This window comes from Actinomycetota bacterium, from assembly GCA_019347675.1.
In the GTDB taxonomy this organism is placed as follows: domain Bacteria; phylum Actinomycetota; class Nitriliruptoria; order Nitriliruptorales; family JAHWKO01; genus JAHWKW01.
In genome coordinates this window covers 1-56,871 of record JAHWKW010000017.1, presented here as the reverse complement: position 1 = coordinate 56,871, position 56,871 = coordinate 1, and the positions used below count along the sequence as shown (strand labels likewise).

The 56,871-nt window shown below is 70.6% G+C and carries 57 protein-coding genes and 3 tRNA genes (1 of these 60 only partly in view); 30 read left to right on the top strand and 30 right to left on the bottom strand.

Annotated elements, in window-relative coordinates; genetic code table 11:
- Positions 1–477, bottom strand: the 5' portion of a protein-coding gene (pheA, locus tag KY462_12530) for a prephenate dehydratase (protein ID MBW3578542.1). It extends 444 nt beyond the left edge of the window; 477 of the gene's 921 nt are visible here — the first part of the coding sequence; it begins with the start codon at positions 475–477; its stop codon lies off the left edge, out of view.
- A 6-nt stretch (positions 478–483) separates the two neighbouring features.
- A complete protein-coding gene (locus tag KY462_12525) occupies positions 484–1,053 on the bottom strand; it encodes a DUF4446 family protein (protein ID MBW3578541.1) in 570 nt (189 codons plus the stop codon).
- A 123-nt stretch (positions 1,054–1,176) separates the two neighbouring features.
- Here KY462_12525 and KY462_12520 point away from each other — a divergent pair, with 123 nt between their 5' ends.
- The 4 genes from KY462_12520 to KY462_12505 are packed head-to-tail and all read left to right on the top strand — an operon-like array spanning position 1,177 to position 5,177.
- Positions 1,177–2,436: a branched-chain amino acid ABC transporter permease gene (locus KY462_12520; protein MBW3578540.1), complete on the top strand. Its 1,260-nt coding sequence runs from the start codon at positions 1,177–1,179 to the stop codon at positions 2,434–2,436.
- A 59-nt stretch (positions 2,437–2,495) separates the two neighbouring features.
- Positions 2,496–3,488, top strand: a complete 993-nt coding sequence (locus KY462_12515; protein MBW3578539.1) for a branched-chain amino acid ABC transporter permease — start codon at positions 2,496–2,498, stop codon at positions 3,486–3,488.
- Positions 3,481–4,344 carry an ABC transporter ATP-binding protein gene (locus tag KY462_12510; protein ID MBW3578538.1) on the top strand — a complete coding sequence of 288 codons (864 nt, stop codon included), beginning with the start codon at positions 3,481–3,483 and terminating at the stop codon, positions 4,342–4,344. The genes KY462_12515 and KY462_12510 overlap by 8 nt, the downstream gene beginning before the upstream one ends.
- Before the next feature lie 56 nt (positions 4,345–4,400).
- A complete protein-coding gene (locus tag KY462_12505; protein ID MBW3578537.1) occupies positions 4,401–5,177 on the top strand; it encodes an ABC transporter ATP-binding protein in 777 nt (258 codons plus the stop codon).
- Between the two features lie 71 nt (positions 5,178–5,248).
- Here KY462_12505 and KY462_12500 read toward each other — a convergent pair whose 3' ends face one another.
- Positions 5,249–6,592 carry an ABC transporter substrate-binding protein gene (locus KY462_12500; protein ID MBW3578536.1) on the bottom strand — a complete coding sequence of 448 codons (1,344 nt, stop codon included), beginning with the start codon at positions 6,590–6,592 and terminating at the stop codon, positions 5,249–5,251.
- A gap of 609 nt (positions 6,593–7,201) precedes the next feature.
- Positions 7,202–7,375: a hypothetical protein gene (locus KY462_12495; protein ID MBW3578535.1), complete on the bottom strand. Its 174-nt coding sequence runs from the start codon at positions 7,373–7,375 to the stop codon at positions 7,202–7,204.
- A gap of 179 nt (positions 7,376–7,554) precedes the next feature.
- Between KY462_12495 and KY462_12490 the strand changes: the two genes are divergently transcribed.
- Complete coding sequence (locus KY462_12490) at positions 7,555–8,028, top strand: response regulator transcription factor (protein ID MBW3578534.1); 474 nt, start codon at positions 7,555–7,557, stop codon at positions 8,026–8,028.
- A gap of 353 nt (positions 8,029–8,381) precedes the next feature.
- Here KY462_12490 and KY462_12485 read toward each other — a convergent pair whose 3' ends face one another.
- The 3 genes from KY462_12485 to KY462_12475 form a co-directional block, all read right to left on the bottom strand.
- Positions 8,382–8,630: a DUF2442 domain-containing protein gene (locus KY462_12485; protein MBW3578533.1), complete on the bottom strand. Its 249-nt coding sequence runs from the start codon at positions 8,628–8,630 to the stop codon at positions 8,382–8,384.
- A 16-nt stretch (positions 8,631–8,646) separates the two neighbouring features.
- Complete coding sequence (locus tag KY462_12480; protein ID MBW3578532.1) at positions 8,647–8,931, bottom strand: DUF4160 domain-containing protein; 285 nt, start codon at positions 8,929–8,931, stop codon at positions 8,647–8,649.
- A 203-nt stretch (positions 8,932–9,134) separates the two neighbouring features.
- Positions 9,135–9,228: transfer RNA gene (locus tag KY462_12475), tRNA-OTHER, on the bottom strand.
- A gap of 130 nt (positions 9,229–9,358) precedes the next feature.
- Between KY462_12475 and KY462_12470 the strand changes: the two genes are divergently transcribed.
- A complete protein-coding gene (locus KY462_12470) occupies positions 9,359–9,571 on the top strand; it encodes a hypothetical protein (GenBank protein ID MBW3578531.1) in 213 nt (70 codons plus the stop codon).
- 134 nt (positions 9,572–9,705) lie between these two features.
- Here the strand turns inward: KY462_12470 and KY462_12465 are convergent, their stop codons facing one another.
- The 8 genes from KY462_12465 to KY462_12430 all read right to left on the bottom strand — a co-directional run bounded on the left by KY462_12465 (position 9,706) and on the right by KY462_12430 (position 15,142).
- On the bottom strand, positions 9,706–9,999 hold the full coding sequence (locus KY462_12465) for a hypothetical protein (protein ID MBW3578530.1): 294 nt from the start codon (positions 9,997–9,999) through the stop codon (positions 9,706–9,708).
- Positions 9,996–11,234: a phage major capsid protein gene (locus KY462_12460; protein MBW3578529.1), complete on the bottom strand. Its 1,239-nt coding sequence runs from the start codon at positions 11,232–11,234 to the stop codon at positions 9,996–9,998. The genes KY462_12465 and KY462_12460 overlap by 4 nt, the downstream gene beginning before the upstream one ends.
- Positions 11,235–11,666: 432 nt before the next feature.
- Complete coding sequence (locus tag KY462_12455) at positions 11,667–12,128, bottom strand: hypothetical protein (protein ID MBW3578528.1); 462 nt, start codon at positions 12,126–12,128, stop codon at positions 11,667–11,669.
- A complete protein-coding gene (locus tag KY462_12450) occupies positions 12,125–12,328 on the bottom strand; it encodes a hypothetical protein (GenBank protein MBW3578527.1) in 204 nt (67 codons plus the stop codon). The genes KY462_12455 and KY462_12450 overlap by 4 nt, the downstream gene beginning before the upstream one ends.
- Positions 12,325–12,819: a hypothetical protein gene (locus KY462_12445; GenBank protein ID MBW3578526.1), complete on the bottom strand. Its 495-nt coding sequence runs from the start codon at positions 12,817–12,819 to the stop codon at positions 12,325–12,327. Before KY462_12445 ends, KY462_12450 begins: the two co-directional genes overlap by 4 nt.
- Positions 12,816–14,609, bottom strand: a complete 1,794-nt coding sequence (locus tag KY462_12440; protein MBW3578525.1) for a DUF3987 domain-containing protein — start codon at positions 14,607–14,609, stop codon at positions 12,816–12,818. The genes KY462_12445 and KY462_12440 overlap by 4 nt, the downstream gene beginning before the upstream one ends.
- Complete coding sequence (locus KY462_12435) at positions 14,606–14,875, bottom strand: hypothetical protein (protein ID MBW3578524.1); 270 nt, start codon at positions 14,873–14,875, stop codon at positions 14,606–14,608. The genes KY462_12440 and KY462_12435 overlap by 4 nt, the downstream gene beginning before the upstream one ends.
- A 63-nt stretch (positions 14,876–14,938) precedes the next feature.
- Positions 14,939–15,142 carry a helix-turn-helix domain-containing protein gene (locus tag KY462_12430; GenBank protein MBW3578523.1) on the bottom strand — a complete coding sequence of 68 codons (204 nt, stop codon included), beginning with the start codon at positions 15,140–15,142 and terminating at the stop codon, positions 14,939–14,941.
- Between the two features lie 85 nt (positions 15,143–15,227).
- On the opposite strand from KY462_12430, the gene KY462_12425 reads away from it, so the two are divergent.
- Positions 15,228–16,055 (top strand): hypothetical protein, encoded by an 828-nt coding sequence (locus KY462_12425; protein MBW3578522.1) that lies wholly within the window; start codon positions 15,228–15,230, stop codon positions 16,053–16,055.
- Positions 16,052–17,215, top strand: coding sequence for a site-specific integrase (locus tag KY462_12420; protein ID MBW3578521.1), 1,164 nt, complete (start codon positions 16,052–16,054; stop codon positions 17,213–17,215). Before KY462_12425 ends, KY462_12420 begins: the two co-directional genes overlap by 4 nt.
- Positions 17,216–17,290: 75 nt before the next feature.
- Here KY462_12420 and KY462_12415 read toward each other — a convergent pair.
- Positions 17,291–17,374 (bottom strand) — tRNA-Leu (locus KY462_12415).
- A gap of 292 nt (positions 17,375–17,666) precedes the next feature.
- Here KY462_12415 and KY462_12410 point away from each other — a divergent pair.
- The 8 genes from KY462_12410 (at position 17,667) to KY462_12375 (ending at position 26,823) form a co-directional block, all read left to right on the top strand.
- The gene (locus KY462_12410; GenBank protein MBW3578520.1) at positions 17,667–18,383 is read left to right on the top strand and encodes a DUF3662 and FHA domain-containing protein; all 717 of its coding nucleotides are present in this window, start codon (positions 17,667–17,669) and stop codon (positions 18,381–18,383) included.
- Positions 18,384–18,426: 43 nt separating this feature from the next.
- On the top strand, positions 18,427–18,888 hold the full coding sequence (locus tag KY462_12405; protein ID MBW3578519.1) for an FHA domain-containing protein: 462 nt from the start codon (positions 18,427–18,429) through the stop codon (positions 18,886–18,888).
- Positions 18,889–18,970: 82 nt separating this feature from the next.
- Positions 18,971–20,200: a Stp1/IreP family PP2C-type Ser/Thr phosphatase gene (locus KY462_12400; GenBank protein ID MBW3578518.1), complete on the top strand. Its 1,230-nt coding sequence runs from the start codon at positions 18,971–18,973 to the stop codon at positions 20,198–20,200.
- On the top strand, positions 20,197–21,546 hold the full coding sequence (locus KY462_12395) for an FtsW/RodA/SpoVE family cell cycle protein (protein ID MBW3578517.1): 1,350 nt from the start codon (positions 20,197–20,199) through the stop codon (positions 21,544–21,546). The genes KY462_12400 and KY462_12395 overlap by 4 nt, the downstream gene beginning before the upstream one ends.
- A complete protein-coding gene (locus KY462_12390; protein ID MBW3578516.1) occupies positions 21,543–23,030 on the top strand; it encodes a penicillin-binding protein 2 in 1,488 nt (495 codons plus the stop codon). Before KY462_12395 ends, KY462_12390 begins: the two co-directional genes overlap by 4 nt.
- A gap of 47 nt (positions 23,031–23,077) precedes the next feature.
- Complete coding sequence (pknB, locus tag KY462_12385) at positions 23,078–24,583, top strand: Stk1 family PASTA domain-containing Ser/Thr kinase (GenBank protein ID MBW3578515.1); 1,506 nt, start codon at positions 23,078–23,080, stop codon at positions 24,581–24,583.
- A 130-nt stretch (positions 24,584–24,713) separates the two neighbouring features.
- Positions 24,714–26,486, top strand: a complete 1,773-nt coding sequence (gene pknB, locus KY462_12380; GenBank protein ID MBW3578514.1) for a Stk1 family PASTA domain-containing Ser/Thr kinase — start codon at positions 24,714–24,716, stop codon at positions 26,484–26,486.
- A 1-nt stretch (position 26,487) separates the two neighbouring features.
- On the top strand, positions 26,488–26,823 hold the full coding sequence (locus KY462_12375; protein ID MBW3578513.1) for a hypothetical protein: 336 nt from the start codon (positions 26,488–26,490) through the stop codon (positions 26,821–26,823).
- Positions 26,824–26,844: 21 nt separating this feature from the next.
- Here the strand turns inward: KY462_12375 and KY462_12370 are convergent, their stop codons facing one another.
- A complete protein-coding gene (locus tag KY462_12370; protein ID MBW3578512.1) occupies positions 26,845–27,309 on the bottom strand; it encodes a hypothetical protein in 465 nt (154 codons plus the stop codon).
- A gap of 60 nt (positions 27,310–27,369) precedes the next feature.
- Between KY462_12370 and KY462_12365 the strand changes: the two genes are divergently transcribed.
- The 3 genes from KY462_12365 to KY462_12355 all read left to right on the top strand — a co-directional run bounded on the left by KY462_12365 (position 27,370) and on the right by KY462_12355 (position 30,168).
- Positions 27,370–28,194: a formate/nitrite transporter family protein gene (locus KY462_12365; protein ID MBW3578511.1), complete on the top strand. Its 825-nt coding sequence runs from the start codon at positions 27,370–27,372 to the stop codon at positions 28,192–28,194.
- A 17-nt stretch (positions 28,195–28,211) separates the two neighbouring features.
- On the top strand, positions 28,212–28,964 hold the full coding sequence (locus KY462_12360; GenBank protein ID MBW3578510.1) for an NTP transferase domain-containing protein: 753 nt from the start codon (positions 28,212–28,214) through the stop codon (positions 28,962–28,964).
- Between the two features lie 130 nt (positions 28,965–29,094).
- Positions 29,095–30,168 (top strand): alkaline phosphatase family protein, encoded by a 1,074-nt coding sequence (locus KY462_12355; GenBank protein MBW3578509.1) that lies wholly within the window; start codon positions 29,095–29,097, stop codon positions 30,166–30,168.
- 27 nt (positions 30,169–30,195) lie between these two features.
- On the opposite strand, the gene KY462_12350 is transcribed toward KY462_12355, so the two are convergent.
- Entirely contained in the window at positions 30,196–31,119 is a 924-nt protein-coding gene (locus KY462_12350; protein MBW3578508.1) for a 1-phosphofructokinase family hexose kinase, read from the bottom strand.
- 108 nt (positions 31,120–31,227) lie between these two features.
- On the opposite strand from KY462_12350, the gene KY462_12345 reads away from it, so the two are divergent.
- Entirely contained in the window at positions 31,228–32,553 is a 1,326-nt protein-coding gene (locus KY462_12345; protein MBW3578507.1) for an N-acetylmuramoyl-L-alanine amidase, read from the top strand.
- 119 nt (positions 32,554–32,672) lie between these two features.
- A complete protein-coding gene (locus KY462_12340; protein MBW3578506.1) occupies positions 32,673–34,400 on the top strand; it encodes a DUF11 domain-containing protein in 1,728 nt (575 codons plus the stop codon).
- Between the two features lie 72 nt (positions 34,401–34,472).
- Here KY462_12340 and KY462_12335 read toward each other — a convergent pair whose 3' ends face one another.
- The gene (locus tag KY462_12335; GenBank protein MBW3578505.1) at positions 34,473–35,642 is read right to left on the bottom strand and encodes a hypothetical protein; all 1,170 of its coding nucleotides are present in this window, start codon (positions 35,640–35,642) and stop codon (positions 34,473–34,475) included.
- Positions 35,643–35,736: 94 nt separating this feature from the next.
- Between KY462_12335 and KY462_12330 the strand changes: the two genes are divergently transcribed.
- The 3 genes from KY462_12330 to KY462_12320 all read left to right on the top strand — a co-directional run bounded on the left by KY462_12330 (position 35,737) and on the right by KY462_12320 (position 40,204).
- Positions 35,737–36,957, top strand: coding sequence for a site-2 protease family protein (locus KY462_12330; protein ID MBW3578504.1), 1,221 nt, complete (start codon positions 35,737–35,739; stop codon positions 36,955–36,957).
- A 2-nt stretch (positions 36,958–36,959) separates the two neighbouring features.
- Positions 36,960–37,964, top strand: a complete 1,005-nt coding sequence (locus tag KY462_12325; GenBank protein MBW3578503.1) for a PDZ domain-containing protein — start codon at positions 36,960–36,962, stop codon at positions 37,962–37,964.
- 107 nt (positions 37,965–38,071) lie between these two features.
- Entirely contained in the window at positions 38,072–40,204 is a 2,133-nt protein-coding gene (locus KY462_12320) for a cation:proton antiporter (protein ID MBW3578502.1), read from the top strand.
- 191 nt (positions 40,205–40,395) lie between these two features.
- On the opposite strand, the gene KY462_12315 is transcribed toward KY462_12320, so the two are convergent.
- Positions 40,396–41,016 carry an aminodeoxychorismate/anthranilate synthase component II gene (locus KY462_12315; protein MBW3578501.1) on the bottom strand — a complete coding sequence of 207 codons (621 nt, stop codon included), beginning with the start codon at positions 41,014–41,016 and terminating at the stop codon, positions 40,396–40,398.
- Complete coding sequence (locus KY462_12310) at positions 40,995–42,404, bottom strand: AMP-binding protein (GenBank protein MBW3578500.1); 1,410 nt, start codon at positions 42,402–42,404, stop codon at positions 40,995–40,997. Before KY462_12310 ends, KY462_12315 begins: the two co-directional genes overlap by 22 nt.
- Before the next feature lie 87 nt (positions 42,405–42,491).
- Between KY462_12310 and KY462_12305 the strand changes: the two genes are divergently transcribed.
- Positions 42,492–43,598, top strand: a complete 1,107-nt coding sequence (locus tag KY462_12305; protein ID MBW3578499.1) for a polyprenyl synthetase family protein — start codon at positions 42,492–42,494, stop codon at positions 43,596–43,598.
- A 43-nt stretch (positions 43,599–43,641) separates the two neighbouring features.
- On the opposite strand, the gene KY462_12300 is transcribed toward KY462_12305, so the two are convergent.
- From KY462_12300 to KY462_12290, 3 genes are read right to left on the bottom strand one after another with little or no spacing between them, the layout of a single operon-like run.
- Positions 43,642–44,589, bottom strand: coding sequence for a YihY/virulence factor BrkB family protein (locus tag KY462_12300; GenBank protein ID MBW3578498.1), 948 nt, complete (start codon positions 44,587–44,589; stop codon positions 43,642–43,644).
- Entirely contained in the window at positions 44,586–44,747 is a 162-nt protein-coding gene (locus tag KY462_12295) for a hypothetical protein (GenBank protein ID MBW3578497.1), read from the bottom strand. The genes KY462_12300 and KY462_12295 overlap by 4 nt, the downstream gene beginning before the upstream one ends.
- Positions 44,744–45,403, bottom strand: a complete 660-nt coding sequence (locus KY462_12290) for a class E sortase (protein ID MBW3578496.1) — start codon at positions 45,401–45,403, stop codon at positions 44,744–44,746. The genes KY462_12295 and KY462_12290 overlap by 4 nt, the downstream gene beginning before the upstream one ends.
- A 72-nt stretch (positions 45,404–45,475) precedes the next feature.
- On the opposite strand from KY462_12290, the gene KY462_12285 reads away from it, so the two are divergent.
- Positions 45,476–45,724, top strand: a complete 249-nt coding sequence (locus KY462_12285) for a cell division protein CrgA (protein MBW3578495.1) — start codon at positions 45,476–45,478, stop codon at positions 45,722–45,724.
- A gap of 153 nt (positions 45,725–45,877) precedes the next feature.
- Here KY462_12285 and KY462_12280 read toward each other — a convergent pair whose 3' ends face one another.
- From KY462_12280 to KY462_12270, 3 genes are read right to left on the bottom strand one after another with little or no spacing between them, the layout of a single operon-like run.
- The gene (locus KY462_12280) at positions 45,878–46,186 is read right to left on the bottom strand and encodes a hypothetical protein (GenBank protein ID MBW3578494.1); all 309 of its coding nucleotides are present in this window, start codon (positions 46,184–46,186) and stop codon (positions 45,878–45,880) included.
- A gap of 6 nt (positions 46,187–46,192) precedes the next feature.
- Positions 46,193–47,386 (bottom strand): thiolase family protein, encoded by a 1,194-nt coding sequence (locus KY462_12275; protein MBW3578493.1) that lies wholly within the window; start codon positions 47,384–47,386, stop codon positions 46,193–46,195.
- A 59-nt stretch (positions 47,387–47,445) separates the two neighbouring features.
- A complete protein-coding gene (locus tag KY462_12270; GenBank protein MBW3578492.1) occupies positions 47,446–47,835 on the bottom strand; it encodes a response regulator in 390 nt (129 codons plus the stop codon).
- Positions 47,836–47,952: 117 nt separating this feature from the next.
- Between KY462_12270 and KY462_12265 the strand changes: the two genes are divergently transcribed.
- Positions 47,953–49,995, top strand: a complete 2,043-nt coding sequence (locus tag KY462_12265) for a superoxide dismutase family protein (GenBank protein ID MBW3578491.1) — start codon at positions 47,953–47,955, stop codon at positions 49,993–49,995.
- 221 nt (positions 49,996–50,216) lie between these two features.
- Here KY462_12265 and KY462_12260 read toward each other — a convergent pair whose 3' ends face one another.
- Entirely contained in the window at positions 50,217–50,687 is a 471-nt protein-coding gene (locus tag KY462_12260; protein ID MBW3578490.1) for a Gmad2 immunoglobulin-like domain-containing protein, read from the bottom strand.
- Between the two features lie 205 nt (positions 50,688–50,892).
- On the opposite strand from KY462_12260, the gene KY462_12255 reads away from it, so the two are divergent.
- A tRNA-Ala gene (locus KY462_12255) sits at positions 50,893–50,969 on the top strand.
- A gap of 275 nt (positions 50,970–51,244) precedes the next feature.
- Here the strand turns inward: KY462_12255 and KY462_12250 are convergent.
- The gene (locus KY462_12250) at positions 51,245–51,385 is read right to left on the bottom strand and encodes a hypothetical protein (GenBank protein ID MBW3578489.1); all 141 of its coding nucleotides are present in this window, start codon (positions 51,383–51,385) and stop codon (positions 51,245–51,247) included.
- Between the two features lie 469 nt (positions 51,386–51,854).
- Between KY462_12250 and KY462_12245 the strand changes: the two genes are divergently transcribed.
- On the top strand, positions 51,855–53,861 hold the full coding sequence (locus tag KY462_12245) for a hypothetical protein (GenBank protein ID MBW3578488.1): 2,007 nt from the start codon (positions 51,855–51,857) through the stop codon (positions 53,859–53,861).
- Between the two features lie 503 nt (positions 53,862–54,364).
- Complete coding sequence (locus tag KY462_12240; protein MBW3578487.1) at positions 54,365–55,870, top strand: Rieske 2Fe-2S domain-containing protein; 1,506 nt, start codon at positions 54,365–54,367, stop codon at positions 55,868–55,870.
- A gap of 692 nt (positions 55,871–56,562) precedes the next feature.
- Here KY462_12240 and KY462_12235 read toward each other — a convergent pair.
- The coding region (locus KY462_12235) for a hypothetical protein (protein ID MBW3578486.1) at positions 56,563–56,871 on the bottom strand (309 nt) is incomplete at its 5' end.

Below are 56,871 nucleotides of genomic sequence, written 5' to 3'. Positions count from 1 at the left end.
GTCAAGGCCGTACCGCTCGGCGGCGAGCTGGTTGACCACCGCCAGCTCGGGAGCGTCCGAGTTGGCGACGTGTTCCGCGGCCCGAGCGGTCGAGGTCGAGGCGATCCGCTCGGCGTCGGGCAGGTTCGCCGACAGCCACCGTCGGCAGGCGGCCAGGGCCACGTCATGCGAGCGGACCGTCACAATCTCGTCGAACGTCACGCCGGGGCGGACGGCTGCCACCAGGTGCACCGGCAGCTCCAGCTCAGCCTCGATCAGCAGTTCGACCTCGAACGCGAGCGCATCGAGGGTCACGCTGACCGGGCCCTGGAGCGTGTTCTCGATCGGGACGACGCCCCGCGCGGTGCGGTCGTCGGCGACCGCTCGGAGAACGTCCAGGACGTCGGGGAGCTCGACCAGATCGCCGTCGGCGCCCGCGACCAGCCGCGCTGCGGTCTCGGAGAAGGTGCCGGGTGGACCCAGGTACGCCAGCGTCACGGCGGTCTACGACGCCGCGCGGCCACGGCGGCGGCGCGGCGGGTTGACCACGGCCTGGCGCTCGCCCGTGAGCGCCGCGTCGATCGCTGCCTCCTCCTCGGGCGACAGGTTGTAGGAGCTCGTCCCGCCTGTTACCGGCTTGGCGTAGGTCCGCGCCTCTGTCCGTCCGTTGATGGATGACAACACGACCCCGTCGCCGGACTCGTCGAGGATCGCCGCGGAGAACGACAGCGCCCCGCCCATGTCGTCGAACGCGTCGTAGCGGACGACGCCGACACGCGACACGGCCGCACGCAGCAGGCTGCGCAGATGCTCGGTGTTGCGGTGCACCACCGCGATCGCCTCGCGCAACTGCTCGACCTCGCCGAAGCGGCGCTCGAGGACCTCGAAGAGGTCCTCGCGCCGGGCCGGGTCGAGGACAGCGTCGTACCCGGTGCGCAGGCGCCTCAGGCGGAGGGCGACGACCGTCAGCGCGCTTCCGAGGACGACGACGCCGATGAGCGAGACGATCGTGAGGAGGGCGAGCAGCTGGTCCGATAACTGCACCGGGGCGTCCCTGTTCGAGCTGGACAGCATGGTACCCAGCACGGCGCCGCGTCGAGCGACGGCGCCTTCGACATCTAGACTCCCCGCGGCACAGATGGAAGGGAGGGTCCGATCCCTCGGCAGGCCGTGCGGCGTTGGCTGACGGCCGCGGTGATGATCGTGCTGGCTTCGCTGACGGCCACCGCTGCCGCCCTGAGCGGTGAGAGCGGCGACCGGCAGGACCAACGACAGCCCGGCGTGTTCGGCACGCTTCAGACAGCCGACGGACAACCCCTCGACGGGGTCGAGCTGATCGTGTTCAGCGAGGACGCCGGCTTCCAGGAGACGGTCGAGACCGACGCTGACGGGGACTGGAGTGTCGACGTTCCCCGCAGCGGGGCCTACGTGATCGAGATCAACGAGGACACGCTCCCCGAGGACGTCAGCCTGAAGAACCCCGACAACAACCCCACGACCATCACGGTCCGCGGCAGCAGTCGGCGCGTCCTGTTCCCGATGGGCGAGAGCGCGGCGGGTGGATTCAGCTTCCCGTTCCGGTCTCTCGCACAGCGGCTCGTGGACGGCATCAAGTTCGGTCTGATCATCGCCATCACGTCCGTGGGGCTGTCGCTGATCTTCGGGACGACGGGGCTGATCAACTTCGCGCACGGCGAGTTCGTGACGTTCGGCGCGATCGTCGCGTGGTTCCTCAACGTCCAAGGACCGCAGCTGCACCTGGTGTTCGCCGCGATCCTCGCCACGGCGGTCGGCGGAGTCTTCGCGGGTGGCCTGGAGGCAGGCATGTTCGCGCGGCTGCGCGAGCGACGGGTCGGTGGCTTCCAGTTCCTGGTGATCACGATCGGCCTGTCGCTGCTGATGCGGCACGTGCTGGTGCTGTGGTACGGCAGCCGCCAGTCGCCCTACGCCCAGTACACCGTGCAGCAGCGGATCCGGTGGGGACCGGTCGCCGCGACGCCCCGCGATCTCGCCGTCATGGCGCTGTCCGCCGCGATCCTGGTCGGCGTGGCGATGATGATCGAGCGCACCCGCATGGGCAAAGCGATGCGCGCCGTGGCCGACAACCCGGACCTGGCCGAATCCTCCGGCATCGACGTGGCCCGCGTGATCCTGGTGGTGTGGATCCTCGGCGGGGCGCTGGCCGGCATCGGCGGGGTGCTGCAGGGCTTGGTCACCGCCGTCGAGTGGACCATGGGGTTCCGTCTGCTGCTGCTGATGTTCGCCGCGGTGATCCTGGGAGGTCTCGGCACCGCGTACGGCGCGATGGTCGGCGGTCTGGTGATCGGGATCGTCAGCCAGGTCAGCACGGTGTGGCTACGGGCAGAGCTTCAACATGCTTGGGCTCTGCTCGTACTGGTGCTCGTCCTGCTGATCCGCCCCCAGGGAATCCTCGGACGCAAGGAGCGGCTGGGGTGACGCCGGGCAGCTGTTGGGGTTCGATCACCGCCGGCGACGCGGACAGGAGCTGACGGCAGATGCAGTGGGACGTCGTCGCCGGCAACGCGCTTCGCGAGGCGTTCGGTCCCCAGGCGGCCTGGTTCGCGCTGATGGCGATCGGGTTGAACGTCCATTACGGGTACACGGGGCTGCTGAACTTCGGTCAGATCGGGTTCGCGATGGTGGGCGCCTACGGGGTCGGCGTCGCGGTGCAGATCTTCGGGCTGTCTCTGTGGGTGGGGATCGCTGTCGGGATCGTGGCGGCGCTGGTCCTCGCGGTCGCACTGGGGCTGCCGACCCTGCGGCTGCGTGGCGACTACTTCGCGATCGTCACGATCGCGGCGGCAGAGGTGATCCGTCTGGTGTTCGGGTCGAACGCCTCCCGGGACCTCACCGGGGGGCCGTTCGGGCTGCGCAACGTGGCGAACGCCTTCTACGAGCTCAACCCGCTGACCCCCCGCCGCTACACGGTCTTCGGTAACTGGTCGTATCTGCACGGCCAGCTGTGGTCGATGCTGGTGACCTGGGCGCTGGTCGCGGCGGCCACCTACTTCGTGTACCTGCTGGTGCGCAGCCCCTGGGGACGGGTGATCCGCGGCATCCGTGAGGACGAGGATGCGGTGCGCAGCCTCGGCAAGAACGCCTTCTGGTACAAGATGCAGAGCCTGATGATCGGCGGGGCGATCGGCGGCCTGGGCGGCATCATGCTGACGATCCAGACCTCGGCGGTCACGCCCCTGACGTTCCGGCCGCAGCAGACGTTCTTCGCCTACGCCATCCTGATCGTCGGCGGGGCGGCCACCACGTTCGGGCCGGTCATCGGGACGATGATCTTCTGGTTCCTGTTCAGCGGGGTCACATCGATGCTCCGCCAGCTCGCGTCGCAGGGGCTGGTGCCACCGATCATCGCCACGGAGGACTCGATCGGGGCGCTGGTGCTGGCGCTGGTCGGGCTGGCTGTCATCCTGCTGATGATCTACCGGCCGCAAGGTATCTTCGGCAGCAAACGGGAACTGATCCTCGATGTCTGAGCAGGGACCCACGTCCACCTCCGGCCGCGCGGCGACGCTCGCGGACGTGCCGGCGGAGCCGGGCGTCTCCAAACCCGACCCGATCCTGGTCGTCGATGACGTGCACCGCCAGTTCGGTGGCCTCGTGGCGGTCGACGTCGATCACCTCGAGATCCAACGTGGGGTTGTCACCGCCCTGATTGGTCCCAACGGGGCCGGCAAGACCACCTTCTTCAACCTGTTGACCGGGTTCGACGATCGCGACCGGGGAACCTGGCAGTTCAACGGCGTCGAGATCCAAGGCAGGCCGTCGTACCGGGTCGCGCAGTCGGGGATGGTGCGCACCTTCCAGCTGACGAAGGTCCTGTCGCGGTTGACGGTCCTGGAGAACATGAAGCTGGGCGCCACCGGGCAGGGCGGCGAGACGCTGTGGCGGGCGCTGTTCCGGCGCAGCTGGGTTTCTCAGGAGCAGCACATCGAACAACGCGCCGACCAGGAGCTCGAGCGGTTCGATCTGGCTGGGATGCGGCACGAGTACGCCGCGACGTTGTCCGGCGGGCAGCGCAAGTTGCTGGAGATGGCACGCGCGTTGATGGTCCAGCCGAGGCTGGTGATGCTCGACGAGCCGATGGCGGGTGTGAACCCGGCCCTCGCCCAGACCCTCCTCGACCACATGCTCCAGCTCCCCGGCCGGGGCATGACGGTCGTGTTCGTCGAGCACGACATGGACATCGTGATGAACATCAGCGACTGGGTCGTGTGCATGGCCGAGGGGCAGATCATCGCCGAGGGACCGCCCGACAGCATCGCCAACAACGACGACGTGATCGATGCGTACCTCGGTCGCCACCACGATCAGCCGGGCGCCGCCCGCTGAGACGGGCGCTCGGGATCGCCGTCCGCGCTCCGAGAAGACACGTCGAACAGGAGCCGATCGTGACAGACGACGAGCCGGTCGACTCGGCAGCCGACCGTAGCGACAGCCGCCGACCGATCCTGGAGGCCAAGGGGATCGTCGCCGGTTACCTGCCCGAGGTCGACATCCTCAACGGCTGCGATCTCGAGCTGTACAGCGGCGAGCTGGTGGGCATCATCGGGCCCAACGGCGCCGGAAAGTCCACGCTCGTGAAGGCCATCTTCGGCCTCGTCCCGGTCCGAGCCGGGTCGGTCGTCCTGGCCGGCGAGGACATCGCCTCCCTGACGCCCCACGAACTGGTGGGACGGGGCGTCGGGTACGTCCCCCAGACCAGGAACGTCTTCCCCTCGCTCACGATCGAGGAGAACCTCCAGATGGGGGCGTACCTTCAACCGGCCTCGTTCCGGGAACGCTTCGAGTACGTCAGCGAGCTGTTCCCGCTGCTGCGACACCGCCGCAGCCAGCGGGCCGGGGACCTGTCCGGAGGCGAACGTCAGATGGTCGCGATGGCGCGGGCCATGATGATGGAGCCGCGGGTGCTGCTGCTCGACGAGCCCTCCGCCGGCCTCTCCCCCAACCTGCAGGACGACACCTTCGACCGGGTGCAGACGATCAACCAGGCCGGCGTTTCGATCGTGATGGTGGAACAGAACGCCCGTCGCTGCCTGCAACTGTGCGACCGCGGCTACGTGCTCGACCAGGGCCAAAACGCCTACACCGGCGCCGGCGAGGAGCTGCTCCACGACGAGAAGGTGATCGACCTCTACCTCGGCACGCTGTCCCGCGTCGAGTGAGACGCGGCCAGACGAGAGGGGCCGAGGCATCCCGCCCCGACCCCTCTGCGTTCGACGGACGACGGACGGCGTTACTGCGGCGTCGGTGTCGCCCCGATGTCGAGGTCGACGCGCTCGGAGCGGACGGGCGTCAGCTCTCCGTCTTCGTACCTCGCCACCGCGTAGGTGGTCACGGTCGGGTTGCCGAGGTTGCCCTCGCCCGCGGGCTCGCGCAGCTCGATCTCACCCGAGGCCCCGTCGTAGTCGATGTCCTGACCGTCATCGAGGAGCTGCTTGCACGACGCGAAGTCGGTGCACTTCTCGCCGCCCCGGGTGATGTCGAGGATCAGGTCGGCGAACTGCGACGAGTCGTCGGTCTGGGCCTGCTCGGCCGCCAGGGCCAGGATCGTCACGCAGTCGTAGGACTGACCCCCGTAGATGAACTCGCTCTTGGCCTCCTCCGGCAGGAACTCGTTCAGGCGCTCGTTGAAGTCCTGCGAGCCGGAGGCACCGATGACCTTCATGCCGTCGAGGATCGAGACGTCTCCGCCCTCGCCGGCCGCGAACTCCGGCAGGCGCCCGGAGAACACGCCGTCCGCTCCGTACACGGCCGACACGTCGAAGTCGGTCTCGGCGAGCCGGCGCAGGAACGTCGCGCCCTCACGGAAGGCGATCAACACGACCGCGTCGGGGTCGTTCTCGGTCACCGTGTTCACCTGCGTGTCGAAGGTCTGCTCCTCCTCGGTGTACTCCACGGTGGCCAGAACCTCAGCGTTCAGCGCCTCGAGTTCCTCCTGCACCAGGTCGGCGAGGCTCTGACCGTAGGAGTCGGAGCGGTTGACGATGACGACGGAGGAGTGGCCGTCGCGTGTCACGATCTCGTCGGCGATGACCGGAGCGACCGCGTCATCGGGCGCCACCGTGCGGAACATGAACGCCGCGTTGGGCTGTGTGAGGAACTCCGGCGAGGTCGCCGACGGTGAGCAGTTGACGATCTGGTTCTGGAACAGAACATCCAGGAACGACAGCGTGACGCCCGATGCGGCCGCCCCGACGATCACGTCGGAACCCGACGCGAGCAGGCTGTTGACGTTCGGGCCGGCGACCGTCGGATCGGTGCCCGAGTCCTCTTCGAGCAGCCGGACGTCGCGGCCGAGCACACCGCCTGCCTCGTTGATGTCCTCGACGGCCATCTCTGTGGCGTTGATCATCGATTCGCCCAGGTAGTCGAGGAACCCCGACTCCGGCAGGACCCGGCCGATGGTCAACTGTCCGTCGCCCCGCCCGGTCACCTCCACCTCTTCGGTGGGGGTCGGGGTCCCGGGTCCAGGCGCGAAGCCATCCTCATCCGGTTCTTCCCCGTCGGGGCAGGCGGTGAGCCCCAAACTCAGAACGGCGACCACGGCCGCCATGCGCATCGATCTGGTGCGCTCCATGTTCCCTCCTGCTCGTCGATGTCCGCACAGCGTGCGGCGTCCGGTCCGCGGCGGGAACTGCATCCGGCCGCGCCCCGCACGTCACGGGGCCCGGCCCATCCTACGACTGTGGTAGGAGGAAGCAAGGAGCGCACGGTCACACGAAGAACGGTCACACGAAGAACGGTCACACGAGGAACGGTCACGAAGAACGGCCGCCCCGGCGGGTGCCGGGGCGGCCTGCGTGTCGTCACGTCGCCCGGTCAGGGGGCCGGCGACTCGGTCGCCTCAGGAGTCGTCACCCCGCCGGTCGTGGTCTCTGGCGGCGCCGTCTCCTCCGTGCCGCCTCCGCCACCGCCACAAGCCACCGCCCCGAACGCGAGCGCAGCTGTGGCCGCGCCGGTTACGGCAGTGCGCATGAGTTTCGAGCTCACCATCCTCGCCCCTGTCTCAGATCTCGTCGACGGACGGTCCGTCCGGCCCCCGCTCCGCGCGGTCCCTCCCGCACAGCAGGCCCCACTGGCATGCCTGCGCAGTGTCGCGGCGGGAGGGACGTCGGACGCACGAACGCCGCCCGTTGGGACGGCTGTCCGCACGACCGGTGTCGTCGGTACGACCCGGTCCGAGCGATCAGGTCGCCGGCGCCTCGGGGGTCTCGGTCTCGACCTCGACCTCGGTCTCGGTCTCCGTCGGAGTCAGCTCGGTCTCGGCGCCGTTCTCCGGCTCCTCCACCTCGGCTTCACAGGCGACGGCGCCTGCGGCCAGCGCCCCGACGGCGGCGCCGGCGACGAACAGTCGGGTCAACTTAGAACTACGGGTGCGCAACATCAGATCCCCTCTCTCGGCTGTGAGGTACGACAGTTGTAGCAGGTTACGGCCGCCCGCCACCACATCACCCGACGTCCGACCGGTCCGGTGTGCGCGGCACCGCCTGCAGGCACGGGTCGATCGCGTGCGCGCCTCCGTATAGTCATAGTCGTCCCGTGAGCCACCATCCCGACACCGACGCTCCGGCCACCGTCGTGGTGGCCGACGACAACGACGACCTGCGCCTCCTCGTCCGCAGCCACCTCAGCCGCGATGCACGGTTCCGCCTTGCTGCCGAGGTCGCCGATGGGCGGGCGGCTGTGGACGCGGTCGCCCAGCACCAACCCGACCTGATCCTCCTCGACCTACGGATGCCGCGCATGGACGGGTTGGAGGCGATGCCACAGGTGCTGACCCGTTCGCCGCGGACCATGGTGGTGGCGCTGTCAGACTTCGACGAGCAGGTGATAGGGGGAGCGGCACAGGCCCGCGGGGCGTTCGCCTACCTGGAGAAGGACACGATCGGAACCGGGTTCACCGACCAGCTGCACGGCTTGCTGCAGGAGTTCCGACGGGCACTGGCAGGCGACACCGTGATCGCTCCCGCCCGGCCAGCTCAAGGTGACTGGCGGCCACCGCGCCACGCCTGACGACCCGGGAGCTGCATCAGGTCGGATCCGCGATGGGAGGCGGGATGAACGGCGTACGGGCTGGCATGGGTAGTGGGCGAGAGAGGACTTGAACCTCCACCCCCTTACGGGGGCACGGACCTGAACCGTGCGCAGCGCGTTTCAGCGCGTTTCAGCGCGTTCCGTCGGAACACCTACGCCACGGCCGCCCTGCGAGCCGGGGTGTCCCCTGAGGTCGTGTCGAAGCGACTGGGTCACTCCTCGGGGGTCATCACCCTGTCGATCGACGCCCACGTGTTCGAGCAGGACGACCAGGCCGCCGCCGACCGCGCCGCCGCCGCGATCTACGGGACCTGACGTTCGGCTCCGCTTGGTCAGACGGGAGTGACCGCCTTCGACTCGGCGTACAGCATCCTCGGGGAGAGATCAGCTCCGTTCGGCCACACGATGGTCCCTGCTGCATCATCGACCCTGACCTGACGGAACCGTTCGTAGTCCTCGGCCAACGGTTCGAACATCTCGCCCCACAGGTGCGGTTCGAGGTCGATGACCTTGGTGCTGCCGTCCTCGAAGGTGAGCTCGACGATGTAGCGGGCCAGCACCTTGACGCCGGTCACGCGGATCAGTGGTTCGATGTTGTCAGTCACGGTCGTTCTCTCCGGACTCGAGGGTACCTGGGAAGCGATGCTCTCCGGTCGCGTGGAAGGCGGCGATCGCCTCGTCCTGGTGCTCGCGTAGGAGCTCCACGGTGCGCCGGATCACCTTCGGCGGGACCTTGCCGGAGCTAACCAGGACCTCGAACGTGTCGAGGGCGATCTTGGCGTTCCAGTCGGGGCCGACCACATCGACGTGGGGGCGCTGATGTGGTTCCGAGGCGTAGAAGTACAGCCCAGCCCCACCCACGGTCGCCCATCGAGGACTCACCGACCACCCTTTCGCTCGAGGGCGGACCATGGACCATAAGGAACGCTCAGCCAGGAACCGGACGATGCCGGTCATGAAGCGCCCGCGCAGCGCGTTTCGGGTCCACAGCGGGTCCACAGGGGGGCGAAGCGAGCCGAGTGCAGCGAGTCGCGGATCGAGCTATCTGCTTGGATTCCGGTAGCTAGGACCCGCTAGCGATGAAGTGGGCGAGAGAGGACTTGAACCTCCACCCCCTTACGGGGACACGGACCTGAACCGTGCAAGGCGCGTCCCGGCCACTACCACCCTGTACCGCCCCGTGCCGCTGACCAGCGGAAACACACCGATGTCGTCCCTTCGGATACCGCCCACTGCCAGGCGTTTCCGCACCGTTCGTGACCAAACCGTGACCGCGACGTGACCACGCACGGCAGGTACGGTTAGCACCATGCCCCGGCCGCGACCCTCCGGCGACCAGCTGCAGCTGCCGTGGCCGATGACCGGGTGTCCCGTCTGCGAGGTCGTCTACGACCCGGACGGGTGGGGCCCCGCCGACAAGCTCAGGGCGCACCTTCCGGCCGCGCACCCGGACGTGGTTGCGATCGTGGCGGCGCGGCGGCGAAAACGACGGCCGGCCGCACACGACGACGACAGCGAGTGAACCGCGGGGTGGTGGGGCGGACGCCGCCGCGACCACGACCCGGAGGAGGCGAAACCCTAGGGCCGTGAAAACGCGACGGTCGCCCGCCTTCCGGGGCGCCCGCGCCTAGCCAGCGACGGGTCGCCCCGAGCCTGTCAGGCGACGGTCGGAGTCGACGGCTCCTCCGGGACGTCCGCCTCACGCCGCGCGAACCCCTCGAGCCCTGCGGGGATCGGGTCGCCCGCCGCCACGAACGTGAACACCCCGTCGCCCACGTCGGGACGTTCCACCAGCAGCGGCACGTCAGCCACCACCCGTTCGACCCCGCCGACCTCGGTCTCGGTGACCCGTGCCTTCTCGGCCTTCTTCGCCATTGCCTCTCCTTCGCTTGGGTAGCCGCACGCCTCCCGGACCAGCCCCTCGAACGACCAGTCCCCCGCCAATCTCACGGGGTGACACCTTCGAGAACCGTGAACGCCGCCGGCCTGGCGAGCGTGACGTCCGCGCGCAGGTGCGCAAGGAACCCGAGCTGGAACGCGTCCGCATAGCGCTCGCGGAGCACCTCGATCTCAAGGCCGTGACGGACCCCGACGAGCATCTGTGACCAATCACCCCCGAACACGCTGGAGGCGTTCGTCGCGGTCCCCTGCGTCTCGGTCACCGGAACCTGGTTCGTCGCATACCGGGGCACGTCGGCGACCGTCTGCGGCAGCGTGAGCGGGTTGTTGTTCGCGTCCTTCAGCTTCAGGACGCCGCGCTCGGTGCGGGGCGCGAGGATGACCGCACCTGCGGTTGCCTCGTTGCTGTTCCACCCGGTCGTGACCACGTCGACCAGCAGGTCGTACGTGATGATGCCGCCGTTCGCGCCCGCCGAGATCTTGGTAACCCCCGTCGTGTTCTTCACACCGCGCGGCTCCGGGTCCGTCCCTGAGCCGAACAGTGCGGCCTTGTCGAGCGTGATCGCCAGCTGCGCGGCGAACGCGTCTCGCAGGGCCTCCTCGGCGTTGATCGAGTCCTCGATCAGCTCCCGGGACGCCTTCGTCAGGGACACCAGGGTCTTGGCCTTGAGCGTGACCTGCTCAAAGGTCATGTCACTGTCCGTGATGACCGCGTTCTCGGCCTTCCAGGACGCGGTCGGGTCGCCCGCCACCCTCGCGATGTTCACGGTCAGTGAGTCCATCGGCACCGTCCGTGCGCCGGCCCGGAACACCGCAGCGACGTTGCGTGCCCTGTCGATCAGCTCCGCCGACAGCACCGTCGGCACCGTGTAGCCGCCCCCCGCCAAGGTCCCCTCGGACAGCGCGCGACGTTCACGTTCGGCGTCCCGCCAGTCGCCCGTGCTGATGCCGCGCAGCCACCGTCCGAAGCTCAGGTCGCGCTGGTCGTCGGGCGCGACCCCGCGGCCCGCCACCCAATCCGCGACACGCTGTTCGCGGTCGAGGACCGCCCGGTCCGCCACGGTGCTGTCCATGCTGCCTCCTGTCCCGCCAGCCGGCGGCGGGTCATCGACGCGTTCCAGGTGATCCATCACGTCCGCGAGCCGCTCGTCACGGGCCGCGACCGCGTCACGCAGGTCACGTTCCAGCCGGTCCAGGTCGCCGGCCGACGCGCCCGCCTCGACGGCCTGGTCGTACGCGGCGTGGGCCCGGCGAACCGCGGAGGTCAGCTCGGTGAACGTCGGCATCGGGTCCTCCTACGCAAAAACGCCGACCCCCCTCGGGGTCGGCGAGTGCTCATCGCGGCTTGCCTTACGGAGCACCATACCGTCTCAACCGGCGCTGTAAAGCGTCCCACCACGCCTCAACGCGCCGCCTCGGCCACACCGGCGATAGACCGCGATGAGCCGGCCTCGACCGAGGTAGACGGGCGTTGGACGGCGGTGAACCGGCGTTGCACCGCGGTAGATCGGCGTAAAGGCGCGTGCGCGCACCCCGCACACAAAAAGCGCACCTCGCACAACCAAAGCCCCAGCTTGTACGCGATCGAAATGAGGGGCGCAGGTGGGGAGGAGCGGGTCGGACCCAGACTTTTCGAGCCGGGTTGGGCCGGGGCGGGGGCGATCATCCCCGTGAGGCGGGGTCTTCGTGGCTGCGGTGTCGTCAGGTGTAGTTGAGGCTTAGTCCTGGTCGTCGGGGTGGTCGTCGTCGGGGTGGTCGTCGGCCTGGTCCGCGTCGAGCTTGTCGAGCTGGTTCAGCTCGTTGGCGCGTCGGCGGGCGTGGTGGTCGAGCTCGGCTGCCGCCGCCAAGTACCAGTCGGGCAGGTGGGGGAGGTCACCTCGCATCGTCATCGCGGCGGCGACGTCGCGGTACTCGCGAGCGAGGCGGCGGGCGTCGTCGGCTGTGAGGATGTCGGGGGTCTCGTCGGCCTGGGGTGGGGTGGTCATGTCGAACGGGGCGAGGTGTCGGCGGCGAAGTTCGGCGGTCAGCTCACGGGCTTTGGTCCAAAGCCACGCAGCCTCGGCGAGGTCGGTGTCGCCGTCGGGGTCGAGTGTCTTGGCCAGCGCGACGTAGAGCACGCGGAGTTCCTTGTCGTTCATGTGTCGGAGTGCGAGAGCGGTGGCGGTGGTGGGGCGGTTCATGTGGTGTCTCCTGTCCTGGTGACGGTCTCGTCCTCGTCTGCTTCGAGGCGGGCAATGCTGCGGTGCAACTGCTGCAGCAAGTATTCGGCCACGGCGACGGCGTGGTGCGGGACGCGGCCGTCCGCGTTGGCTTGGCGCAGCGCGGCCAGTTGCTCGGTGAGGGCGGCGGCTTCGGCGTGGAGGGCGTCGAGGGCGGTCACGCTGCGCCTCCGCCGTCGTCATCGAGGTCGGCGATGACCAGTCGGGCGCAGCCCCGGCACAGGTCCCCGGTGAACAGCAGTGGCCCCATGTGGAGCGCGATCGGCCGGAACGTGACGACGCCGCGGGTGCCGCACAGGTCGCAGCGGTCGTCCTCGTCGGGCGGTGGCCGGCGGATCGTGCGGACGCAGCGGGCGCAATCCGCGCGGCGAAGGGGAAGGCGGACGTACAGCGCTTCGGGGGCGTCCTCGCGGATGTGGGGGCAGACCCGGCAGTCGAGGAACGCAGCGAGCAGGGCCGCGCGGGCGTCGTCTCGCGGGACACGGTGGGTGAGGTCGGGGGCGAGGCCGGCCAGCCGGCGGAAGCTGGCGAACGCTTCGGCGGCTGCGGCGTCCGTCTGGTCGGCGACGTGGGTGGGGACGATCGGGCCGTGGCGGGTGAGCAGGTCGACCGCGCGGCGGGCGGTTTCGAGCCGTTCATCCCACGTTGTCACGGCGCACCTCCGACACCTCTGGACCCTGCCGCAATACCCGCAATACCTGCAGAATTGCTGTCGGGTCCTGCCGGACCGTGCCCTACCCCTAATTCTGCGGATACTGCGGTTTCTGCGGCGAGTGCTAGGGGGTTGACCTCGTAGCTCGGAGACGGGGGGCGTCCCGGCCCGGAACGATCGGGAGCGGGCAACCGCCGGACGTAGCCGTGGGCTTCCAGTAGGTCGAGTGCGGGGGCGAGGTCGTCCACGGTCGCCAGGCGGCTGCGGGACGCGCGGGTGAACACGTCACGGACGGTGACGGTGAGCGGACCGTCCGCTGCGGCGGGGCGGTCGGCGGGGCGGTCCTGACCCATCCGCCGCAGCACGTCGAGCACGTACTCGGCTTTGTCGACCTCGGGGTTGGCGCCCATCTCATCGACCGCCGACAAGTAGTGGGCGGTGAGCACCCGGCCGAGGTCAACTGCGGTGTTCATCGTGTCCGCGTCGACCGGCCTCCTGCAACACGAGTCAGGGTGACGGGCGACGTGCAGCAGCCCCGCGATCCGGACGACCGCGCCGACGAGCTTGGCCGCCCAGTCGGCGACGTGGTCGAGGTCACCGCCGGGTCCGAGCCGGTCCTCGACGTCCTGCGCGAACGCGAACATCGCTCGTTGCGCGTCGCCGGTCAGGGTGACGACGGCCGGGTCCGTCCACCCGGCCAGCGTCTCCGCGAGGCCACGAACGACGCGGCCGTACGTTTGCGCGACCTGTTCGGGCACGGGTTCGGGGTCGACCCTGCGCCGGCCGACCATCGTGGTCGGCAGCACGAACAGGAACCTGGCGATCAGTCCACGGCCGGCGAACGTCAGGTTGCCGCCGACCTGGCGCAGCACCTGCGGCTGGACCATCAGCCCAACCGTGAGCGCAGGCTTGCGGACGTATTCGGGCGGCCGGCCTTTGCGGTCGATCCGCAGCGGGCTGCCGGCGTGCCCTTGGAGGAACACGTCGAGGTTGGGGATCGCGGAGTAGCGACCGGCGAGCACGTCGAAGATCCCGCCCTCGTCGGCGACGAGCGCGACCTTGCCGGCGTTCTCGTACATCAGGGTCGCGAGCGCTTCGGGGGTGACGTCCCCGGCGATGAGCCGGGGAAGGGTCGGGACGTCTATGGCTTCGGCGGCCAGTGCGGCGGACACCGCTTCGGCCTGCAGCTTGTCGCGGCGGGGACCGTCCTCGTTCGCAGCCTTAGCCTTGGCCTGCGCGGCGTTCTTCGCGGCGATCTCGCGCCGCGTCTCGGCCTCGGCGACCTTCGGCGCAGCCTTCGCGACGAGGGCGTCCTCCGCTTCGCGCAGCGGCCGGACCAGCGCCTGCTGCACTGGCGTTTTGCGTTCGCCGGGGCGCGCGACCGTCGCGATGAACAGGTGGGTCGGTTCGCGCCAGCCGGGACGGGCCTCGACCTCAAGGCGCCCGCCCGCGCAGCCGGCGAGGACCGACAGTGCGACTGCCGCCGGCATGGCCGGGTCGGTCTGAGTGAATTCCGCCGTCGCGGTCACCATCGCCGCCAGCCAGTCGGGGAACACGTCGACGGGGAACGGCGGTGGAGACAGCCGCCGACGTAGCGGTACCGGGGTCACCCAGCCGTCCGCGCGAGGTCGTTCGCCGTCAGGGGGTGGGGTAGGAAGCGGCGGGGCGGCCGTCACGACCAGTGCCGGCGCCTGCGGGACCTCCCCGGTACCGCCGCAGGCGGGGCACGGGTTGCCGTCGAAATCGTCGCCGGTTCCGCCGCACGCCGCACAAACCTCGCGGGCGCTCATCCCGCCACCTCAAGCTCGCGGTCGAGCTGGGTGACGTGGCGCCGGTGGAGGTCGATCGCTCGGGCGCGCCGCCGGGCAAGAACCCGCAGCCGGCCCCGTTCCACCGCACTGGTCGGTGCCGGTTCGGGGTCCGGGGCCCATGCGAGCGGCCCATCGGCGCGGATGCCGAGCGTCACGAGGTCGTCGCCGTGCAGTACCTGACGGACCGCATCCGCGGCGGGGTCACGTCTTGAGGGCCTGCTACGGTTCGTAGTGGTGGGGGACATGCAGGTCCCTTCTCGGGGCGGCCACTGCTGGCGAGGCGGTGGCCGTCCTGCGTTGCGGGGCGCTCACGCGCCCACGACTGTCGAGTCGGCGGACTGCTCAAGAAGACGTTCGAGCGCAACCTTGGGGATCACGATCCGTCGGCCCACCCGGATGCTCGGGATGAACCCTGCGCCCACAGCGGCGTAGGCGGCGTTCCTACTCACGCCGAGCAGCTGCGCGACTTCTTCGACCGTGTAGGTCAGTCGTTCGTCGTTCGGTGTCGTCATCTCCTGTCCTTCCTGTCCCGCTCGTTCCGGGGGCGTGGTACGCTTTCCCGAACTGACGTAACGGTACACCCCGGGAGCGCATGGAATGACGGACGGCCTGTCACGATTTCGTCTCACGCACTGGCCGGGCTCCCCCGTCCCGGTGCCGCCCCTCCGACGCATCGCCGTCGAGCACGTCGACGGTGGGTGGCTGCGCTACGGGGCGTTCGTGGACATGGTCGAACTGCCCGATGAGTTCGTTCTCCGTGAGCTGCGCGATCTCGACGCGAACGACCCGGAGGCGGTCGTCGCCTTCAGCCAGCGATGGGGGCCGCTGACCACGCTCGGCGAGGACCCGTTCGCCTTCCTGCCGGCGAGTGAAACGACGTCCGGGTCCGGGCCGTACCGGGGGCTCACCGCCGTCCGCGACGTCTACGCGGTCGAAGTGCTCGGGGAGGCCCCGGGGCTGCTCGTGCAGGTCGAGGCCGCCGCGATCCACGCTCGTGCGATGCAGGCGCTCGCACGCCACTGGATGCTCGCCACGCAGGGCAAAGGACCCGCAGCCGCCTGGGGCGAGGTCGGCCTCTCCCCGCCGTCCTCGGGTGACGCCTCTTGGGGGCGGTGGGTGTCGTTCCTGAACGCGGCACTGGCGCCGTTCCACGTCCATGTGCGGCTGGCCGACGACCCGGATACCGGCATACGCCTGCCGAACGTGTACGCCGCTGCGGCGCTCCAGCTCGCGAACCTCGTCGCCGAGAACGCGACCACCCACGTCTGCGCGAACGAGACGTGCGGGCGGGTGTTCGTCCGGCAGCGCGGCCGAGCCGCGCAGGGCCAGCACCGCACGACCGGGGTCATGTACTGCTCGAAGGGCTGCGCCCGCGCTCAAGCGCAGCGCAACTACCGACGTCGCAAGAAGGAGCGGAAACGATGAGGGGTTCGGTCGGGTCGTACGACACGAAGCGGGGCCGACGGTGGCAGGTTGTGTACGACCTGCCGCCCGGTGCGGACGGGAGGCGGCGGCAGGCCAAACGTCGAGGATTCGCCACCCGACGCGACGCACAGGCTGAGCTACGCAAGGCGCTAGCCGCTGCCGACGAGGGCCGCCACGTCGACCACTCCCCGCAGACACTGGCCGACTACCTGCGTGCCTGGCTCGCCGGCGTCGCCGTGAAACCCACCACGCTGGAGAACTACCGCACGTGCGCGGAGGCGTACGCGATCCCCCGCCTCGGGGGCGTCAAGCTGCAGGCGCTCACCGCCGAGCACATCGACGCGCTGTACCGGGACCTGGAACGGTCGGGGCGGCGCGACGGCGGGCCGCTCGCCCCGAAAAGCGTGAGGCACGTCCACACGATGCTGCGGCGGGCGCTGCAGGTCGCCGTCGAACGGGGCCACGTCGTCCGCAACGTGGCCGACCTCGCGCATCCGCCGTCCCGCACAGCGACACGCTCGAAGGCAGCCCGAGACAAGGCATGGCCGGCCGAGCAGGTCCGCACGTTCCTCGCCCACGTCCAGGGCGACCGGCTGTACGCGCTGTGGTACCTAATCGCCACGACTGGCCTGCGCCGAGGCGAGGCCCTCGGACTGCGCTGGTCCGATCTCGACCTCGACGGCGGACGGCTGCGAGTCGCACAGACTGTCACTGTGGCCGACAAACGTCCGGTGTGGTCCACCGACGGCAAGACCGGCTCGGCCGAACGGACGATCGCGCTCGACACCTCGACGGTGGCGGTCCTCCGCGGGCACCGCAAGGGTCAACTCGCGGAGCGGTTAGCGGAGGGGTTGTCAGCCCGCCCCGACCGGGGGCTCGTGTTCTGCTGGGAGGACGGCCGTCCGATCCACCCCGACCGGGCCTCGACGTGGTTCCTGCGTCACTGCCGCGCGCTCGGCCTGCCCGAGATCGGCGTCCACGGCCTGCGGCACAGCTACGCGACGGCCGCCCTGCGAGCCGGGGTGTCGCCGCACGTCGTGTCGAAGCGGCTCGGGCACGCCAGCGTCGCGATCACGCTCGACGTCTACGCGCATGTGTTCGTTGGCGACGACGAGTCGGCCGCGGAGGTGGCCGCCGCAGCGATCCTCGGCGTTTCGTGACCAAACCGTGACCAAAAGAGCCCCCGGCGTAGACCGGGGGCTCTCGCTTTTGGTGTTTCCGCAGGTCAGGATAGGTGGGCGAGAGAGGACTTGAACCTCCACCCCCTTACGGGGACACGGACCTGAACCGTGCGCGTCTGCCAATTCCGCCACTCGCCCGGGACGGCTTACGCCGGACGAGGAGCGTACCGGCCGACATGCTGGACAGCGACCGTGCGTGGCGACGGGGTGACCGACTGGATGGTCGGTCGTCAGCGCGTCGCTGACGCAGCGTCGCCTGCCCGCTACCCGTTCGGACAGGTGGCCGGCTCGCGTCTCGGATAGGGTCGCGCGTTCCATCGAGGGAACAGGGGGCGGGCCCGGAGGGCGACCGGGTCCGCTCTAGCTTGCGGTGCGGGCAGAGGCCGCGGCACGGGTTGGTGGACGTCGCCTTGGCGCAGTGAGGACGCCGATGGGCGTACTGAACGACTTCGAGCGTCGGCTCGAAGATGCCGTCGAGGGCTTCTTCGCCCGCGCGTTCCGCTCCGGGCTGCAACCCATCGAGCTGGCCAAGGCGCTGCGACGCTACGCCGCCGCCAACCGCCACGTCACCGACGATGGGGTCGTGGTCCCCAACGTCTACCGCTTCCGCCTCAACCCCAAGGACATCGAACGACTGTCGACGTTCGGAGAGCGGCTCCGCAAGGAGCTCGGCGAGGTCGTGTTGGGCACGGCCGCGGAGAACGACTGGCTGCTCCGCGGGCCGGCCCTGGTCCGCATCGAACCGGCCGACGACGTCGGCTACGGCACCTACGAGCTGGCCGGACGGGTCGAGGCCGTTGACCCCGATGCCACCGGAGCCGTCACCGACCTCGAGGAACGTCCGCCTCCGCCGGGGCGGCAGGCGTCGCTCCGCGTCGTGCGCGGAGGCGGGCGCGACGCCCAGATCCGGTTGTCCGGCACCCGGATGGTCGCTGGCCGCCGCTCGGACTGCGACATCCACCTGGACGAACCCACGGTGTCCCGCCAGCACGCCGCGTTCGTCAGGCGCGGCAGCGACTGGTGGGTGGTGGACCTGGACTCGACCAACGGAACCCGCGTGAACGGCACGGAGACGAACGAGCGGGCAATCCGCGCCGGTGACCGCATCGAACTCGGCGAGGCCGTCGTTGAACTCGTGGAAGGGTGACCGCGTGCGTACCGTCCCTGCTGCCCCGAGGTGACCACCGACCGTGCCGATCGCACTGCTCACCTTGCTCAAGCTGGTCCTACTGGCGCTGCTGTACCTGTTCCTGGTCCAGGCCATCCGCGCCGTCACCGCCGACCTCTACGGTCCGCGTCGCCGCCCCTCCAGTCCCCGGCCGGCCGTGGCCGGCTCGTCCTCGAAGCGCAGCAACCGCCGCCCACCACGCGAGCTCGTTGTTCACCCCCCGGACGGACGGCCGAGCGTCATCCCGCTTCGTGACGAAGCAGTCACCCTCGGTCGCAGCGAGAGGATGACCGTGACGCTCGACGACGTCTACGTGTCGGACGAGCACGCGATCGTCGCCCCCAACGGCGACGGCTGGGTCGTCCGCGACCTGGGGTCGACCAACGGCACGTACCTCAACGGTGCGAAGGTGTCCCAGGCCACCCCCGTCGCCGCAGGCGACCAGGTGCGGATCGGCAAGACCCGCGTGGAGGTCCGTCGATGACCCCCGCTCCGAACACACGACCGGTCAGACAACGGGGGCCACAGTCGCAACGACGGGCGACCGGCTCGCAAGGGAGCCGGTGATGCGCCTGGAGACGGCAGCCGCCACCCACAAGGGCCGGGTACGCCCCCGCAACGAGGACTCGTACTACGCCGGCGAGAGGGTTTTCGCCGTCGCCGACGGGATGGGCGGACACCTTGCCGGTGACGTCGCCGCAGCGACCGCGCTGCTGCCGATCCAGGGTCTCGACGGCAAGGTCTACTCCGACGCCGCCAGCGCTCAAGCCGCGTTGCTCGACGCGATTCTCGCAGCCAACGCCGCGGTCGTCCGCAAGGCCGCGGACGAGCCCGACCTGCACGGGATGGGAACGACGTTGACCGCGACGATCGTGGAGGGACGGCGACTGCACGTGGGCCACGTCGGCGATTCGCGCGCCTACCTGGTCCGGAACGACGACGTGACTCAGCTGACCCGCGACCACACCTTGGTGGCGCACATGATCGAGGAAGGCCGGATCACCAAGGAGGAGGCCGCCTACCACCCGCAGCGCTCCATCGTCACGCGCGCGATCGGCGTGGACGTCGATCTGGACGTCGACACGCTCACGATCGACCTGGCTGACGGCGATCAGGTCCTGCTGTGCTCCGACGGGCTGACCGGCCCGGTCTCCGACGACCAGATCCTCGCGACGCTGAACGCCGGCCACCGGCCCGAGACGACGGTGCAGCGTCTGATCGACCTGGCCAACGAAGCGGGCGGTCCCGACAACATCACGGTGGTGCTGCTGCGCTACGGCGGGCTCCATTCCGACGACGGAACGGCGAAGGTGATCCGGACCGACACCCACGCCGAACGTCTGGAGGAGGACTGGGCGGACCGGCTGGGCCATCTGGGGACGCTCGGGGGGCAGCTGCCGGGCGCCGTCGGGACCACCGACGAGGCCACCCGATCCGGGCGAGCGCAGCGGGTCGCAGCGGTGATCGGCGCCGTCATCGCGTTGATCGTCGTGGCTGCGCTGGGAGGCTGGTGGTTGCTGTCGCGCTCGTTCTTCGTCGGACTCGAGGCCGAGCGCGTCGCGATCTACCACGGCATCCCGGCCGAGCTGGGTCCCATCGAGATGTCCTGGGTGGCGGAGACGACCGACCTGACCGTCCGAGACGTCCCCCCCTGGTACGTCCGGCAACTGGAGGAGGGCATCCCGGCGGCCGACCTGCTCGACGCCCGCTACATCGTCGACAACGCCCCGAGCCGCGCCACGCCGCAAGGGTCACAACGTCAACCGACGCCGACGCCGACCCCGACCGCGTTGTGAACGGCGGCTCGGGGACCTCCATCGCCGAGCAGGCGCGCAACCAGGAGCGGCAACTTCTCCTCCTGGCGCTGGTCGTGGTGCTCGGCGCGTACGCCTTGATGGGAGTGGCGGCTGCCGGCGACCTGCCGACCGGGACGCTGGCCTACGGCGGGGCCCTCGCCGCCCTGGCCGTGGTGGCTCACCTGGCGGTGCGTCGCCTCACCCCGTTTGCCGACCCGGTGATCCTGCCGGTGGCGTTCTTGTTGAACGGCCTCGGCCTGGTGCTGGTGCGGCGCGTCGACTTCGCGCAGGACACGGAGCTCGCCGTTGCCCAGACGACGTGGACCGTGGTGGGGATCGGTCTGTTCGCGCTCACGCTGCTGGCGGTGACCGACCACCGCCAGCTGGCCCGCTACCGGTACACCGCGGGGCTCGCCGCGCTGGTCCTTCTGCTGCTGCCGATGACCCCGGAGATCGGGCGGGAGATCAACGGCGCCCGGTTGTGGGTCGACCTCGGCCCGGTGACGTTCCAGCCGGGTGAACTGGCCAAGATCGCGATGGTGGTGTTCCTCGCCGGGTACCTGGAGGACAAGCGCGCGCTGCTGTCCGTGGCCACCACCCGCATCGGTCCGGTGCTGCTGCCGCCCGTGCGCCACCTCGCTCCGGTCCTGGTGGCCGCCCTGGGGGGGGTGGCGATCCTCGTGGCGCAACGGGACCTCGGCAGCAGCCTGCTGTTCTTCGGGGTGTTCGTCGCGATGCTGTACATCGCGACGGGGCGTCTGGCCTACCCGTCGGTGGGGATCGCCACGTTCGCGGCCGCCGGCGCCATGGCCTACGCCACGTTCGGTCACGTGCGGCAGCGCTTCACGATCTGGCTCGACCCGTGGGCGCCCGAACGGATCAACGATGAGGCCTACCAGCTGGTGCAGTCTCTGTTCGCGCTCGGCACCGGGGGAGTGACCGGCACGGGACTGGGTCTGGGCCAGCCCGACATCCCCGCCGCGGCGACCGACGCGATCTTCGCGGTGCTCGGCGAGGAGCTGGGGCTGTTGGGCACCACCGCGGCGCTGGTGTGCTTCGTCCTGCTGGTCGCTCGCGGCTACAAGGCGGCGCTGACCGCCACCGACGAGGTCGGCACGCTGCTGGCCGCGGGCCTGTCGACGATCTTGGCGCTGCAGGTGTTCGTCATCGTGGGTGGGATCACGCGGCTGGTGCCGCTGACCGGCATCACGCTGCCATTCGTCTCGTACGGGGGCTCGAGCCTGATCGCCAACTACCTGTTGATCGCGCTGCTGCTGCGGGTCAGTGACTCGGCCCGCCGCACGGCGCGCATCGGACGCGCCGCCGCCCGCCGGAGCCCGTCGTGACCCGCCAGGTGCGTCGCGTCGCCACCGTCATGCTCGTGCTGTTCGGTGCGTTGTTCGTCAACCTCAACGTCATCCAGCTGATCCGCGCCGACGAGTTCGTCAACCACCCCGCCAACCACCGACTGCTCCTCCAGGAGTACAAGATCCAGCGCGGGCCGATCGTGGTCGGCGACGAGCGGATCGCGTTCAGCGTCGAGACAGACCACCAGCTGAAGTACCTGCGCCGGTACGACCCGGCGAGGCTGTACGCGCACCTGGTCGGGTACTACTCGGTCATCTTCGGGCGTGCGGGGCTGGAAGCGGCCCTCAACGAGATGCTGACCGGGACCCCCACCGACCTGTTGGCACAGAACCTGGCGCAGCTGCTCGGCGCTCAGGACCCGGCGGGCAACGTGGTGCGCTTGACCGTCGACCCCGCGGCGCAGAAGGCGGCACACGACGCACTGGGCGACCGACCCGGCGCGATCGTGGCACTCGATCCGATCTCCGGTGCGGTCCTGGCGCACGTCTCCAACCCGACCTACGACCCAAACCTGCTGTCCAGCCACGACCCGGAGCAGATCCGCACCTACTGGCAGCAGCTGGAGAACCATCCTGACAAGCCGCTCGCCAACCGGGCGACCCAGCGCCGCTACCAGCCGGGTTCGACCATGAAGCTGGTCGTGGCCGCAGCCGCGCTCGAACACGGCTTCAGCGTCGACACCGCGTTCGAGGACGTCCCCAGTTACAGCCCGCCGGGGACGACCCACGCGATCCGCAACTACGGCGGCGGGACGTGCCGTGGCGGGGGGACGCTCACGCTCGCCGAGGCGCTGGTCGTGTCGTGCAACACCGTCTTCGCCCGGCTGGGGGTCGAGCTGGGCGCTGACGCGCTGGTCGAACAGGCGGAGAAGTTCGGCTTCAACCGTCGTCCTCCCTACGAGCTGCCGGTCGTCGAGAGCGTGATCCCCGACGACCTCGACCCGCCGCAGGCCGCCCAGGCGGCGCTCGGCGCCTTCGACGTGCAGGCCACCGCCCTGCAGACGGCGATGGTCGTGCAGGCCATCGCCAACCGGGGGGTCCTGATGCGCCCGCACGTCGTCGCCGAGGTCCTCGACCGCAGCGGCCGACGCGTCCGCGGTGCCGACAGCGGCCCGTGGATCGACGGGGCGTTCACGGCGCAGGCCATGACCGAGAACAACGCTGCCAAGCTCGGCGACCTGATGGTGCGCGCCGTCCGCGACGGCACCGGTCGTCGCGCCCAGATCGATGGGGCGACGGTGGGGGGCAAGACCGGGACGGCCGACCCCGGCCAGCGCATCACCCCGCACGTGTGGTTCGCGGGCTTCGCGGCGACCCCGGACCCGGGTGGCGGGGCGCCGGTGCCACGGGTGGCGGTCGGGGTGGTGCTGCCCAACGCCGGGGAGGGCGCGACCGGTGGCGGGTTGGCGGCTCCCATGGCACGGGCGGTGATGGCCGCTGCGCTGCAGCGAACCGGCGGGTGACCCCTCCGTCACCGCGGCCGGGGCCTCCCCCGGCCTGGATGGGCCAGGTGCTGGGCGGCCGGTACCGCCTGGAGCGACCGATCGGGCGCGGCGGCATGGCCCATGTCTTCGCCGCCCACGATCAACGCCTCGACCGTGAGGTGGCGGTGAAGGTCCTGCGGCCGCTGTTCGCGGACGACGAGCAGTCCCTGGTCCGCTTCGAACGTGAAGCGCGCGCAGCCGCCGCGTTGAACCATCCCAACGTCGTCGCGGTGCACGACTACGGCGAGGACGACGGGCGGCCCTACCTGGTGTTGGAGCTGGTGGAGGGCCGATCCCTCGACGCGCTGATCGACGGTGGACTGGCAACCGACCGTGCGCTCGAGATCTGCACCGACGTGTGCGTCGCGTTGGGTGCTGCCCACGACGCCGGTCTGGTCCACCGCGACATCAAGCCCGCCAACATCCTCGTCGCCGACGACGGCGCCGTGAAGGTCGCCGACTTCGGCATCGCGCATGCCGTGGGCGGGGACACCTTGGCGATGACGTCCGTGCTGGGCACCGCTGCGTACCTCTCACCGGAGCAGGCCCAGGGCGCCCCGGTCGACGCCCGCTCCGACGTCTACTCGCTGGGGACGGTTCTGTACGAGATGCTCACCGGCAGCCCACCGTTCACGGGGGACTCCCCGATTCAGGTCGCGCTCCGGCACGTGTCGGACACCCCCGTGCCGCCACGTGACCGGACCGACCGCATCGAGCCGCAGCTCGAGGCGGTCGTCCTGACCTCCCTCGCCAAGGACCCCGCCGACCGCTACCCGTCGGCGGAGGCCATGCGCGACGACCTTCTGGCGGTGCGCCACGGCGAACCCGTCGTGGCCGACCACGCCGCCGCGCGCGCCGCGGCAGCCGGGGCTGCTGGTGACGCTGCCGCGCGGATGCTCGACCGCGTGGGCGACACCGCCCCGCGCGAACCGGTTGCTGCCCCCGCCGACGGTGACGGCGACGAGCGGCGCCGGGCGTCGCTGGCCTGGGTGGCGACGGCGCTGATGGTGGCTGCGGCAACCATCGCGGCGCTGCTGATCACGACCGGAGAGGACCCGAGCGTCGAGGTGGTGCGGGTCCCTGACGTCGTCGGCGCCCCGCTGGAGGTCGCGTTGGCACGTCTGGACGCCAACGGTCTGTCCGGTCGGCGGGCCGGTGACGAACCCCACAGCGACATCCCCGCCGGACACGTCGTCGCAGCCCAGCCTGGCGCGGGAGACCAGGTGGCGCCGGCCACGGTGGTGCAGCTGACGATCTCGTCGGGACCGCCCGGGCCGGCCACCACCGCCCCCGCCCGACCGCCGGACACGACCGCACCAGCTGACGTCACGGACCAACCGGGGCAGCAACCGGGCCAGCCGCCGGACCCAGACACGCAGGAACCGGTCGCGGAGCCGGACCAGCCTCCGCAACAGGAGCCCGGCGGACCACCGGCGAACGCGCCGGTGCGGCCGCCAGGTCAGGGAGGCGAACCACCCGGCCATGGAGGCGACCCGCCAGGCCAGGCGGACAAGCCGCCAGGCCAGACGTAGGCGCACGCGGGCGGGCGTTCCAGGCTCACGTCGCGCGACCGCCCGGCGGGTCCAGGGCGCCCGGAGCAGCCACCGCAGCAGCGCGTGCTGATACGGTTGCGCCGCCATCCGACGTGGAACGAGCCGGATCGTGAGTTCGCAGACCCGTGGTGGCTCCGCCGTGCCCGGTGCGGGACTCCTGCTCGGTGGCCGCTACCGCTTGGATCGACCCATCGGCCGGGGCGGCATGGCCCAGGTGTGGGCGGCGCGCGACGAGGTCCTCGACCGCCCCGTCGCCGTCAAGCTGCTGTCGGCACGTTTCCACGACGACCCGGACTTCCAGCAGCGCTTCCGCCGTGAAGCCCAGCAGGCCGCAGCGCTCAACCACCCGAACATCGTGGCGGTGTACGACACCGGCGAGCACGACGGTCTGCCGTTCATCGTGATGGAGCTCGTCCAGGGCCGCTCGCTGCAACAGATCATGGCGCACGGCGGGCTCACCGAGGAGCGGGCACTGGAGGTGTGCGCCGAGGTCTGTTCGGCGCTGGCGTACGCCCACAGCCGGGGGATCATCCACCGTGACATCAAGCCCGGGAACATCCTGATCGACGACAACGGCGACGTGAAGGTCACGGACCTGGGGATCGCGCGGGCGATCGACGCCGAGACCGTCACCCAGACCGCCGCGGTGCTCGGCACGGCCGCGTACCTCTCGCCGGAGCAGGCACAGGGCGCCCGCCTGGACGCCAGCTCGGACATCTACTCCCTGGGCATCGTCCTGTACGAGATGCTCAGCGGCCGCCCCCCCTTCCAGGGAGACAGCGCGGTGGGCGTGGCCTACCAGCACGTCCAGGAGCAGCCCCGCCCGCCCCGCGAGCGGAACCCGGACGTCTCCCCGGCGGCGGAGGCGATCGCCATGAAGGCGGTGGCCAAGAACCCGGCGAACCGCTACGCCAGCGCGCAGGCCATGCGCGACGACCTCGTGCGGGCCCACGCCGGCGAGTCGGTCGAGGCTCCCGCCGTGCTCCTGCCCGACGACACCGCGGTGATCGACTCGGAACTCGCCCCGCGCAGACCCCCGCCGACCGCCACACAGCAGCGCCGTCGGCGCACGCTCGGTTACCTGGCGCTGGGGATCTTCACGGTCCTGGCGTTCGCCGGAGGGTTGTGGCTGCTGGCCTCGCTGCTCAGCGGCGACGCCACGCTGACACGGACCGTGCCCAGGGTCATCGGCGAGCCGATCGCGATTGCCTACGGGACCTTGGAGGCGTACGGGCTGACGCCGCGAACCGCAGCGGACGGCGTCTACCACGACACGATCCCGGACGGGCACGTGGTCGATCAGGACCCTGCCCCCGGCGACGAGGTGGAGGACGGCGCGGTCGTCGTGCTGACCGTGTCGCGAGGCGTGCAGCCGGTGACCGTGCCGAACGTGGCCGGCTCGGCCGAGGAGGACGCCATCGCCACCATCCGGGAGGCTGGCCTGTCGGTCGGTGACCGGGTCAAGGAGTTCTCCGACGAGGTGCCCAGCGGCCGGGTGATCGGCACCGACCCCCCCGGCGGGGAGCGGGTACCAAAGAACTCCACCGTGACGCTGATCGTCAGCGCCGGTCAGGAGACCGAGATCGTGCCCAACGTGGTCAGGCAGACCGAGTCGGAGGCCCGTTTCCAGCTCGAGGAGCGCGAGTTCAAGCCGCTCGTGGTCCGCGAGTTCGACCCGGCCGTGGACCGCGGCCGCGTGATCCGCCAGAACCCCGACGGTAACCAGCCCGCACGCAAGGGTTCGGAGGTCACGATCGTGGTCAGTGAGGGACCCCAGGAGCCACCGACCCCGTCACCGTCTCCATCACCGACGCCGACGCCGAGCCCCTCGCCATCACCGACCGAGGCCGTGCAACTGCCGGTCGACCCCGGCGGAGCGTGACGTGATGCGCTGGATCGTCGCTGTGGTCGCGGCCGCGTCGGTGGCGTGCGGCGGGTCCAACACCTCGTCCCAGGCGTTCTGTGACGCCTGGGACGTGTACACCCAGCAGGCTCAGCAGGGCCGCGGCGATGCTGATCCCAGCGGCGACCACCCCCACGAAGACGGCACGCAGGCCGGCGAGCACGACCACGACGTGCAGGTGGTGCTCCTGGCCAACGCCCCGGCGGAGCTCCGCGACGAGGTCGGCCTCGTCGTCGCCGACCAGCACCGACCGCACGCCGACGCCGAGCCGGCACGGCAACGGATCGCCGACTACACCAGCCGCAACTGCCGCTGACCTGACGTCGTGGCGGTGGCGTCAGGTCGCCGATGCGCGCAGCGGCGCCAGGCCGGGGTCGGTTGGCTGCACGACGTGCAGCCCACGCGCCCGCCACATCCGCACGACGGCGGGGCGGTCGTCGACGACGAACGCGACGTCGAACCGGTCGCGGATGTGGCGCTCGTACAGTTCGGCCTTGGCCACGTGGTCGGGGCGGAAGTCGCCGCCGCGGCGCATCAGCAGCTGGTCGTAGGGGACGTCGTGCTCGGCGAGCCACCGCTCGCAGACCTGGCGGTAGTCGTCGGGACGGCCGGTCACGATCAGCTTCTCGGCGTCGCCGTGGTCAGCGCGGAGCAGCTCCACCACCCACGGGACCGGCGCGTCCTCACCCATGCCGGCGAAGAACCGTTGCCAGTCCCGCGGACGGCCACGGACGTGGTGCACGCGCCAGGCCACGGACGCCAGCGTCCTGTCGAGGTCGACGATCACCGCACGCTGTGCCATCGCGGCCAGGCTAAGTCACGACCGGGGGCCACTACCGTGGGAGCGGACGTGGGGGAGGCGATGGCGGAGCAGCAGACGGTCGAGTCCGAGTCGCGGGATGAGGAGACCGTCCACACCACCTTCGAGCAGTCGGTCGCCGAGGGCGTCGAGCGGCTGCACCGATCCTGGGCGTCGCTGCTGTCCACCGGCGCGGTCGGCGGGATCGACCTGGGCTTCGGGGTGCTGGCGCTGCTGATCGTGCGTGAGGCGACCGGCAGCCGGCTCCTCGGTGCCCTGGCCTTCAGCATCGGGTTCATCGCGCTGATCCTCGCCCGCAGCGAGCTGTTCACCGAGAACTTCCTCGTCCCGATCACGGCGGTGGTGGCACACAACGCGCGCTGGATGGCGGTCGGGCGGCTGTGGGCCGGGACGGCCGTCACCAACCTGCTGGGCGGCTGGGTGATGATGGGGCTGGTCATCTGGGCCGTCCCACGCCTGCACAAGGCCGCGGTGGTGATCGAGACCGGTGAGCACTACCCCGACCTGGGCATCGGCGCCACGACGTTGGCCAGCGCCATCCTCGCCGGCGCAACGATGACGCTGATGACCTGGATGGAACGGGGCACCCGGTCCATGCTCGGCAAGCTCACCGCTGGGATCGTGACCGCGTTCCTGCTGGCCGGCACGCCGATGCTGCACTCGATCGTGACATCACTGGAGATGTTCGCTGCGTTGCACGTCGGCGCACCGTTCGGCTACCTGGACTGGCTGGGCGTCTTCGCCTGGTCGGTGTTGGGCAACCTGATCGGAGGGGTCGGGCTGGTCACGACCCTGCGTCTGGTCCAGGTCGGCCGTCGGAAGGTCGACGAGGAACGTGCCCGTCCCTCGCAGCAGGCTGCCGCTTGACCTCCGACCTGGTCGGGGTGGTGCTGGCCGCGGGTGCGGGGACGCGCCTGCGACCGCTCACGCACGTCCGCCCGAAGGCGCTCTGCCCGGTCAACAACGTCCCGCTGGTCGACCGGGCCCTCGGCCGGCTGCAGCCGGTCGTCGAGCGGGTCGCCGTGAACGTCTGCCACGGCCGTGACCAGCTCCAACCGCACCTCTCCGCCCGCGGCGTGCACGTCTCGGTCGAGGCCCCACAGGCGCTGGGGACCGCTGGTGCGCTCGGACGGCTGCGCGCCTGGATCGACGGGCGACACGTGCTCGTGCTCAACGTCGACGTCTACCACGCCCACGACCTCGACGGCTTCGTGGCCGGTTGGGACCGCACGCGGGCGCGGCTGTTGACCGTCCGCGATCTCCAGCGGGCCGACTTCGACGGGCGGCGCTACTGCGGGGCGGCTGTCTTGCCGTGGACGGTGGTCCGTGACCTCCCCGCCGAGCGGCTCGGGTTGTACCAGGGCGTGTTCGCGCCGCACGCCGAGGCCGGCCGCCTCGACCTCGTCGACAGCACTGTGCCGTACTTCGACTGCGGCACCCCCGCCGAGTATCTCGCCGCCAACCTGGTCGCCTCCGGAGGCGAGAGCGTGATCGGGAAGGGCGCCGTCGTCGAAGGAGATGTGGTGCGGTCGGTCGTGTGGCCGGGTGCGCGGGTGCGTCGCGAAGAGCGGCTGGTCGACGCCATCCGGGCAGCCGACGACATCACCGTCCACGTCCACCGACCCGAACAGCCGTGAACGACTGTTACGTTCAGTCTGTACCGGATCGTGTGGAGGTCGCGTGCCCGTGACAGCCACGCTGCCGGCGCCACGGTACGGGCAGGCGTCCCTGGCCGACCTCGGCTGTGCGCTGCTCCACGCCGTCGGGATGACCGCCGAGCCCAACGTGATCGGCTTGCCGTCGGCGACGCGGGTGTGCCTGCTGGTGGTGGATGCGCTCGGCTGGGAAGCCCTGGCCGCCCACGCTGACCTGGCCCCGTTCCTCCACCGCGCCGCCCGCCCCGACGCCCTCGACGCGGCTTTCCCCACCACCACCGCCGCCAGCCTGGGAGCGATCGGCACCGGCCGTCCTGCCGGCGTGCACGGCCTGACCGGGGCGACCGTGGCACTGCCGGACCGCACCCGTCCCATGAACGTCCTGGCGTGGAAGCTGCACGGCGTGGGACCACGGGTGCACTTGGACGCGACCGTCGTCCCCGAGGTGTTCCAGCCGATACCGACCGTGTTCGAGCGGGCCGCCGCCGCTGGGTTACGTCCCGTGGCGGTCGGACCGTCCAAGCACGCCGGATCGGGATTGTCGCGGGCGATCATACGCGGCGCCATGCAGATCGAGGCCGACACGCCCGCCGACCTGGTGACGCTGACGCTCGGGGCGCTGGCGGCCGCCGAACGTCGGCTGGTGTACGCCTACCACGGTGGCCTCGACCGCGTCGGGCACATCCACGGCGTGAACAGCCCACATTGGCGCCGCGAGCTGGCGCGGATCGACGCCCTCGTCGCACGGCTCGCGCACGAGCTGCCCGACGCCACGCTCCTGGTGGTCACCGGCGACCACGGGATGGTCGATGTCCCCCGGGCCCGGCAGGTCGAGGTGAGCGACCACCCGGAGTTGATGGAGGGCGTGCGGGTGCTGGCTGGGGAGCCGCGATGCCGGCACGTCCACGCGGAGCCCGGCGCGGCCAGCAGCGTCCTGGCCGCGTGGGGATCCCAGCTTGGGGCCGTCGCCGCGGTGGTGTCGCGGGAGGAGGCCATGGAGGCTGACTGGTACGGCCCGCACGTCCCCGATCGGGTCCGGGGGCGGATCGGGGATGTGCTGGCGGTCGCCACCGACGCGATCGCGATCGTGCAGAAGCACGTCGATCCCCAGCAGCGTGAGCTGGTCGGCCACCACGGGGCGCTCACTGACACCGAGCGGCTCGTCCCGCTGGCCGTGGTGGCCTGAAACCGACCCGGTCCACCCTCGCGGTGGCTACTGGGGCTGTTCGCGTTCGTACAGCCGCTCGGTGTCCTCGCGGCGGCAGAGCTGGGTGCCGGGGGTCATCACCGCCGCCGCGCCCGCCGCCAACCCGAATCGCGCCGCCTCGATCAGATCGCAGCCGCGTGCCAGGGCGGTCACGATCCCGCCGACCATGCTGTCGCCGGCACCGACCCGGCTGCGGATCGGCACGGTCGGGGCCCGCAGGGCATGGCCCTTGCCTCCCCGCACGGCCAGGTACGCCCCGCCGGCACCGAGCGACAGCAGCACCGCGTCCGCGGCTCCGGAGTCGACGAGGTCCTCGGCGGCGTTCTCCAGGTCGGCTTCCTCCCGCAGGTCGCCACACAGGTCGCGGAGCTCGCTGGCGTTGGGTTTGAGCAGGTACGCCCCGGCGTTGGCGACCGCACGCAGGGCCGGCCCCGACGTGTCGACCACGACCCGGCAGTCATCGGGCGCCTCGCGAACCATGCGGGCGTACAGGTCATCGGGGACATCGGGCGGGAGGCTGCCGCTGGCGACGAGGTAGCCGGCCCCGAGCGAGGTGGCCGCGGCGAGGCAGCGGCGCCATTCGTCTTCGGCGAGGCTGCCGCCGGGCATCACGAAGCGGTACTGGGACTCGGTGTCCGACTCGGACACGTGCAGGTTGGTCCGGGTGGGTTCGCGGACGGTGACCGGGCGGCTGTCGACGCCCTCGTCCTCGAGGAGTTCGTGCAAGTGGCGGCCCGGAGGGCCGCCAGCCGGGTAGACCGCGACGGCGCTCCCGCCGAGCCGCGCCACCACCCGGGCGACGTTGATCCCGCCGCCGCCCGGTTCGACCTCGGGCCGCGTGCAGCGCAGCTTCTCGTCGGGGACGACCCGGTCGACCTGCGTGGCGCTGTCCAACGCCGGGTTCAGCGTGAGCGTGGCGATGCTCGTCATGGCCGTGGCCTCTCGCGAGTCGGGCGACGCCGGGCGCTGCGGGACCGTCCTCTGCCTCGACATGCGCCCTCCGTTAGCATGCCCGGTCCGCGACGGGGGGAGCGACGCGTGGCCGATCGGGCAACCGCCCGGACGTGGACGCGATGGTGGACGATCGTCCGCGTCACCACGCTGGTGGCCGTCGTCGCCGCGCTGAGCCTGCCGGGACGGCTGTCCCCACCCGGCGACGCACCCACGAGCCGCGTGCGGTCGCTGACGGTCGACACGTGGGCCGCGGCGGACGCTGACGGCTGGCACCGCGCCCCGGCGGTGCAGCAGCACGCGGTTCTGGTCGGTGCCGACTGGGACGCCACGGCCGGGATCGAGGTCGAGGTCCGCGGGCGTGACACCGGCGGCTGGGGCCCGTGGTTCCCGGTCGACGTCGATGCCGATGGTGACCACGACACCGCGTCGGGGCCGGTCTGGCTCGGCCAGGTGCAGGCGTTCCAGTTCCGGGTCCGCGGCGACACCCCGGCGCTGGACGTCACACGCATCAGCATGGATGGGGACGCCGGCCTGGCCTACGACCCGCTCGGTCGTCCGGGCGCTGCCTACGCCGCCCCGGCCACCCCTGAGTTCGTCTCACGCAGCCAATGGGACCCCAACGGAGAGTGCCGGCCGCGCACGCCGGCCCGGTACGCCACCGACGTGCAGATGGCGTACGTTCATCACACCGCGATCTTCCCCAACTACGCGCCTGAAGAGGCCGACGACGTGGTCCGGGCCATCTGCCTGTTCCACGTGCGACAACGAGGCTGGTCGGACATCGGGTACAACTTCCTGATCGACCGGTACGGGCGCGTCTTCGAAGGCCGCGCCGGCGGGGTCGAACGACCCGTGGTCGGGGCTCACGCCTCGGGCTTCAACGAGCGCTCGGTGGGCGTGTCGGTCATCGGTGACTTCGACACACAGCCGGTCCCGGCTCCGGCCCTGGAGGGGCTCGCCCGGGTGATCGCGTGGAAAGCCGCCGTCCACGGCCTGGACCCGGTGGGATGGACCGACGTGGTGACGTCCACCGACGTCAACCCCAAGCTGTCGCGCTACCGACCGGGGTCGACCGTGACGGTCCCTGTCGTCTCCGGCCACCTCGACACGGCCGCGAACACGTCGTGCCCGGGACGCCACCTGTACGCCGTGTTGGGGGACGTCCGCCAACGCGCCGCCGAGTTGGCCGCCGCGTGGCCGGATGGCCCACCGCTGCTGGCCGCCGGACCGACGGCGTTCGCGGCCGACGGAACGGACATCTCGGCGGTCGGGGCTGGGCTCCCCCCGGGCCTGCGTCTGTCGCCGCGAAGCGCGCTGCAGCTGGCTGTCCTGGCCATAGCGGGTTCGACTCGTCTACGGTACGGGCCACGATCGGACCGCGGCGACCGGCCGATGCGGTCGTCCGCGTAACCAGCCAGCACCACGATCGTTGACAGGCTTGTGCGCCGTACACCCAGATGCATGGCGTGGAAGTTGGGTGAGGCCAGGGGGCGCCCCTCACCCCGGCCCCGAGCTAGGGAGTACTCACGATGGGCTCACGTTTCCGTATACGTCTCACGGCGGTCGCCGGGGTGGTCGCCTTGCTGGCGCTGGGGGCACCGGGCGCCTCTGCGCAGGTGCCGCTTGAACAGGCGGCCTTCTCCGCCTACTCCAACGGGGCGGTGATCCACGCCGATGCCCTGCGCGCAGCGGACACGCGCGCCGTGGACGCCGAGGTCGCCTTCTCCGGGGCGACGGTCGACAGCCAGGGACTCGCCACCCAGAGGACCAACGAGTACGGGGCGCTGGTCCAGCCCGCGCAGACGGGCAAGGACAGCTACGGGCGCGGGTACGGCCTCGACGCGGCCTTGGGTGAGCCTGCAGGGACCGACGACCCGCAGGTCCGCCTGGCGGGCCTGTCCGAGGCGGCCGCACCGCCGCGGACCGGACCGGTGGTGAACGAGATCGGGCCGGTCGACGCCGACCCGCTCGCCTACGCCTCGACGCTCCGCGGGGAGGCTTTCGCCGCGCCCGCGACCGGCCCCGACGCATGTCGGAACCTGGGGGCCGACATCTCCTACGGGCTGGGGTACGCCGAGAACGCCCAGCTCCTCGACCAGGAGCAGGCCGGACAGGAGCAGGAGGGCCTCGAGCAGCCGGTCCTGGCCACCCAGGCCGACCAGCCCGAGCGCAACGTCTCGTGGTCGCTGTCGCGGAACTACCTGGCACCGCAGATCAACGCCGACGGTGAACCTGCCGGCAACGCCCTGGCGCTGGTGGCCGAGAACCGCCAGACGATCGCACCGGTCAGCATCAACCTCGGCGGCGAGGAGGTCCTCACGCTGGAGTTCCTCGGCGAGTGGGTGCTCCGGGCACACGCCGGCGGGACCGAAGGCAGCTCGTTCGTGCACTACGGACCGGGCGACGTGTCGCCCGAGACGCCGGTCTTGCGGCTCCTGCGACAGAGCGGGGGCGGCGCGATCGAGGAAGTGCTCACGGTCACGACCCAGCAGCTCCTCGGCGACGAGGGCCTGGTGATCAACCAGATCCCCGGCGTGGAGATCGCGATCGGTGAGGACCCGCGTGCGATCGGTGGCGGCGCGGACACGCAGCCACAGGTCACGGCCACGTCGGTCTCCGCGGCCGTGGACGTGGTCCGCGTGAGCCTCGCGGAGCTCGGCGACATCCGTGTCGGTCACATGGAGGTGGCCGCGACCGTCCCGGCGGGCGGCCTGCTGTGCCCGCTCCCCGTCAACAAGACCGTGACGCCCGACCAGGTCCAGCCCGGGGACACGTTCGTCTACACGATCACGGTGCTGAACCACTTCGCCTGCGAGCTGCGCAACGTGCGCGTCGAAGACACCATCACCGGTGACGCGGGCGTGGCCTGGGACGTCCGCGGGACCGACCCGCAGGCCAGCGAGGTCAGCAACAACCGGGTCGTGTGGAACGACATCGGGCCGATCCCGCCCGGTGAGACCAGGTCGGCGACGATCACCGTCCAGGTGAGCCAGAACTCGGGTTCCGGTGTGTTCCACGACGACGTGGCGGCAACGGCCCAGTGCTTCGACCGGCCCGTGGCGGGCCAGGACGACGCGTTCGGTGGCGTGGGTGCCCCGCTGGACGGCCGGTTCCGGCTCGACGCACCTCAGGTGATCGGCCCGGCTCCCACCCCATCCGCACGGGAGCTGCCGCGGACCGGTGGGCCGGCTGCAGCGACCGTCGCTGGTCTCGCATTGGCGGGCCTGGCGCTGGCGCTGCGCCGACGCGTGCGCTGACCGCCTGACTCACCCAGACGGACGGGCCGCACCTTGGAGGGTGCGGCCCGTCCGTTCATGTCCGCGCGTGCATCACCAGCGCAGCACGGCTGCGACGCCGTCGTGGTCACGCAGCAGCTCAGCGGCTTCGGCCTCCACCGGGACAGCGTTCGCGCTGGTGTCGAGCGCACGCTCGATCATCCGTTCCACGAGGAGGGGTTCTTGGACGCCGTCGCGTGCTGCCGGGTGCGTCGCGTCGGCGTACAGCAGGCCGTCGTCGGTGCGGTACCCGCGGAAGGACGCGTCGGCGTCGACGAGCAGGACGTCGACGCGGCCCTCGTTGAGGGAGTCCAACACGTCGCGGAGGCCCAGCGCCCCGGCACCGCCCGACAGCGTCCGGTCTCTGGCGTCCTCCACCAGCCGCCGTGCCCGGGCGGTGCGCAACGTGCGGAAGATGTCCCACGCCTGCTCGGCGATGACGTTGGGGGCCTCGTCCTCCCAGGACAGGTCGGTGACCTCCAGCTGCTCGCCGCCGGCGGGGTGCAGTTCCTCCGCGAACGGCTTGGTCAGCCGCGGATCGCCGGCGAGGATCAGCCGGTCCCACCCGCGGCTGTTGGCTTCGTCGGCGACGTCTCGCGCGCGTTCGCGGACGAACCGCAGCAGGTTCTCGTGGACGCGCTCCTCGAACTCGTCGCGTCTCTGCCCGCCGGGGCGGGCGTCGAGCGGCTGCGCGGGGGCGGGTCCGGACTTCTTCCGCCACAGGCGCCCACCGATGGTGAACTCCTCGCTGGTCAGCTCCTGGCACTCTCCGAGGTTCCACTCCAGGAGCCGCGTCCCCCGCCGGTGCACCACCGCGATCCCCGCCGCGCGGCCCTCGTCGAGCGCCGTGATCAGCGGTCGGACGTAGGCGGTGCGGTCGAGGATCACCCGTTCGCGGAACGGGATCTGCATCGACAGCGTCTCGACCCGGTCGCGGGTGACGGTCGCGAACAACGCTCGACCACGCCCGTGGCGCGACGCGTCCAACAGCCGGGTCAGTTCGCCGTTCAACGCGTCGATCCGCTCGTTGACCGCCACAAAGCGTTGGTGTGGTCCTTCGTCGCGGACCCGCTGCCTGAGATCGCGCAGCTGGTTGCGGATCGCGATCGGCCACCCCGGCTTGGGTTCCGCGGCCCGTTCGGGGGTGATCCCGACGTAGACGGAGAGCAGTCCCACGTCATCGCGAAGGTCGAGCAGCTCAAGGATCGTGTCAAGCAGGCTCATGCGCGCCACCATAACTGCGGCTTGCAACCGCCACGACAGCGTTCGGACGGGGAGCCCGGCCGGCCCACCCGGGCTCGCTGGTAGCGTCCGCCCCGTGTTCCCCCGCGCCTTCACGATCGGGTCCGTCGGCGGGGTCGACGTCCGCGTGGACCCGTCGTGGGTCATCATCGCACTACTCGTCGCGTTCAACTTCTGGTTCCTCTTCGGCTCACGCTACGGACATCCGCTCCCCGTCGCGATCGGGCTGGCGGTCGTCGCCACACTGATCTTCTTCGGGTCCGTCCTCGCCCACGAGCTCGGCCACGCGCTGGAAGCCGGACACCGCGGGGTGCAGGTCGACAGCATCACGCTGTTCCTGTTCGGCGGCGTGACCCAGACGAGCTTCGACGTGCGTCGCCCGCGCGACGAGTTCGCGCTGTCAGCCATCGGCCCGTACGTCAGCCTGGTGATCGCCGCGATGCTGGGGGTCATCTCGGCGGCAGCAGGCGGCGGCGTCGTCGCCGGGATCGGGTGGCTGGTCGTGGTCTCCGACGTGGCGGGCGTCCTGGCTTGGATCAACCTGGGGCTGGCCGTGTTCAACCTGCTGCCGGGCGCCCCGTTGGACGGCGGGCGTATCCTGCGGTCGGCGGTGTGGGCGGTGACCGGCGACCGCGGCCGCGCCGTCCGTTTCGCCGCACGGAGCGGCCAGTTCCTCGGCGGTATGTTCGTCGTGATCGGGCTGTGGGGGCTGGCAAGTGCCGGCAACCTCGGGATGCTGTGGTGGGCGCTGATCGGCTGGTTCCTGTTCCAGGCGGCGAGCAGCGAAGTGCGCTACGCGGACGCGCGCTCGCGGCTCTCCGGCCGGCCGGCCGGTGACGTCGCAGGGGCCCTCCCCCAGCCGGTTGCCAGCACGCAGACCGTCGCCGAGGCGATGCAACGCGTCGACGACCCCGGGGTCCGTGTCCTGCCCGTCAGCGCGCGGGGCGAGACGATCGGGGTGGTGGTCCGGCGTGACCTCGAAGCCATCCCACCCCGTCGACGTGACCGCACCAGCGTGATGGAGGTGATGCGGCCGCGGGACGCGGTCGCCGCCGCACGTCCGGGGACACCGCTGCGGGAACTGCGCGACGAGCTGGCCGAGGAAGGGGTACTCGCCCTGGTCGACGAGGAAGGACGGCTGGTCGGCCTTCTCACGCCCGCCCGGGTCGAGGCCGCCGCGTCCCGTGAAGCGAGCGGCGGCCGGCGGGGTCAGCGGCGCGGCACCGGCCGTGGTGGTCACCTTCCCGATGACACCCCGGCACCCTCACGGGCAACGACCGACGGCTGGGGCAGCTGACGTTGCGCAAGCTGGTGTTCCTGCTGTCCATCGCGGTGCTGGCGGCGTCGGCTTGGACGGTTCCCCTCCCGCTGTTCGTCCTGGCGCCCACCCCGGCGGTCCCGGTGTACCAGGCACCCGACGAGCACGCCGGTCGGCCAGCGATCGCGGTCGAGGGGGCCGTCGACGACATCAGCGGCCGGCTGCTGCTCACCACCGTCGGGGTCGGACAAGCCACGGCGGTCGAGGCGTTCCTGGCGATGCTCGACCCCTACCAGGACGTCACACCTCGGCAAGCGGTCATCCCTCCCGGGATCGATGAGCAGGAGTTCTTCGAGACTCAGCGACAGCTGTTCGAAGAGAGCGTCCGGGTGGCGGCCGCGGTCGGACTGCGTGCGGCGGGTATCGAGGTCACCGTCGACGGAGAGGGCGCCGAGGTGGTCGGCGTGGTCCCCGGTGGCCCTGCCGATGGCCCGCTGCAGCCCGGTGACGTGGTCGTCGCCGTCGGGGACATGCCGGTGCGGTTGGCGGCCGAGCTGGCGACCAGGACGGCCCAAACCGGAACTGGCGAGGACCTGCAGCTGACGGTCCTGCGCGACGGCGAGGAGGTCACCGTGACCGTCACGGTCGGTCACCTGCCTGGCCTCGATCAGCAGGGGATCGGGGTCCTGGTCCGCACGGTCAACCAGAACATCGACTTCCCCGCGGGCATCGCGGTCCAGGACCGGTCGGCGATCGGTGGGCCGTCCGCTGGGGTGATGCTCGCCCTGACGGTGTTCGAGCTGTTCGACCAGACCGACCTGACCCGTGGCCGGATCATCGCCGGGACCGGCACGGTCACCATCGACGGTCGCGTCGGACCGATCGGCGGCATCGCGGAGAAGGTCCGCGGTGCGGTCCTCTCCGATGCCGAGATATTCATCGCACCCGCCGCCCAGGCTGACGAGGCGCGCCGGGCCGCCCCCGCCGGCCTGACGGTGATCGCCGTCGCCGACCTCGCCTCCGCCATCCAGGCCCTGCAGCGCTGACGCTGACGTCGGTGGACAGGCGGACTTCGACCACGGCGCCGGGCGGTGGGGCAACGTCTGTACGGTGTGGTATCCCCGGATCCTGAGTCCCTCGGGGAAGGGGATCGGTGCTCACGCCCGTCGGCGAACACGAGCTGCTCCTGTTCTGGGTGCAGCTCGCCGTCCTGCTGGCAACCGCCCGGGGTCTTGGTGCGCTCGCCCAGCGGGTGGGTCAGCCGCCGGTGGTCGGCGAGCTCGCCGCGGGCCTGGTCCTCGGCCCGTCGATCCTCGGACGGCTCGCACCAGGTCTCGCGCAGCGCCTGTTCCCGGGCGGGGAGATCGAGAGCGCACTGGTCCTGGCGATCGCGTGGCTCGGGATCGTGCTCCTGCTGGCGGTCACCGGCTTCGAGACCGACCTGCGGCTGCTGCGCCGCTTGGGACGCCAATCAGCGGGAGTGGCCCTGGGCAGCCTGATCGTCCCGCTGGCGTTGGGATTGGCCCTCGGCCTGGTCATGCCCGACACGTACGTCGGGGACGGCGCCGGTCGGACGATCTTCGCCATGTTCATTGCGGTCGCGCTGAGCATCTCGGCGTTACCGGTGGTCGCGAAGATCCTGCAGGACATGCGGCTGATGCGCCGCAACTTCGGCCAGATCACGGTCGCCGCCGGGATGGTCAACGACCTGGTCGGGTGGCTACTGCTGGGCGTGTTGATCGGCGTGGTCCACACCGGCGGGTTCGAACCGCGGCCACTGGCCGTGGCGATCACCGGGATCACCGTCTTCGTTGCGCTGGCGATGACGGCGGGACAGCGCGTCGTCGACGCCGGGCTGCGGCGCGCCCGGCGGGGTGGTAACGGCTTCGCCGGGAGCTTCACGGTCACCATCCTGGTCGTCCTCGTGTCGGGCGCCATCACCCATGCCATCGGGATGGAGGCGGTGATCGGAGCCTTCGTCGCCGGCGTCGTGCTCGGCCGGTCCCGGTTCCTGCCGCGCGACGTCCAGCACGCGATCGAGCACATGAGTACCACCACGTTCGCCCCGATCTTCTTCGCCACCGCCGGGCTGTACGTCGACCTTGGGACGCTGGCGTCGTGGCGGAACGCGTCGGCGGCCGTCGCGGTCCTCGCCGTGGCAGCTGTCGCCAAGCTGGGAGGCTCCTACGTCGGCGGCCGCATCAGCCGTCTGTCACCGATGGAGAGCCTGGCGGCAGGGATCGGGTTGAACGCCCGTGGCGCGATGGAGATCGTGCTGGCGGCCATCGGGCTGCGCCTCGCCGTCCTCAACGAGAGCTCCTACACAGCGGTGGTGCTGATGGCGATGGTCACCTCGATGGCGGCCCCGCCGCTGCTCCGCCCGGTGCTGCGCCGCATGCAGGCCACGCCGGAAGAGGCCGAGCGGCTGGAGCGGGAGGAGCTGCTTGCTGCCAGCATCATCGCCAACGCCCGACATGCGTTGCTCCCGACACGCGGTGGGGACAACTCCGTGGTGGCGGGCCGGATGCTCGACCTGGTGCTGCAACCTGACGCTCACGTCACGGTCTTCACCGTCGACCACCCCGACGAGGACGAGGCCGAGATGGCCCGCCGGCGGGCACGCGCCGCCACCGTCCGTGACCGCTTCGGCGAGCGTCCGGTCGACGCGCGACGGGTGGTATCGCGCGACGGCGCGGCGGCCGCCATCCTGGAGGAGGCCGGCCTCGGGTACGACCTGCTCGCGGTCGGCCTGAACGAAGGCTTCCGTGGCACCCACGAGCTGTCCGGAGAGCTGCAACAGCTGCTGGCCGGGACCCGGATCCCGGTCCTGCTCGTCCGCCGCTCGTCGCCGAGGCCATCGGCCGGCGGGGGCCCTGACGACCTCGCCCGCATCCTGGTCCCGGTGACGGGGACCCTGATCGGCCGTGCAGCAGAGGAGATCGCCTACGTGCTGGCGTCGAACGTCGACGCGACGGTCGACGCCCTGCACGTGGTGAGCCGCATCGATCGCCGCGGAACCCGGCGCCTGGCTGCGCATCAGCTGCGCCGCGCACGGACGCTGGCCGAACGGTTCGGCGGGGCAGCGTCGGCGCAGGCACGGGCGGGACCGGTGGCCTACGAGGAGATCCTGGCGGCTGCCAACGAACGAGACGTGGACCTGATCGTGCTCGGCGCACAGGTCCGGTCACACGACGGGCGACCGTTCCTTGGGCACGGCACCGAGTACCTGCTCGAGCACGCCCATCCGCCGGTGGCCGTCGTCGTCTTCCCCGCTGAGCCCAGCTGACCATCCCGCCCAGTCGACGACGCTGGCTCCTCGTCGGGGTCGACGTGACTCGCCCCGGCCGCTCCCGGTCACCGGCGGTGGGCTGGCCTGGCAGCGATCGCCGCGCTGGGCCTGGCGCTGTTCCTCCGCCGCCGGCGCTGAGGCAGCGTCGCATTCCTTCGCCGCAGGCTGGAGGGACTGCCGACTGGTTGCTACGCCGAGCCGTTCGTCGCTGCCTGCCGGCACCGCGCGACGAAGTTGCCCAGCAGCTGCATTCCCACGCCGGTGAGGATCGACTCCGGGTGGAACTGCACACCCTCCACGTCGACGTTGCGGTGCCGGATCGCCATGACCAGCCCGTCGGAGGTCTCGCCGGTGACCTTCAGCTCGGCCGGGAGCGAGTCGCGTTCCACGATCAGCGAGTGGTACCGGGTCGCCTCGAACGGAACCGGCAGCCCCTCCAGCACCCCCTCGCGGCGGTGGTAGATCCGGCTGGTCTTGCCGTGCACAAGGTCCGGGGCGGGGACGACCCGGGCACCGTAGACGTCGCCGATGCACTGATGCCCCAGGCACACGCCCAGGACGGGGCGGGTGCCGGCCACGGCCCGGACCACGTCGCCGGATAGCCCAGCGTCGGCGGGGGTCCCGGGCCCGGGACTGATCACCACCCCGTCCGGCAGCTCCGCCACCAGGTCGGCGACCGTAAACGCGTCGTTGCGGACGACGTCGACGTCGACGGCAAGCTCCCCGAGTAGCTGCGCGAGGTTGTACGTGAACGAGTCGTAGTTGTCGATGATCACCACCCGGGGCGTCACTGCCCGCTCCTGTCCCATCGCCGCTGGTCGGTCACCACGAACCATCCGTCGCTGTCCATGGTGGCCGGGTCGCCCGTGCGCAACCACCCGTCGTGAAGGCGGTGGGCCAGGGGACCGGGCTGGCGCCAGTAACCGCCAGGGATCTGCGGGCCGTGCACGATCAGCTCGCCGAGCGAACCGGGCGGCAGGACGCGGGTCGGGTCGTCGGCGTCGACCACCGCCGCCACGGTCTCGGTCATCGGCAAGCCGATGCTGCCGCCGACGGGAGGACCGTAGACGGGGTTGGCGTGGGTCATGGGCCCCCTGCCCGGCCCGTACGCCGCTCGCAGCCGCGCCCCGCTGTGCTCCCGCAACCAGCCGACCAGATCCGACGTCAGCGCCCCGAGGACCAGGCACACCCGGGCAGCGTCAAGCCCACGTGCGCCGGTCTGGGCCAGGTGCCCGAACGCGGCCGGGCACCCGACGAGGATGGTCGGCCGCGTCCGTTCCACCGTGGCGCGCAACGGCTCACCGTCGGCAGGGGCCAACACCAGCGTGGCGGCCGTCAACGTGGCGGTGAGTGCCCCCACCGTGACGCCGCCCGCCCCGGGGACCGTGCCGGCCACGACGATGCGTTCCCGGCCGGACTGGATATCAGGGATCCACAGCCGGACCTGGAGAGCGCTGGCGAGCAGGTTGCGGTGGCTGAGCATCACGGCGCGGTGTGCGCGTCCCGGCCCTTCCGCGTGGACGATGGCGGCCGGGTCGTCTGGAGCGACGACCACCTGGCCCGCCACCCGCCGGTGCCGCTCCACCAGCGCAGTGAGCCCCTCGACGTCGTCGTCGGGTCGGAGCCTGTAGTACTGCCCGCTGCGCCGGCCGGTCATCGGGAACAGCCGGTCCCGGGGGAACGGCAACCAGTCCTCGAGTCCCGTCGCGACGACGTGCCGCAGCGCCGGAAGACGGCCACGGACAGCGTTCACACGTGGGACCACCGCCGACAGGCACACCGCGGCGACGCATCCGGTGCAGTCGAGATCGTGGTGAAGATCCGCCTCGGATGCGTCGGCGTCGACGGGCACGGCGACCGCTCCGACACGCCAGGTCGCGAACAGCACGATCGGCCGGGCGGGGACGTCGGGCAGAACCACGCCGACGCGTGACCCGGGAGTGACGTCGAGCGCGAGGAACGCGGCCGCCAGGCGGTCGGCGCGCCTGAGCAGTTCGGCGTAGCTGAGCGTGGCGCCCCAGAACCACGTCGCGGTGACGTTGGGGAAGTCCCGTGCCGCGTCGTCGAGCAGTCGTGTCACCGCAACGTCGGGGATGGGGTATCGCGGCGGCACACCGGGCGGGTACGAGCCGATCCACGGCCGGGGGAGCGCCGCCGGATCCGGCATCGTGCGCTGAGGCGCCGGTTCGTGTGGCACTTCGCTCCTCGGAGTGGACTCGGCGCCGTACGCGGCCGACAGACAGCGGCACGAGGAGTGTAACGAGCAGCGCAGAAGCGTCTATGGGTGCCGCGGCGGTGCGCCATACTGGCCCGCATGGCGCAGTTGCCGGCCGACCTCGATGAGGTGCGCTCCCGTTTCGACCGCGAGCTGTGTGGGGCGATGGCGCGGATCGACCAACGGCTGGTGGGACTGCACTCCGACCTGCGACCGCTGAGCGAGGAGCTGCGCGCGTTCGTCAACGGCGGGGGGAAGCGGCTGCGTCCTGTCCTGCTCCTGGTGGGGTTCCGGGCGGCGGGCGGAGCCGACATCACGCCGGCCCTGGGCCCGGCCCTGGGAGTCGAGCTGCTGCACACCTCCGCGCTCGTGCACGACGACCTGGTGGATGCCGCCGCCACCCGACGGGGACGGCCGACCGCCCACGTCGCCTTCGCCGACCGCCACCGCGACGCCGGGTGGGCCGGACGCGCTGAGGCGTTCGGCGCGTCCGCCGCGCTGCTCCTCGGTGACCTCGCGTTCGTCCTCGCCGACGAGCTGTTCGCCGAGGCCGCCGCCGACGTCCCCCCCCAACGGTTCGTCGCCGCCCTGCGCTCGTTCACCGCGATGCGCGAGGAGCTGAGCGCCGGGCAGTTCCTCGATCTGGTCGCCGCACACGACCAGCAGGCCTCACCCGCAGCGGCGCTGGCGATCGCCAGCTACAAGTCCGGCCGGTACTCGGTGGCGCGACCGCTGGAGATCGGAGCCATCCTCGCGGCCGGCGAGGGGCCGGTCTCGCGGGCGCTCCGGGCCGCTGGCGTGCCACTGGGCGAAGCCTTCCAGCTGCGCGACGACATCCTCGGCGTCTTCGGGTCGGAGGTCGAGACCGGCAAGTCGGCCCGTTCGGATCTCGCCCAGGGCAAACGCACGTTGCTGGTCGCTCTCACCATGCAGCGCCTGCGAGACGACCAGCGGAGTCGGTTCGAGTCCGTGTTCGGCAAACCGGATCTCACCGCCGCCGAAGCGGACCAGCTCCGCGACCTCATCTCGAGCTCAGGTGGGCTGGCCGCCACCGAAGCCAAGGTGGGCCAGCTCGCCGCCGAGGCCAGGACCGCGATCGACGCGTCGCCGATCGCACCCGACGAGCGACGCCTGCTGCACGAGCTAGCGGCCGTCCTGGTCGAACGCCGCCGGTAGTGGCCACCACTGACGCTTGGGACCTTGGTTTGGCCCGCCGGCGTCAGTCGGCGTGGGACGGGGCGTCCCGCCGGGCGTTCACCGCCCCGCCCACGATGATCGAGGCGGCCAGGAAGAACAACAGCGTGAACGTCGCGACCGCGCCCCCGAGGACGAGGCCCAGGAACGATCCCAGCCCCAGCGACGGCGTGGCCCGCATGTAGGCGCCGTAGACCAGGCCGGACACCACCAGGCCTGCGCTGGCCACGGCCGCGCCCGGTAGCTCGGCTCGCCACGGACGGTCCCAGCCGCGGGCGTAGTGGTACAGCGTGGTGATCCACGCCAACGACCCGGCCGGGACGGCGATCCACCGGCCCAACGAGTACATCCGCGCGAATCCTTCGCCTTCGATGGGGCGCAGGAGCATGCCGAGGATCGCCAGGGCCGCCAGGAGCGCGGCTGCCAACGTGAAGACCACCGTGGCCAGAGCGTCGCGCCAAAGGTCACGGCGTTCGGCCGTTCCGTACAGGGTCGTGATGCCGCGCATCGCGCCGGTGAACCCGCGCGACGACAGCGCGATCGCCACGCCCAGCGGGTACAGGAGCATCACCGCGTTGCCGTCGAACAAGCGGGACACGGCCGCGACGCCCGCGTTGGCGACGTCTCGGTCGAAGGTCGAGACGATCGCCGTCCGCAGGTTGTCCATGACCTGCGCGGCCGTGCTGGCCCCGATGAGCCAGTCCAACCCCCCGATCAACGCCAGCGCCGCGACGACGAGCGGGATCAGGCCCGCCGCGGCGAAGAACGCGACCTCGGCCACCAATCCGACGAAGCGGGTGCCGTGGAGATGCGCGACCGCGTCGAGCGTGACCCGCCCCACCGGGTCGGGTAGCCGCTGCGCCGTCCGCGCGGCCATGCCGGCGACGTCCGAGCGGTCGTCGAGCCGCTCATCGGCGCCGACATCCGAGCGGTCGGCAGGCCGCTGCTCCGCTCGATCGGCGCCAGAGGTCACCTCGACCAGGTGCCGGTCGCGCCGGTCTCGAGGGTGGGATCCTCCATGCGCTGCTCGACCCACGGGAACACCCACGTGAAGAGGACCACGATCGCCACCGCCGCCAGCGCCAGACCCAGCAGCACCTTCACGGCTGTCGGCAACCGGCCGCCGGTCACGTCGTGGGCTCCGGGCGGAGCTCGGCGAAGGTCACCAGCCGTTGGGCGGCGCTGAACCGTGGATGACAGGTGGTCAGCGTCATGGTCGGCTGCCCCGTCCCCAGCGGGTCGCGGCCGATCACCCACATCGCGGTGGGCGCGACCACCTGCGAACGGCGCACGACGTACACCCACTCGCGCCGCTCGCGGTCCACGACGTGGATCTCGTCTCCTGGCTGCAACTGGTCCTGGTGGTAGAACGGCGCGCCGTAGGTGGTGCGGTGTCCGCTCACCGCGAAGTTGCCGGACTCGCCTGGCGCAGCCGTGTCGGTGTAGTGACCGGGACCGCGTTTGAGGACCTCCAGGCTGGTCCCCTCCACCACGAACAGCACGCCGTCGCGGACGGGCGCAGTGTCGTTCCCCGGCCGCTCGAACCACATCGCGGCGTAGGCGCCGCCAGGGTCGACCGGTCCCGGGTCGGCCGGTGCGGCGGGTTCGGCCGGCGCGGCGGGGTCGCCGTCCAGCGCGCCGTACGAGACCTCCCACTGGTCGAGCAGCTCACGCTGCGACGCGTCGGCGCTGCGGTTGGTCCACAACAGCAGGTAGACCATGTAGAGCAGGATGACCGCGCCGGTGGCGATGAGCAGCCATCCGACCGCACGCAGGACCTTGGACACCATTACTCCGCGGCGGTGGGGTGCAGCCGTATCGGTACCATCGGCCGCCGACCGACGCATCTGGACCGGATCGTGCCTGAGAGTCGACATCGCAGGAAGGGTAAGGCCAGGCCGCGGCCGAGCAAAGCAGCCGGCCCGCCCGTCAAGCCCAAGCCCAGCCCGCCGTGGGTGCCCACGGTCGGGGTGTCGCTGCTGGTCCTCGGCGTCGTGGTGGTGATTGTGACGTACGTGCCGAACGTCCTGTGGGACGGCAACCTCGGGCTGGTCGCCGGGTTCGCGTTGATGGCGGTCGGCTTCGGCTTCCTCACCCAGTGGCGATGACGAGTTGCACGGGTGTGGTTCTTCCCCACGTCGATCCACGTCCTGGGGATAACGAAGCACACGGATGTCGTCCCGCGCCGGGGTTGTCCACCGCGTTCATCCACAATCTGTGGGCATCTTGAACTGATCAGGCAGTCGCCCACTGGCTGCGACTCACTCGCGGACCAGCTCGACGCGCTCGTGCATCCGCTCCCCACAGTGGCGGGGGGAGGTGGCGGCGCCCCGCATCACCAGCAGCAGCTCCGCGCCGCACTGCGCGCACCAGTACAGGGTGCGTTCCCCGCGTCCGACTGCAGGCTGCGGAGCGGGGTCGGCGGCGCCGGCGCCGGCCGCCATCCCACGCAGCATCGACGTTCCGGCCCTGTAGATCGCGACGCCCAACAGCGGGGCAAGGACCCACTTGGCCCCGAACACGACCGCCACGACGATCGCCGCGAGGCCGAGCACGATCCAGACAACCATCACTGCCTACAGACGCTCCAGGACGGTGGCGTTGGCGAGCCCGCCGCCCTCGCACATGGTCTGCAAGCCGAAGCGGGCGCCGCGGGCTCGCATCGCATGCACCAGGGTGGTCAGCAGCCGCGCGCCTGAGGCGCCCAGCGGGTGCCCGAGCGCGATCGCGCCACCGTTGACGTTGACGCGGTCGAGGTCGGTTCCCAGCTCCTCGGCCCAGGCGAGCACGACCGGGGCGAACGCCTCGTTGACCTCGAACAGGTCGATGTCGTCGACGGTCAGCCCAGCGCGCTGCAACGCCTTGCGGGTCGCGGGGATCACGCCGGTGAGCATCAGGATCGGGTCGTCGCCGGCGAGCGCGAACGTGTGGAACCGGGCCATGGGCTCCAGACCCAGCTGCTCGGCCTTGTCCGGGGTGGCGATCAGCACCGCCGCGGCCCCATCCGAGATCTGCGAGGCGTTCCCGGCGGTGATCACCCACCGGATCTGGGGGAAGCGCTCGGCGAGCGACTCGTCGTAGAAGGCGGGGCGCAGGTCCGCCAGCGCCTCCCGTGACGTGTCGGGCCGGATTCCCTCGTCGGTGGTGACCTCCGCGATCGAGCCGTCGTCCTGCACGGCTTTGATCGGGAGGATCTCGCGGTCGAACCGGCCGTCGCCGGCGGCGGCAGCGGCGCGCCGGTGTGAGCGCAGCGCAAGCTCGTCGAGCGCGTCGCGGGACAACCCCCAACGGGCGGCGATCAGCTCGGCCGAGATCCCCTGGGGAACCAGCCCCTCCGGGTACCGCTCGAACAGCTTCGACCCGAACGGGTTCTTCCCGGCCAGCGACGACCCCATCGGAACCCGGCTCATCGACTCGACCCCGCACGCGATCGCCACGTCGTAGGCCCCGGCCATCACCCCTTGCGCGGCGAAGTGAGCCGCCTGCTGCGACGAACCGCACTGGCGGTCGACCGTGGTGGCGGGGACCGTGTCGGGGAAGCCGGCGGCCAGGACCGCGTTGCGGGCGATGTTGTACGTCTGCTCGCCGGCCTGCGACACGCAGCCGGCGATCACGTCGTCGACCTCGCGCGGGTCGATCCCCGCCCGGTCGACCAGGCCACGCAACGTCTCTGCGAGCAGATCGGCCGGGTGAACGTGGTGCAGGCTGCCGTCCGGCTTGCCACGGGCCTGGGGGGTGCGGACGGCCTCGACGATCACGGCTTCGCGCATGGTCACGGTGCTCCTGGAAGCAGGCGCTTCGGCCCCGCAGCGTACCTGCGGGACGCGGCCTACCGGCGGCGTCGCTGGCGGCGCCCCCGTTGCGGGCCACCGAGGGCGTCGCGGAGCAGGTCGACGACCTGTGACGAGTCGGGTTTCTCGACCACCGGGAGGTCGAGCTCGGCGGCCTCGGCCCGCACCGCCGCGTCGAGGTTCCCGGTGAAGATCACGATCGGGCCGTCGAAGCCCTGCTCGCGCAGGTGCGTGGAGGTGCGCAGACCCCACGCGCCAGGCAGGCGGTGATCGAGGACGACCGCGTCAACGTCCTCTTCCCGCAGGATCGCAGCGGCCTGCTCGGCGGTGTCGGCTTCCCGGACCCGCCACCCTTCCGCACGCATCTGGATGCCGAGCACCAGGCGCACGCTCGTATCGTCGTCGACGACCAGGACGTGGTGGCTCACATCCGTCCCCCGGGGCGTGGTGGCGGCAGCCTACGCGCGGCGGGTGTCCCGAGTTCCCAACCCTGGCACCGGAGGTCTAATCTCTGCACGACCATCGTGGGGCGAGGGAGAAGTCACATGGGAGTATCTGTTGCTGGCCGCCGGCGTCGGGGGGGCGCGCTCGCGGTGGCGGCTGCACTGGCTGCCGCCTTGGTGGTGGCCGCACCGCCTGTGGCGCACGGCCAGGTCGGGGCGACCGCGACCACGGTCCTCAACAACGCCGCCGGGGAACCGGTCGGGCACGTCAACTTCGTCGAGGTCGAGGGCGGGTTGACGCTGGTCGAAGCGACCATCACCGGTGGGATCACCCCAGGGGCCTTCCACGGGTTCCACGTGCATGAGAACCCGGTGTGCGACCCCACCGCCCCGGACGGGCCCTTCACCACCGCCGGAGGCCACTACAACCCGGGTGGCACGGAGCACGGCGCGCACGCCGGGGACATGCCGGTGCTGTACGTCAAGGCGGACGGCACCGCGGCGCTCGCCTTCGCCACCAACCGGTTCACCGTCGCCGAGGTCGTGAACCGGTCGGTGATCGTCCACGCCGGCCGCGACAACTACGCCAACATCCCCGATCGGTACACCTCCGGCGGGACCCCCGGTCCTGACGCCATGACCCTGGCGACCGGCGACGCCGGTCCCCGCGAGGCCTGCGGGGTGATCGCGCCCGGCACGACGCCGACCGACATCACGCTGCCGACCGGGGACGCCATCGATGTCGCGATGGTGAACAAGGCGGGTGCCGACGCCGGGACGGTCGTGTTCCAGGAGGCCACCGCCACCGACCCGACCTCCATGCTGGTGGCCGCGGCCGTCGGCGGGATCACCCCGACCAACGCGTTCCACGGGTTCCACGTCCACGCCGGCGACCGCTGCATCAAGGCCAAGGGGCAGCTGTCGTTCGGTCACGCGCTCGGGCACCTCAACCCCGACGACCCGCCCAACAGCCACCCGGCGCACGACGGCGACATGCCGGTGCTCTACATGCCGGCCGAGGCGGCGACGCTGGCGTTCGAGACCGACCGTGTCCGGCGGCTGAATGACGTCGCCGGCCACACGGTCATCGTCCACGAGCTGCCCGACAACTACGCCAACATCCCCAACCGCTACCAGCCGCCGGAGCCAGACGCCGTCACGCGCGCCACCGGTGACGCCGGCGGCCGCGAGGCCTGCGGGATGATCGAGGGCGCGCTCCGGCTGTGGGGCCCGGACCGGTTCGGGACGACCGCGGCGATCTCGCAGAACACCTTCCCGACAGCGCTCCCCGAACGTGCCGAGGCGGTGGTCCTGGCGCGTGCGTTCGTGTACGCCGACGCGCTGACCGGCGCCCCGCTGGCCGAAGCCAGGGGCGGCGTCACGTTGCTGACCGAGCGCGATCGCCTGACCGACACAACCGAGACCGAGCTGAAGCGGGTCCTGCCGGAAGGCAAGACCGTCTTCATCCTCGGCGGGTCGGCGGCGATCAGCCCGGCCGTCGAACAGGCCGTCCAGGACCTGGGCTACACCACCCGGCGGCTGGCTGGGACGACCCGCGTGGAGACCGCGATCCGGGTCGCCGAGGAGCTCGACGCCACCCACGACCGGATCATCGTCACGACCGGGTACAACTGGCCGGACGCGGTCGCCTCCGGCGCCGCCGGCGTCGACTCGGACGCGGTGATCGTGTACTCGGTGGGCGACAACCCGCACCCGGCCACCACCGCGTACATCGCCGCGCACGCGAACGAGCCGGCGTTCGCGGTGGGTGGCCCGGCGGCGCGGGCCTACGCCGGCGTGCCCAACGAGAACAAGCTGTTCGGTCCGACCCGCATCGAGACGGCGATCGCCGTCGCCAACCGGTTCTTCCCGAACCCGACGTTCGTGGCCCTGTCGCGTGACGGGCTCAGCCCCGAACCCACCGACCCGTACTTCGCCGACGCCCTCGCCGGTGGGCCGCACGTCGGACGCCTCGGTGGGCCGGTGCTGCTGACCGACGAGACCAACCTGCATCCGGCCGTCGCGACGTACGCGTGCGACAACGCGGATGCGATCGTCCGTGAGTACGCCTACGGCGGGACGGCGGCGCTGGCCAACGAGGTCGTGACCGGGTTCGAGAACCGCGCGCGGGGCAAGGGCTGCTAGCGACCGGCGCACGGCTGCCTGACGGCAGCGTGGCCGACCGCGGCTGAACCGCCCCACGAGGCCGGGCCCCCGTCGCGGGGCCCGGCCTCTGCCCTCACCGCCGCGCCGTGCGTCCGCCCGCGTCGATCACCTTGCCGGCCGGACGCGCCCCGGTTCCACCGCGATGGCGAGGACCGTTTCGTCCGCGCACGGCAAGGAACGGGCGCAGCGGCAGCGCAGCGTCAGGGCTGGAGAACCAGCGGCAGCGAGTTCACGTGGAGCTCGGAGCCGTCCTCCGCGGACGACTCGTACACGCGCAGGGTTCCGATCTCCTCGCCGGTGACGTCGAACTCCACATCGAAGGAGAACCGCTCCGGCTGCCCCATCGTGCCGCCCATCGTGGACCCGTCCGCCAGCGTCCCCCCGTCAGCGTCGAGCAGCTCCCACACGACGTTGGCTTCGAACGTGGAGCTGCACCCGTCGACGGTGAACGGGCTGGTGACCCGCTCGCCAGGTGAGGGCTGCCCCACGAAGATGAGATCAGTGCCGGACGGCGGGTCGGCGCAGGGACCGTCGGCGTCGGGTGAGGCGGTCACCGTCACGGTCACCGTCGGCTGCGGTCGGACTTCGCCCGCCTGGTCGCCGCCGGTCCCGCAGGCGGCCGCCACGATGAGCATCACGATGGCGGCCGCGAGGCCCTTGCGGTGACACATCGGCTTGCCTGATCGTTCGTGGGCCGAGCAGCTTAGGCGGTGGGTCCAGGTCCCTAAGCGCTTCCCCGCCGGTGTGGACCCGTCGCGGACCTCGCCCGTGGTGTCTCCGATCCACCGTGGGACCGCCAGCCGTCGGATCGGGATGGGGCGTGGATGCTCCGATACCATCCGTGACCGGCCGTGATCCCGGTCACCAGACCGTCGCGGGCCCGTAGCTCAGCTTGGCAGAGCGCCTGCTTTGCAAGCAGGAAGTCGTCGGTTCGAATCCGATCGGGTCCACCACGTTTCCACAGGTCATACGGGGTGCGAGGGAAGGCCTTCGGGCGGCCCACCTGAGTGCCGGTCACGTCCCGGTCACATCCGAGGGCCGTCGGGGCCTGTGCCGCCGGAGCCGCCGTCACGCCGCCTCACCACCGCCGTCACCGTCGTCACCTCGTTCACTGCGGTCGCCGGCTTCGCTGGTCTCGTCCTCCACGCGGTCGCCCTCAAGGGATTTCGAGCGCATCGGTGGCCCGAGCGACGACGTGAAACGGGTCGGCGCACAGGGACGCCGACCCTCACCGCCGTCGTAGCCCGGTGACCGGCGCCAACACCTCCCGCAGCGCCGCTTCCACGTGCGACTTTGGTCGCACCTGGGCGACCACCACATCGTCGTCCTCGTCGAAGTCCACCCGCTCGAGTGTGGTGCGCTCGCCCAACCCCAGAAACCGCCGCCATATCCCGAGGGTCTCCTTCCACGTGATCAGCCGGAAGCAGCCGGCAACGTCGGCAGGAGACGGCGGTTCTACTCACAACCCTGTGACTTCAACCCACGGAAACGTCAGAAGAGCCACTTATCCGCACGCACTCCGCTGCGCGGCAGGAGTCGAGGGCGGTCCCTCGACAGCGGGCTCACCGGTAACCGGTCGGTGAGCAACCCCTCGGCGGTACGAGGCGCTCTTCGGGGCGTCTCGGGGTCCCACGTGAGCCGCGGCGCTCAAACGCCTTGGGAGAAAACGCCCGAACCAACGCGGATCGGCTATAGACACTCAAAGCGCGTGGAGTTACCTTCTCGATCCGGCTGGCCAACCCGGGTCGCGTGTTGCTTCCCAACACGGGGGGGGCCATGAGAAGCGAGTAGGAGGCCGTATGTCGACAGCTCTGGTGTCTAAGGCGAGAAGGTCCGCCTTGTTCGCCGCCGTGTTGGCGCTGGTTGTCCTGATGCCGGGTGCGGCAGTCGCGCACCCCGACGCCACCGGTGACCCAGCACACGATCACGATCTCGACCATCAGCTGGAAACATCTTTCCCGCGCGACCCCGACGCGGCCCTGCAGCAGCAGGACGAAGAGCAGGACAACGTCGTCTCGACCGGCCCGTCCGCTCGCCGGGGACGGGTGAAGAACCTGGAGTTGGTTGGCCGCGGCGAGCGGCTGGTGCCGAACGCCACCACCGACCTGTGGGTTCACGACCGCTTCGCGTACCTGGGAACGTTCAACGAGCCGTGCGGAACCGGCGAGGGCTACGTGCCGGGCGTCGGCGAGGTCGTTCTCGCTCAGAACGTCGCGGAGCCGGGGATCCCAATCTTCGACGTGCACAATCGCCACCGGCCGGCCTACATCGGCACCATCCCCTCCGTGGAGGGAAGCCGCATCAACGACGTCAAAGTCGAGTCGATGCGCGGCAGCGACATCCTGGTGCACTCAAACGAGCCCTGCGCTGGCGGCCCCGGCGGCTTTGAGATCTACGACGTCAGCGACCCGCGGAATCCGGTGCATCTTGCTCATGTGACGACCGGTGACGTCAACCCGACCGTGGTGGAGCTGTTGGGCACCGACGACGTCGGTGTCCACAACCTCTACCTGTTCCGCCGGGGCGGACGCGACTTCGTGGCGGTCCAGGTCGAGGGCTTGCTGGCCAACTTCCAGATCTTCGACATCACCGACCCGGTCAACCCTCAGCTCGTCACCATATGGGGAGCCGAGGAGCTGTTCGACCCGTCGGTGGACTGGGCGACGACCGAGGATGTTGATCTGATCCTCGAGGTGTGGCAGACCTGGCTGGCTGCAGGCTTCGGCGCGTCGCAGAACCGATTCCTGCACGACTTCTGGGTGTCCGACGACGGCATGCTCGCCTACCTCGCCAACTGGGACGCCGGCTTGGTGCGTCTTGACCTGACCGACCTGGCCAACCCGCAGGTGGTATCGGTGGCCATCGACCCGACGAGTGAGGATGGCGAGGTCAACAGCCACTCGGTGTGGCCGAGCGGCAACGGTCGCGTCGTCGTCGAGGGTGAGGAAGACTTCGCGCCCTTCAAACTCCGGCTGTTCATCGCCGAGGGCTTGGTCGGCATCTTCGACGCCGCCGAGGCGGCCTTCACGCCCTTGATCGCGGACCTGCCCGAGCGCGCGTTCGAAGGCGACGCCGTGTTCGTGGGGTTGGCCTGCGACGCCAGCGAACGGGTGCCCCCTGGTGGCGGTGACGACATCGCCGTGGCCATGCGGGGCGCGTGCCGGTTCGACGAGAAGGTGCAAAACATCCAGGACGCCGGCGGGTACCAGGCAGTCATCATCTTCAACGCACCCGGCGACGAGTCGGTCTTGACGCCCGGCGGCGAACCACGCGAGCTGCCCACGATCTTCGTGGCCCACTCCACTGGCCTGGCCATCTTCGGCGTCGAAAGCGCCGACGAATTGGACATCGGCATGCGCGGCGAGCCCGTGCGCGGCGAGGCCGTGCCGGACGGCTGGAGCGGATTCCGCATCTGGGACTACAGCGACCCGGCCGACCCGGTCCTGGCGAGCACCTTCAACACCGTCTGCAGTGCCAACCCGCTCGACGCCTCCTGCGACCCGCGCGGCGTCTACTCCAGCCACAACGTGATCGTCGAGAACCAGGGCAACCGAACCCTCGCCTACTTCTCCTGGTACGCCAACGGCGTCCTCGTCGCCGACGTCACCGATCCCTACAACCCCGTCGAAATCGCTCGCTACAACCCGACCGGCGACGCGTTCGAAGAGCAGAACGCTGGCATCCAGGACGTCTGGGGCATCTTCAAGGAGGACAACCGCCCGTGGATCTATGCGTCGGACCGCAACGGCGGGCTCTACATCCTCAAGCTCCTCGGCGCCGGATCCACCAACCCCAAAGCCGGCGGCAACCGCGGCTCCGGCAACCTCAGCCCCGACAGACGCTGACGACAAATCACTGCTGACGACAACTAGAGGGGCCTCGTCGGGAGGCCCCTCCCTCTGCCGCACTGCACTGCCCATACGCGTACGGTTGCGCCCCGCTCGCGGGCGATGACCGGCTTGAGACCGGAGCCGAGTTCACGGACGGCGGAAACGACGGCCGGGTGGTCGAAATCATTCGGGTACGGCTCTCGTAAAGGAACTCATGCAGCGTGCGGGATCACGTTGTGCTCGGAGCGTGACTGGTGAACACGCTGCCCTCTCCTTGGGATGTGGTTGGTCAGTAGGCGTCGAAGTCCGCCGTTGAAACGCAGGTCCGCTCCGTGTCTAGCCTTCGCGGGACACTCACCCGGCCCCGAATGGATGAGTTGAGGGCGAGAGACGACCACGAGTTCGATGAGGCCACGACGGCCGCACAGCAGGGTCGGGAAGGATGATCGCGGTTGATGGTTGGAAAGGAATGACGCTGTACGAACTGGTTGAGCGGTTGGGAGGTATGGAGACGCTCGATGCGGGGCGAGGCCTCTGAGCAGGAAGGTGGCGCGGCCGTGCGCCACCGGCACACCAAAGACGTCCTCAGTGGCGCCTGGTTGGGACATCCGCTGCACCCGATGCTCACCGACGTGTCGATCGGCGCGTGGGCGAGCGCCGTCGTCCTCGATCCCGGGGGTAGCCGCCACGGCCATCAAGCCTCCGAGCGCCTCATCCGCCTGGGCCTGCTCGCCGCCCTACCGACCGCGGCCTCGGGCCTGTCTGACTGGTCGGACGACCCAGGTGCCCCGCGCCGCATCGGTGTCGTGCACGCTACGGCCAACGCCACCGCCGTCGCCTGTTACAGCCTGTCGCTCCTGGCCCGCCGCCGGGGCCAGCGAACCCAGGGCTTGGCCTGGAGCCTGGTCGGAGCCGTCGCGGTCGGCGTTGGCGGCTACCTCGGCGGACACCTGTCGTTCGCCAAGGGCGTCAACGTTAACCGCAACGCCTGGCAGGAGGAGGTTTGGGGATGGACGCCAGTGCCCGACCACGTCGACCTGCCCGAGGACGAGCCGGTCACCGCCCACGCAGACGAGGTGCGGGTGCTGCTCATCCGTCGCGACGAGCACATCTACGCCATCGCTGACCGCTGCGGCCATGCCGGCGGCCCCCTCCACAAGGGCAGATTCGAAGCGGGTGCGTGGTCTGCCCGTGGCACCTCAGTACCTTCCGCCTCGATAACGGCGGACTGGTCCACTGACCGGCAACCGTTTCTCAGCCCGCCTGCGAAGCTCGGGTTGAAGACGGAAAGATCCTCGTCCGGTCAGCGAAGCGCGGCTAACGGGGTCCCAGTCACCCAGTCGATGCCTGACTCCGAATCAGGACCCTGTCTCCGCTACGCGCTCGCGGGCCAACCGCTCGCCCTCCGGGGGAAGATCCTCGATGTCCTTACCCTCCGGTTGGCAGCACTCGCCGCTATCGTGGGCATGCTCCGTCCAGGTGCGGCCGTCACAGCACCAGCCCTTGCTCGTGTCGAGCTGTTCCGCCATGAGATTCCCTCTGTTCCGTTGCGCTCGGCCTCCAACGACACTGAAGTTGTGGATCAGAACGACTATGGTCCCGCCCCGACCCCCAGCTACACCACGTCCGTGGACGCTAACCGACCCTGGTGTCAAGAATGGCACACAAGCGAACGGGTCGCGTCTAGCTTTGGGCCTTGGAGCACGCGTCCGCTTGTGTGGATTGGTCCGCGACGCGGATGCCCTCCTCTGGCCAGCACGGACCAGGAATCGTGTCCAGGAAGGGCCGAACGGGCCTCGACCTCAGGTCTGTGTGCCATCGAAGGGTCAGACTTCACCAAAGCGAGCGTCGTATGCATCGGCTACGCGCTCGATGAATTCGATCCAACGAAGACCGCTCCCAACTGGAGGCAGATCAGGCTCTCGTTCACCAGTCTGTCGGTCGAATGCGACAACGGCGATGCCTTCGAGGAGATGTGGAGCGTCGCCTTCGGTCTTACGGCCACCAGCTCGCGTGAATCGTGAGACCGCCCGAGACACAAGGTGAGTCGTCGACTTCCAGTCAGTGTCGTCACCCGATCTCACCCGTTCAGTCGTGGGTAAAGTCAGGATTCCTCCGACGACGGCGAAAGGAAACTTCAGGTGGATGTTGACGGCGAAGGTCCGCACGTCACCGAATCGGTTCCAGATCGCACGGCCCACGGCGAGATGCACAGGCTTGATCTCGACGGCCAGCGTCAAGCCGTGCGTATCCGAGATCTCTGAGACATCCGCCTTGACGCGACGCAGACCACCCCCAACCTGGCGCTCCCCTGCTATCGCGGCCTCCAGTCCCAGACCCTGCTCTCGGAGGTCCGCGAGGGTTACCTCCGCGAGCGCGTTCGAGAGCCGGATCTGCGCGGCCTTGCCCTTCTTGCCGCCGAGCTGTGTGGCGCTCCGGATGTACGCGGCCGACGCCTTGCAGTAGTCCTCGATCGTGGGTCGTTCTAGGGCTGTGAGGTCATCGACGCCTTGCAGCCCAGTCGGCTCGGGGGGAGTGGACATTCGCTACGCGGTCCGGTGGACGACGGTCTGCGCCGAGGAGTTGATGGCTTCGCGCACGCGCTCCACCGACATCGCGAAGTAGTGCGGGTGTTGCGCGACGTCTGTGGTGGGACCGGCGGCGTCATGGTTGGTGGGACTGGGGGGACGTGGGTAGCTGTAGGGGGTGGCGTTGGTCAGCGTCGACCGTGGGGGTCGGGGGTTCCGAGGCGGTCTCGGATCTGGTTCCAGTTGTAGCCATGGTCGAGGGCTTGCTGGATCTTGAGGGTGAGCTGGGAGTTGGCTTCGAGGATGAGGCTGGCAAGTAGGGCGATGTGTTCGGCGGGGTCGCCCCAGTGCAGTGCGCAGCGCCGGTCGGCGAGGGTGCATAGCGCGAGGTTGAGCGCGTCGTAGGTGTCGCTGTCGACGTGGGGGTGGCAGGGCATCAGTCTGTGGTGGTCTCGGCCACGGCGGTCGCGGCCGAGGATTCGTCGACGATGTTGTTG

Bases quoted from the DNA above. Each gene is read 5' to 3' on its own strand.
- KY462_12525 (MBW3578541.1), bottom strand. From the start codon at position 1,053: ATGCTGTCCAGCTCGAACAGGGACGCCCCGGTGCAGTTATCGGACCAG.
- KY462_12520 (MBW3578540.1), top strand. From the start codon at position 1,177: ATGATCGTGCTGGCTTCGCTGACGGCCACCGCTGCCGCCCTGAGCGGT.
- KY462_12515 (MBW3578539.1), top strand. From the start codon at position 2,496: ATGCAGTGGGACGTCGTCGCCGGCAACGCGCTTCGCGAGGCGTTCGGT.
- KY462_12510 (MBW3578538.1), top strand. From the start codon at position 3,481: ATGTCTGAGCAGGGACCCACGTCCACCTCCGGCCGCGCGGCGACGCTC.
- KY462_12500 (MBW3578536.1), bottom strand. From the start codon at position 6,592: ATGGAGCGCACCAGATCGATGCGCATGGCGGCCGTGGTCGCCGTTCTG.
- KY462_12470 (MBW3578531.1), top strand. From the start codon at position 9,359: ATGCCCCGGCCGCGACCCTCCGGCGACCAGCTGCAGCTGCCGTGGCCG.
- KY462_12460 (MBW3578529.1), bottom strand. From the start codon at position 11,234: ATGCCGACGTTCACCGAGCTGACCTCCGCGGTTCGCCGGGCCCACGCC.
- KY462_12455 (MBW3578528.1), bottom strand. From the start codon at position 12,128: ATGAACCGCCCCACCACCGCCACCGCTCTCGCACTCCGACACATGAAC.
- KY462_12440 (MBW3578525.1), bottom strand. From the start codon at position 14,609: ATGAGCGCCCGCGAGGTTTGTGCGGCGTGCGGCGGAACCGGCGACGAT.
- KY462_12435 (MBW3578524.1), bottom strand. From the start codon at position 14,875: ATGTCCCCCACCACTACGAACCGTAGCAGGCCCTCAAGACGTGACCCC.
- KY462_12430 (MBW3578523.1), bottom strand. From the start codon at position 15,142: ATGACGACACCGAACGACGAACGACTGACCTACACGGTCGAAGAAGTC.
- KY462_12425 (MBW3578522.1), top strand. From the start codon at position 15,228: ATGACGGACGGCCTGTCACGATTTCGTCTCACGCACTGGCCGGGCTCC.
- KY462_12420 (MBW3578521.1), top strand. From the start codon at position 16,052: ATGAGGGGTTCGGTCGGGTCGTACGACACGAAGCGGGGCCGACGGTGG.
- KY462_12410 (MBW3578520.1), top strand. From the start codon at position 17,667: ATGGGCGTACTGAACGACTTCGAGCGTCGGCTCGAAGATGCCGTCGAG.
- KY462_12400 (MBW3578518.1), top strand. From the start codon at position 18,971: ATGCGCCTGGAGACGGCAGCCGCCACCCACAAGGGCCGGGTACGCCCC.
- KY462_12370 (MBW3578512.1), bottom strand. From the start codon at position 27,309: ATGGCACAGCGTGCGGTGATCGTCGACCTCGACAGGACGCTGGCGTCC.
- KY462_12365 (MBW3578511.1), top strand. From the start codon at position 27,370: ATGGCGGAGCAGCAGACGGTCGAGTCCGAGTCGCGGGATGAGGAGACC.
- KY462_12355 (MBW3578509.1), top strand. From the start codon at position 29,095: ATGACCGCCGAGCCCAACGTGATCGGCTTGCCGTCGGCGACGCGGGTG.
- KY462_12350 (MBW3578508.1), bottom strand. From the start codon at position 31,119: ATGACGAGCATCGCCACGCTCACGCTGAACCCGGCGTTGGACAGCGCC.
- KY462_12340 (MBW3578506.1), top strand. From the start codon at position 32,673: ATGGGCTCACGTTTCCGTATACGTCTCACGGCGGTCGCCGGGGTGGTC.
- KY462_12335 (MBW3578505.1), bottom strand. From the start codon at position 35,642: ATGAGCCTGCTTGACACGATCCTTGAGCTGCTCGACCTTCGCGATGAC.
- KY462_12315 (MBW3578501.1), bottom strand. From the start codon at position 41,016: ATGGGACAGGAGCGGGCAGTGACGCCCCGGGTGGTGATCATCGACAAC.
- KY462_12280 (MBW3578494.1), bottom strand. From the start codon at position 46,186: ATGGTTGTCTGGATCGTGCTCGGCCTCGCGGCGATCGTCGTGGCGGTC.
- KY462_12275 (MBW3578493.1), bottom strand. From the start codon at position 47,386: ATGCGCGAAGCCGTGATCGTCGAGGCCGTCCGCACCCCCCAGGCCCGT.
- KY462_12265 (MBW3578491.1), top strand. From the start codon at position 47,953: ATGGGAGTATCTGTTGCTGGCCGCCGGCGTCGGGGGGGCGCGCTCGCG.
- KY462_12260 (MBW3578490.1), bottom strand. From the start codon at position 50,687: ATGTGTCACCGCAAGGGCCTCGCGGCCGCCATCGTGATGCTCATCGTG.
- KY462_12240 (MBW3578487.1), top strand. From the start codon at position 54,365: ATGCGGGGCGAGGCCTCTGAGCAGGAAGGTGGCGCGGCCGTGCGCCAC.